Raw genomic sequence first — 57,127 nt, 5'->3', positions numbered from 1 at the left:
AGGCGAGACGGAGCAGGTCGGCCGAGGACGCAAGCGAAGCGCGCAGCGAGGCGGAGTCTGCGGAGCCGAGCGAAGTAGACAAGGAAAATCGGACGAGAACGGAACGGGTAGGAAGCGCCCGTTGCGGCAACCCGATCGCATGAAGGAGAAGCCTAATGGCCACCGAATTGTCACTCCCGTTCCGCAAAGCGAACGAGGGACCGCGCTCGGAAGGGCTCTCCTACCAACAGCTCTTGGACAGCGACACGCGAGAAGTGCCCGACGTGCTGCGCTGGCAGTCGGCGCGCGAGCTGCCGGCCGCGAAGGTGCCGATTCGCCGGTACACCTCACCCGAGTACCACAAGCTCGAAGTCGAGAAGCTGTGGAAGAAGGTTTGGCAGTTCGCGTGCCGCGAGGAGCAGATCCCCGAGGTCGGCGATCACACCGTCTACCGCATCGCCGACATGGAAGTGGTGCTCGTGCGCGCGAGCGCGAACGAGATCAAGGCGTACCGCAACGTGTGCCTGCACCGCGGGCGCGCGATCAAGGACTGCGATGGGCGCTCGCAAGAGCTGCGCTGCCCGTTCCACGGCTGGGCGTGGAATCTCGACGGCAGCCTGAAGACGATTCCCGCGCGCTGGGATTTTCCGCACGTGAATCGCGCCGAGTACCACCTGCCAGAAGTGCGCGTCGGCAGCTGGGGCGGGTACGTGTTCATCAACTTCGATCCCGAGGCGGTCTCGTTCGAGACCTGGATCGGCGATCTCCCGAAGCACTTCACGCGCTGGCCGCACGAGAAGAAGTACATCGAGGCGTGGGTCGGCAAGCTCATGAAGTGCAACTGGAAGGTGTGTCAGGAGGCCTTCATGGAGGCCTACCACGTGATCCTCACGCACCCGCAGATGCTGGCCGGCATCGGAGATTGCAACTCGCAGTACGACGCGTGGGACACGTTCTCGCGCGCGATCACGCCGAACATGACGCCGAGCCCGCATCTCACGTGGGAGCCGACCGAGCAGGATCAGCTCGACGCGATGTTCTCCCGCGACATCGACAGCGAGCCGCTGATGCGCGTGCCCGAGGGCATGACGGCGCGCGAGTTCGTCGGCCAGCTCACGCGCATGCAGATGAAGGGCGTGGTGCCCGGCGTCGAGGACCTGACGGACGCCGAGATGAACGACAGCTTCTACTACACGCTGTTCCCGAACTTCCATCCGTGGGGCGCCTACAACCGCATCACGTATCGCTTCCGGCCGAACGGCAACGATCCGAACTCGTGTCTGATGGAGGTGTTCTACCTCGCGCCGTTCCGCGGCAAGCGCCCGCCGCCGGCGAAGTTCCAGCTGCTCGGTGAAGACGACGACTGGACGAAGGCGCCGCAGCTCGGCTTCCTCGCGAAGGTGTTCAACCAGGACACGGGCAACCTGTTCCGCGTGCAGGAGGGGCTGCGCGCCGCGGCGCACAGCCACGTCACGCTCGCGGGCTATCAGGAGACCAAGCCGCGCCACTTCCACGCGCTGCTCGAGAAGTTCGTCGGCGAGTAGCGAAGGGTGGAGCCGCTCGAGATCCGCGCCGAGCGCGCCGCGTGCAAGGGCGCGCGCGCGTGCGTGCGCCGCGCGCCCGCGACCTTCTCGCTCGACGCGGAGCGCCGCGTCGTGATCGCGCCGGCGCCGGGCGACACGCTGGACGCGATCGTCGACGCCGCGCGCGCGTGCCCGAACTTCGCGATCGAAGTCAGGCGCGGAAACGAGAAGCTGGTGTGAGCGATCTCGACTCGCTGCGAAAGCTCGAGTCCGCGCGCGCGCGAGTCGTCACCGCGCTGAGCGCCGCCACGGTGCTCGTCTACTTCGGCTTCATCCTGCTCGTGGCGTTCGCGCCCGCTCGGCTCGGCGCGCTGCTCGCGCCGGGGCTCTCGCTCGGGATCGTGCTCGGCGCGTCGGTGATCGTGCTGTCCTGGCTGTTCACCGCGCTCTACGTGCGCTGGGCCAACAAGCGCTACGACCCGGCGCTGCGCGCGCTGCGCGGGCGACGCGATGGCTGAGGGCGCGCAGACCAGCGGCGTCGCGATGGCGTGGTTCTTCGCGTTCATCGCGACCACGCTCGGCATCACCTACTGGGCCGCGCGCAAGACGCGCAGCACCGAGCAGTTCTACGCCGCGGGCCGCTCGATCACGGCGGGACAGAACGGCTTCGCGCTCGCGGGCGACTACATGAGCGCCGCGAGCTTCCTCGGCATCGCGGGGCTCGTCTCCACCACGGGCTTCGACGGCCTGATCTACTCGACGGGTTGGCTCGTCGGCTGGCCGATCGTGCTGTTCCTGATCGCCGAGCCGCTGCGCAACCTCGGGCGCTTCACCTTCGCCGACGTGGTCGCGCTGCGGCTGCGCCAAGTGCCGGTCCGCATAGCCGCCGCGTGCGGAACGCTCGCGACGGTCACGTTCTACCTGATCGCGCAGATGGTCGGTGCGGGGAACCTGATCAAGCTCTTGTTCGGGCTCTCCTACGAGACGGCCGTCGCGATCACCGGAGCGGCGATGATCGTGTACGTGCTGTTCGGCGGGATGATCGCGACGACCTGGGTGCAGATCGTGAAGGCCGGGCTGTTGTTAGGGGGTGCGACGCTGCTCGGGCTGCTCGTGCTCGCGAGGTTCGAGTTCAGCCCCGCGCAGCTGTTCGCTGCCGCAGCCGCGCAGTACGGCGAGGGGATGCTCGCGCCGGGCAAGCTCGTCTCGAACCCGCTGGAAGCCGTCTCGCTCGGCGCGGCGCTGATGTTCGGAACCGCGGGCCTGCCGCACATCCTGATGCGCTTCTACACCGTGCCCGACGCGCGCGCGGCGCGAACCAGCGTGTTCTACGCGACGGGCCTGATCGGCTTCTTCTACCTGATGACGTTCGTGCTCGGCTTCGGCGCGATGGTGCTCGTCGGTCCCGACGCGATCAGGGCCGCGGACGCCGGCGGCAACCTCGCGGCGCCGCTGCTCGCGCAGCATCTCGGCGGCACGCCCTTCCTCGGCTTCATCGCCGCGGTCGCGTTCGCGACGATCCTCGCCGTTGTCGCCGGCCTGACGCTTTCGGGCGCTGCCGCGCTCTCGCACGACTTGTGGGTGCATGTGGTGAGGCGCGGCCACGGGGATGCAGACGAAGAGCTCGTCGTCGCTCGCATCGCGACGGTCGCGCTCGGTCTCGTCGCGATCGTGCTCGGCATCTCGTTCAAGGGCCAGAACGTGGCGTTCATGGTGGCGCTCGCGTTCGCGATCGCGGCGAGCGCGAACTTCCCCGCGCTCGTGCTCGCGATCTTCTGGCGCGGCTTCACGACGCGCGGCGCCGTTGCGAGCATGGCGGTCGGCACGCTCAGCACGCTCGGCTTGATCGCCCTCTCGCCCACGGTGCAGATCGACATCCTCGGCGGCAGCGCCGCGTGGTTCCCGCTGCGCAACCCCGCGCTGCTCACGATCCCGCTCGCGTTCGCGGTCGGCTTCGTCGTCTCGAAGCTCGCGCCCGAGCCGAGCGCCGCGCAGGGTCACGACGCGCTCGCCGAGCAGCTCCACTTCGGCCACGCGGAGGATGCGAAATGAGCGAAGTCGCGAAGTTCCTCGAGGCGCGCGATTTCCTGCTCGCGCAGCGCACCGATTACGCAGCCGCAATCCGCGGCTTCCGCTGGCCCGCGCTCACGCACTTCAACTGGGCGACGGACTACTTCGACGCGATGGCGGCGAACAACGACCGCACGGGCCTTCACGTCGTGGAGGAATCGGGTGCGGAGGAGAAGCGCTCCTTCGCCGAGCTCTCTGCGCGCAGCAACCAAGTGGCGAACTGGCTGCGCGGGCTCGGCGTCGCGAGGGGCGACCGCGTGCTCTTGATGCTCGGCAACGAGATCGCGCTGTGGGAGGTGATGCTCGCCTGCATCAAGCTCGGCGCGGTGATGATCCCCGCGACGACGCTGCTCGCCGCGAACGATCTGCGCGACCGCCTCGATCGCGGGCAGGTGAAGCACGTCGTCGTCGGCGCGGCGCACGTCGCGAAGTTCGACGCGGTTCCCGGCGCGTACACGAGGATCGTCGTCGGCGGGGACGCCGCGGGCTGGCACTCGTTCGCGAGCGCGGAGAAGTCCCTGACGACTTTCACGCCCGCTGCGCCGACGCGCGCGAGCGATCCGCTGCTGCTCTACTTCACCTCGGGCACGACCTCGAAGCCGAAGCTCGTGCTGCACACGCACGAGAGCTACCCGGTCGGGCACCTCGCGACGATGTACTGGATCGGGCTCCAGCCGGGCGACACCCACCTCAACATCTCCTCGCCGGGCTGGGCGAAGCACGCGTGGAGCTGCTTCTTCGCGCCGTGGAACGCGGGCGCGACGGTGTTCCTCTACAACTACGCGCGTTTCGACGCGAAAGCGATGCTGGCGACGCTCGTGAAGCACCGCGTCACCACGCTGTGCGCGCCGCCGACGGTGTGGCGGATGCTGATCCAGTCGCCCGACCTCGCGAGCACGAAGACCTCGCTGCGCGAGCTATGCGGCGCCGGGGAGCCGCTGAATCCCGAGGTGATCGAGCAGGCGCGGCGCGCTTGGGGCATCACGATTCGCGACGGCTTCGGGCAGACCGAGACGACCGCGCAGATCGGGAACACGCCCGGACAACTCGTGAAGCCCGGCTCGATGGGGCGCGTGCTCCCGGGTTATCAGGTGCGTCTGCTCGACGCCTACGGCACGCAGCAGCGCGAGGGCGAGATCTGCCTCGCGCTCGAGCCGCGCCCGCTCGGTCTCATGGTCGGGTACACGGACGACGCCGCGAAGACCGCCGAGGCGATGCGCTTCGGTCACTACCACACGGGCGACACGGCGAGCATCGACGACGAGGGCTACGTCACGTACGTCGGTCGGGCAGACGACGTGTTCAAGGCGAGCGACTACCGCATCTCGCCGTTCGAGCTCGAGAGCGTGCTGATCGAGCACCCCGCGATCGCCGAGGCCGCCGTGGTGCCGAGCCCCGACGCGCTGCGCCTCGCCGTGCCGAAGGCGTTCGTGGTGACGCGCGCCGGCTTCGCGCCGAGCCGCGAGGTCGCGGCCGACGTGTTCGCGTTTCTCCGCAACAAGCTCGCCCCGTTCAAGCGCATCCGGCGCCTGGAGTTCGCGGAGCTGCCGAAGACGATCAGCGGCAAGATTCGCCGCGTCGAGCTGCGCACCGCGGAGCAGAAGCGCGATCCGAACGTGAAGCGCGCGAACGAGTGGTTCGACAGCGAGTTCTGAGCGCCGGCGCTCAGCGGCCGTTGAAGACGCGCCTTCGCTTCACGCGCGGACCACGGGGCGCATCCCCGCGAAGGCGCCGAATCAACAACTCGCGGGCGCGGTCGCGCGAGAGCCCAGCGTGCCCCGCCATCTCGAGTGAGAGCAGGTGTTCCGCTTGCTCGCGGCTGCCCGCGAGACGAACGAGCTCGTCGTCCCGCCGCGTGGACGCGCGCCGGTCGATCCAGAGCGCCGCCAAGACGCCGAGGGCGAGGAGGCCTGGGACGAGAAAGAACCAGTACTCCAAGAGTCGCGTCGGATGGAACCAGTCGCCGCCCACGATGCGCCTCCTCTGCTTCCTCAGCGATTGCCGCGCCGACGGCTCTCGACTGCGCGGGGCCTCGCTGCGGGAGATTCCGGGCGCCGCACCGCCACCGCCAGAGCGCGACGAAGGTGCCGATCGCGAGAAGCGAGCCAGCGAGCGCGCTCAGTCCGGCAACACCTCGAAGAACCGCCGGATCCGCGCCGCGTTGGCGCCGATGTCGCCCTGGCCGTCGCGCGACTTGCTGCGCACGTCGACGACCGAGCCGCCCGTGCCGTCGCTGCGCACGCGCACGACCACGTCGTCGACGAAGCGGAACAGCTTCGTCGTCTCGCTGCCCGTAACAACTCCGGCGGCGGGGTCGGCCGCGACGCCGCTCCAGTCGAGCGCGCGCGCCGCTTGCTCCGCCTCGCGCAGCACCGCTTCGGGGGCGCGCGCGACGCGAATCGGCTGGAGGTCCTGATAGCTGGGAGTCGCCTTGATCTGGTCGGCGAAGCCGGCGGGGAAGCTCATGTCGCGATTGCGGCCGGACGGGTCGTTCGGGAATGCGGGTGGATCCGCGAGATCGGTGCTGATGTCGTTGATCGGCGGAACGACCGCGCCGGGGCGCTGTGCGATCGAGACGACGGCGATTGCGACCAGCGCCGCCGCGATCCCGACGTATGCGAGATTGCGCCCGCTGCGCTGCGCGGCGGCCCGCGTCGTGTAGAGAGCGCCGAGGCCGAGCAGGCCACCGACCACCGCGGACGCGAGGCCCAGCAGGAACAGCTGGAAGCCGCCCATCGGCTCGAGCGCACCGGTGTTCGCGAGCAGCGCGCCGAGCGCGGGATCGAAGAGGCCGACGGCGCCGAAGATGCCGGCGGCGAGGGCGAGCTTGGAGCGTTGCATCGTGTCTCCTGCGCGGCCGGAAGCGTTCGCGTGCGGCCGCTTTGTCCCGCGAGCGCGCGGGCCGCGCAGGCTATCACGCGAAGCGGTCGCTCCGGCACGCGCCGCGCTTGGGTCAGACCCCGGCTGTACCGCCGAGCCAGCGCTCGCACGGCAGGCTCGATACGTTGCGCCGCCCTTCGCAGGAGGATCTCGTGCCCGATCTCGTGCTCTCGGAACGGCGCGGCGCCGCGCTGCTGCTCACGCTGAACCGCCCCGATGCGCTGAACGCGCTCTCCTCCGCGCTGCTGACGGATCTCGCCGCGCGCCTCGACGAGGTCGCTCGCGACGGGAGCGCTCGCGCGCTCGTGATCACGGGCGCCGGCCGCGCGTTCGCCGCGGGCGCGGACATCGCGCAGATGCGCACGATGACGCCGCAGCAGGGCGAGGCCTTCTCGCGCCTCGGCCACGACACCTTCGCGAAGCTCGAAGCGCTCGCGATTCCCACGATCGCCGCGGTGAACGGCTTCGCGCTCGGCGGCGGCTGCGAGCTCGCGCTCGCGTGCGACTGGATCTACGCGAGCAAGAAGGCGCGCCTCGGTCAGCCCGAGGTGAACCTCGGCCTGATCCCCGGCTTCGGCGGCACGAGCCGGCTCGTTCGGCGCGTCGGGCCCGCGTGGGCGAAGGAGCTGATTCTCACGGGCGAGCCGATCGACGCCGACACCGCTCTCCGCATCGGCCTCGCCAACCGCGTCTACGACGACGCCGAGCCGCTGCTCGCCGCGGCGCTCGCGACGGCGGAGACGATCGCGAAGAAGGGCCCGGTCGCGGTCGCGTCGGCCAAGCGCGTGATGCAGGAAGGGCAGGACGCGGACGTACGGGTGGCGCACGCGCTCGAGCAGGTGGGCTTCGGCTCGATCTTCGCGACCGAGGATCGCCTCGAAGGCATGGACGCGTTCCTCGGCAAACGCACTGCTTCGTTCTCAGGGAAGTAGGGCGTGGGGCGCGTTCTCGTCACCGGCGCGGCGGGCTTCATCGGCGCGCGCGTGTGCGGGCTGTTATTGGACGAGGGCCGCGAAGTCGTCGGCCTCGACGACCTGAACGACGCCTACGACCCGCGCGTGAAGGAGAACCGGCTCGCGACGCTGACGCCTCGCGCCGGCTTCTCGTTCGCGCGCGCCGACATCGCGAATCGCGCAGCGCTTGCGTCCGCGCTGCCCGCGGGCGCCTTCGACGCGTGCATCAACCTCGCGGCGCGCGCCGGCGTGCGCACGAGCGTCGAGAACCCGTGGGTCTACGTCGACACGAACGTGACGGGCACGCTGAACCTGCTCGCGTTCTGCCGCGAGCGCGCCATCGCGAAGTTCGTGCTCGCGTCGACCTCGAGCGTGTACGGAGAATCGAGCGCCGCGCTGTTCCGTGAGACGGACGAGTCGAGCCTCCCGCTCTCGCCGTACGCCGCGACCAAGAAAGCCGCCGAGGCACTCGCGCACACGTATCACGCACTGCACGGCCTCGACGTGAGCGTGCTGCGGTACTTCACCGTGTACGGGCCCGCGGGTCGCCCCGACATGAGTGTGTTCCGCTTCGTGCAGCGCATTCGCGAGGGGCGCCCGATCACCGTGTTCGGCGACGGCACGATGTCGCGCGACTTCACGTTCGTGGACGACGTGGCGCGCGGCACCGTGCTCGCGCTGCGCCCGCTCGGCTACGACGTGATCAACCTCGGCGGCGATCACCCGTACGCGGTGAACGAGCTGATCGCGACGATCGAGCGCGCGCTCGGGCGCCGCGCCGAGATCGAGCACAAGCCCGCGCATCCTGCCGACGTCCCGCGCACCGCCGCAAGCATCGAGCGCGCGCGCGCGCAGCTCGGCTGGGCGCCGCGCGTCTCGCTCGCGGAAGGCGTCGCCGCCGCGGTCGCGTGGTACGAGGCGAACCGCGCGTGGGCGAAGGACGTGCGGACGGACTGAGCTCGCGCCTCAGCGCGCCGCGCCTTGTGCCCAGAAGCGCAGCTCGCCTTCGGCGCTTGCGCATTGACTCCGCTCGGCTGTGCCTCGCTGCGCGCGCCGTTTGGGCTTGCGGCGCCGGCGCGTCAGCTCGGGAAGCCCGCCACGTACGGGATCGTGCGCGCGGTGCGCTCGATCGCGTCGCCGGCCTCGATCAGCACGGCGGTCGCGTTCCAGCTGCCTTCGAGCAGCGCCTTGCGCGTGCCGTCGCGGATCTCGGCCTGCATCACGCCCGCACGCGAAGTCACCGTGCGCGCGGCCAGATCGATCGCGACTCGTTGGGTCGGGTCGAGCTCGACGCTGTCCATTAGCGTCGCGAGATCGCGCTCGCCGAGCGTCACGCAGGGCAGGCCCATGGCGGTGCAGTTGCCGTGGAAGATCTCGGCGAACGAGGCGCCGATGAAGGCGTTGAAGCCGAAGCGCATGAGCGCCTGCGGCGCGTGCTCGCGCGAGGAGCCGCACCCGAAGTTCCGGCCCACGATCAGGATGCCCGCACCGGCGAAGCGCTTGTCGTCGAGCGGGTGATTGCCCTTCGCTTGCTTGCGGTCGTCCTCGAAGGCGTACTGGCCGATGCCGTCGAACGTGACGCAGCGCAGGTAGCGCGCGGGGATGATTCGATCCGTGTCGATGTCGTCGCCGCGCAGCACGCACGCGGTGCCTTGAACTCGCTCGACTACCGCGGCCATTACAGGCGCTCCCGAACATCCACGACCTGACCCACGATCGCCGCTGCCGCCACCATCGCGGGGGACATCAGCAGCGTGCGGCCGGTCGGCGAGCCTTGGCGGCCCTTGAAGTTGCGATTGCTCGATGAGGCGCACATCTCGCGCCCCTTCAGCTGATCGGGGTTCATCGCGAGGCACATCGAGCAGCCCGCGAGGCGCCACTCGAAGCCGGCGCTGCGGAACACCTCGTGCAGCCCCTCGGCCTCGGCCTGCTTCGCGACTTGCTGCGAGCCCGGCACCACGAGCGCGCGCACACCCTTCGCGACTTTGCCCGAGCGCGCGACGCGCGCGGCCTCGCGCAGGTCGCTGATGCGCCCGTTCGTGCACGAGCCGATGAACGCCACGTCGATCTTCGTGCCCGCGATCTTCTGTCCCGGCGCGAAGCCCATGAACTCGCACGCCTCGGCGAAGCCCGCGCGCTCGTCGTCGCGCACCTGCGTGAGCAGCGGCAGCGCCTCGTTCACCCCGAGTGCCTGCCCAGGGTTGATGCCCCAGGTGACGGTCGGCGCGATCTCGCGGCCCGCGAGCTCGACGCGATCGTCGTAGTGAGCGCCCGCGTCGCTGGCCATGCCGCGCCAGAACGCGACCGCCTTGTCCCACGCAGCGCCCTTGGGAGCGAACTCGCGACCGCGCAGGTACGTCGTCGCGATCTCGTCGGGGTTCACGTAGCCGACGCGCGCGCCGCCCTCGATCGACATGTTGCACACGGTGAGGCGCTCTTCCATCGACATCGCTTCGATCACCGCGCCCGCGTACTCGTAGGCGAAGCCGACGCCGCCGTTCACGCCGAGGCGGCGGATGATGTGCAGGATCACGTCCTTCGCGTAGACGCCGCTCGCGAGCTTGCCCGTGACCTCGATGCGGCGCAGCTTCGGCTTCGCCATCGCGAGGCACTGCGTGGCGAGCACGTCGCGCACTTGCGAGGTGCCAATGCCGAACGCGATCGCGCCGAACGCACCGTGGGTCGAGGTGTGCGAGTCGCCGCAGGCGACCGTCATGCCCGGCTGCGTGAGCCCGAGCTCGGGCCCGATCACGTGCACGACGCCCTGCTTGCCGCTGCTCGGCAGATAGATCTGGATGCCGTACTCGCCGCAGTTGCGCTCGAGGTGAACGAGCATCTCCTCCGCGAGCGAATCCGCGAGCGGCCGGCGCTGCGACTCGGTGGGAATGATGTGGTCGACCGTCGCGAACGTGCGCTGCGGGAAGCGCACCGCGAGTCCCATCTCGCGCAGCTGCGCGAACGCCTGCGGGCTCGTGACCTCGTGGATCAGGTGCAGCCCGATGAACAGCTGCGTCTGGCCATCGGCCAGCTCGCGCACGGTGTGCGCTTCCCAAACTTTGTCGAAGAGAGACTTGGCGGGCATAGGCGAAGGGAGTTAGCAGCGACGGAGGGGCGCGGCGATGCATGGAGGCGCGAGTCAACGCGTGGTGGTGTCGCGTGCGGGGTCCGCTCTGGCGCCGGCGCCTCGACCGGTGCGGCTGCGTGCGCGTGCTTCCCCGTTCGCTACTCGGCGAGGAGCGCGCGCTCGATGCGCGTCTTCAGGTCGCCGCTCGCGCGCAGCGCGCGGCCGTGGCGGAGCATGCGGTCGGTCTCGAGGAACGCGACGTAGTCCACGCTGAGCACGGGCATCTCGCGTGCGATGGCGCCGCCTGCGCAGGCGTTCTCGAAGAACGCGATGGCGCGGCCGAGCACTGGCTGGGCATAGGGCGCGTGCTCGTGGAAGGCGCGCAGATTCGCGAGCACGACGCGCAGCGCATCCACGCGTTTCTGTTCGAGCAGTCGGAAGCAGAGCGGGATGAAGCCCGTGCGATAGACGACGCCCCAGAACAGCGTGCGTGCCCGGTCGTGCGGCGACCACGGCTCGAAGATGAAGCTGTCCGCGCCGCCGACATCGTGCACGTACGCCTTCAGGAACTCCATCACGTCGAGCTGCGATTCCAGCGCGACGGCGGGGCGGTAGCTCGCGTGCATCGCCGGCTCCGCTGCGCGGTACCGGCGCTCGAAGAGCGCTCGCGCGAACCGGTACAGCTCGGCGTCGTCCGAGTTCGCGGCGTAGAAGCGCTGCTTGAACTCGCCCGACAGCTGGTCCTCGTGCGCGCGTCGCCGACGGATTCGCGTGCAGCTTCGCGATGAACGGCAGCTCGAACGTGTGCGCGAGCAATGCCGCCGAGCGCTCGTACTCCTCGGTGATGCCGACGAACGGGTACTCGTCCTCGAGTCGCCGCTTCGCCTCCGCGAGGTCGCCGTCGCCGATCGCGAGCGTCGAGTAATTAGGCCAAGCGCCGGCGAAGTAGTTCTCGGGCGTGAACGAGTCGGGCAGCGTGCCGATGTCCATCGCCATGCGGTAGGCCGAGAGGAAGCGCGCGAGCGGCTCACGCAGCATCGTCAGATACATCGGCTCGTGCTCGGGGAACAGCGCGTGCGCGCCCGCAGCGAAGTGGCTCGCGACGTAGATCGACTCCGCCTCGCGGAAATCGCCGCGCTGCCAGCGCGGGAAGAACTCGTCGATGGTCGAGAGCATGTAGAGCTGCGCCGATTCGCGGCACGCGAAGCTGCGAAAGATCGCGGTCGCGAGCGAGGTGCCCGCGCACTTCTGCACGTGATTGAAGATGTAGACGCGCCGTGCGGGCATGCGGGCTCCTCGCGTGCGCAGCACTCGTAGCCCCGCGCGCCCCGAGAAGCCGCGCGTTTCGGCGGACGCGCGGGGCCTCGCAGTCGAAGTGAACGCCACACGCCGTTCATCACGATCGGACGCAGCGTCTGGCGATCTCGATGCGGCGGCCGCACAAGCTGAGTCAGCTTCCGGGAGCACGGAGGCGCGCATGGCGGAGCACGGCGACGCGAGCTCGCTGCAACGAGACTGGGCTGCATTCTGCGATCGCCTGAAGGCGACGGGCGAGCGCATCCTTCGCGACGACTTCCCGAGCGCGCCGCGCGACCGCGCCGAGGGTTTCCGCCATCTCGGCCGCCTCAGCGTGTTCGCGCTGCAGCAGTACCTCGACTTCGCGGACCCGCGCTTCCCCGCATTCCTGCGCTTCGACGACGACGTCACGCGCTGGGGCGGGCCGAACGCGGACAATCACTATCAGCGCGCGCGCGTGGAGGCGGGCGGCACGTATCGAATCACGGGCAACGTGCGCGGCCTGCGCGAGCTGATCCTGTCGACGAACGAGGGCGACATGCAGCTCGGGCAGCTGCGCGTGTTCGAGGAGCGCAATCTCTCGCAGCTCGCAGTCGCAGCGGATGGCTCGCTCGAGGTGATCGTGAGCGCGACGCCGCAACTGGGGAACTGGGTGCCGCTGCACCCCGAGGCCGAGTACGTGCTGCTGCGCCAGTACGTGAGCGACTGGCAGCACGACCCGGTCGCGCACTTCCGCATCGAGCGAGCGGGCAGTGAGGGCCTCGCGCCGCCGTCGCTCGAGGCTGAGCAGGTGGCGCACGCGCTCGATCGCGCGGCCACTTGGGTCGAGCGCAGCGTCGTGTACTGGAACGAGTGGATGCGCCGCGCTCGCTCGTTTCTCCCGGACAACCGCCTCGGCAAGCCGCGCCCGCAAGCCGGCGGCGCGAGGGACATCTATTACGGCGGCGGCTGGTGGAACCTCGCGGACGACGAGGCGCTCGTGATCGAGTGCGACGCGCCGCGCGCTCGCTACTGGTCGATCCAGCTCTACGCGTTCCCGTGGTTCGAATCGCTCGACTTCGCGAACCGCGTGAGCTCCCTGACGGGTCACCAGATTCGAACGGACGACGACGGCCGCTTCCGCGTCGTCATCGCAGAGCTCGATCCCGGCGTGCAGAACTGGCTCGACACCGAGGGCCGGCACGATGGCCTCATCACCTACCGGTGGGTGTTCGCGACGAGCGCGCCCGAGCCGACGTCGCGCGTCGTGAAGCTCGCAGACCTACGCGCCGCGCTGCCCCCTAGCACGCCCGCCTTCGGCGCGCAGGAGCGCCGCGCGCAGATCGCGGAGAGGCAGCGCGCCGTGGCGCGGAGATTCCGCACCTAGGGTGCGTGCAATTGCGCGTCCCGCTGACTCGCGACGCCCTCGCGCCTACCGTGCCCGCATGGAACTCCTCTACACCGCTCACGTCCCGCCGGGCGAAGGCCCGCACCCGACCATCCTCATGCTGCACGGCTGGGGCGCGAACGCGCACGACCTGCTCGGGCTCGCGCCCATCCTCCACGGCGGCGGCGCGCTGGTGCTGTCGCCGCAGGGGCCGGTCGCCTTCGAGATCGCGCGGGGCGTGCTCGGCTTCGGTTGGTGGCCGATCACGAGCACGCGCGAGATCGACCCGCAGGCCTTCGACGCCGCGCGCGGGCTGCTGCGCGAATTCCTCGACGACGCGTGCAAGCGCTACCCGATCGACCGCCGCAAGATCGTGGTGGTGGGCTTCTCGCAGGGCGGCGTGATGGCGTACGACCTGGTGTTAGGGGGCCCGAGTCGCTTCGCCGGCCTCGTCGCGCTTTCGAGCTGGTTGCCCGAGCAGGTGGATGCCGCGATCCCGCGCCAGGACGAGCACCAGAACTTCCCCGCGCTCGTCATCCACGGCACGCAGGATCCGATGATTCCCGTCGACCGCGCGCAGGAGTCGCGCACGCGCCTGCTCGCCCGCGGCGTGAACGTGCAGTACCGCGAGTTCGACATGCAGCACGAAGTGAGCCAAGACGCGCTGCGCGAGCTGGTGATCTGGCTCGAGGAGAAGGTGTTTCAGCTGATCAAGCTCGCGTGACGGCTCGTTGGGCTTCGCTCGGCTTCGCCTCGCTGCGCGCGACGCCGGGAAACGGCGTCGCTTGCGGCCGCCCGTTCGAGGCTGGGCCGCCGGGATGGTTCCCAATTCAGCGCCCCCGCTTCTTCGCCTCCGCTCTCATCCGCTGCATCGCGTTCGTCTCGCTGTCGCGGTAGCGCTCATCGCGCCACGGGTCGCCGCGCATGTGGTAACCGGCGCGCTCCCAGAAGCCGGGCACGTCGATGTCGGTGAATTCGAGGCCGCGCACCCACTTCGCGCTCTTCCAGAAGTAGAGCTTCGGCACGACGAGGCGCACCGGGCCGCCGTGCTCGTCGCTCAGCGGCTTGCCGCCTTCGTGCGTCGCGAGCAGCACGTCGTCAGTCATTAGGTCCGCGAGCGGCAGGTTCGTCGTGTAGCCCGGGTCGGCGTGGATCAGCACGAAGTCGGCGCCTGGCTTGCGCGCGACGCCCGCGAGCAGATCGCGCACGCGCACGCCGCGGAACGTGGTGTCGAGGCGCGACCAAGTCGTGACGCAGTGGATGTCGCTCGTCGTCTCCACCTGCGGCAGCGCCTTCAGCTCGGCGAGCGACCAGCGCTGCTCGGCGTCGACGAGGCCGAACACGCGGAAGTCCCACTTGCCGGGCGCGTACCTCGGAACCTCGCCGTAATGCAGGACGGGCCACTTCTTGGTCTCGGTCTGGCCGGGCGGAATGCGATCGCTGCGATTCGTCACGCAAGCCTCGGAGTTGTCAGAGAGATTTCGACGCGGAGCGCGGTGTTCGGGTAACGGGCGGCGCAATCTACCGGGGCCCTTCGCGAATGCAGCGCGATCACGCTATTTGAGGCCGTCCGCGAGAGGAGTCTGCGATGAGCGAGGCCACGACTGCGAGCGAGGACGATTTCGGCGACGTGCTCTACGAGCAGCCGGCCGAGCGCGTGGTGCGCATCGTGCTGAACCGCCCCGACAAGGCGAACGCGCAGAACCTGCGCGTGCTCTACGGCTTGAACGCCGCGCTCGACCGCGCCTGCGCCGACGACGCGGTGCGCGCGATCATCATCGCCGCCGCGGGCAAGCACTTCTCCTCGGGCCACGGGCCGATGGGCTACGACGGCGACTGGAAGCTGCGCGACGTCGCGATCGGCACCTCGCGCGGCTTCCGCCAGCCCGGACCCGAGGGCCACTGGGCGTTCGAGGAAGAGGTCTACTTCAACCTGTGCTGGCGCTGGCGGAATCTGCCGAAGCCGACCATCGCGCAGGTGCAGGGCAAGGTGATCGCGGGCGGGCTGATGCTCGTGTGGCCGTTCGATCTCGTCGTCGCGAGCGAGGACGCCACGTTCCAGGACCCCGTCGTCGGGTTCGGCGTGAACGGCGTCGAGTACTTCGGCCACCCGTGGGAGTTCGGGATGCGCAAGGCGAAGGAGATGCTCTTCACCGGCCGCGCCATCACAGCACGCGCCGCGAAGGCGATCGGCATGGTGAACCGCGTCGTGCCGCGCGAGAAGCTCGAAGCCGAGACGCTCGCGCTCGCGCAGGAGATCGCGGAGCAGCCGATGATGGGCCTCAAGACCGCGAAGGAATCGCTGAACCAAACGCAGAACGAGCAGGGCTTCTACAACGCGCTGCGCGCCGCGATGGTGGTGCAGCAGCTGGCGCACGCACACTGGGGCGTGGTCGCGAAATCCGGCACCGCGCCTGAGGGGCCGGCGAACGTGAAGGCGCTGATCGGGAAGCCTCCGTTGGAGGATTAGCGGGACGCGGGTGGTGGCGCAGTTTCTCCACGTTTACTCCGCATCGGGCTCGAGGACTCGCCCGCTGCTGCGCGCTTCGCTTGCGGCCTCGGCCGACCTGCTTGGGAGAAGCGTTCGACTTCGAGGTCGTTCTGGCTTCGCCTAGGCGCGGCAATGCGCCGAGCTGTTACTGCAGCGCCTCAGCCACTGCGAGCGCCGAGATTCGCTCGTCGTCGTAGCCGAGTAGGTCGCGCAGCACGAATTCGTTATCGCCACCGAGGCTCGGCGCGACCGTTGCCACGCGCGCCGGCGTCTCCGAGAGGTGGATGCGGCTTGCCTCGACCCAGCTTGCGCCCATGGTCGGGTGCGTGACGGGGACGAAGTGGCCGCGGGCTTCGAGCTGTGGGTCGGCGCTGAGGTCGATGCTCGACTGCACTGCGTGCGCCGCGACGCCGGCGGCCTGCAGCGCGCTCGTTAGGGCGAAGGCGTCGTGCTTCGCGGTCGCGGCGGCCACCGCGGCCTCGCTCGGCGCGCTTGCATCGCAGCCGAGGACTTTCGCGGCGGCTTCCCACTCCGCGTGCGTGCGCGCGGCGATCGCGATCCAGCGGTCGTCACCGGTGCACGGGAAGACGCCGTGCAGCACGAAGCGCTCGTCGGCGTTGCCCGCGCGCGTGCGATTGCGGCCTGTCGCCGATGCCTCCGCGATCACGGGCGCGATGAACTGGATCGCGGACTCGGCCTGCGAGACATCGATGAACTGGCCCTCACCCGTGCGCCGCCGGTGCTCGAGCGCAGCGAGAATCGCGCACAGCGAGAAGCGCGGCGCGACGTAGTCGGTGTACGCGGCATACGGGCCGGCGGGCGCGCGGTCGGGCCAGCCCACCAGCTCCCAGATGCCGGAGAGCGCGGCGCCGAGGTTGCCGAAGCCGGCGAGCCTCGCGTGCGGGCCGCTCTGGCCGGCGAGCGAGGTGGAGACGTAGACGAGGCGCGGGTTCAGCTTCGCGAGCGCGTCGTAGCCGAAGCCCATGCGCGCGATCACGCCGGGCGAGAACGACTCGATCGCGACGTCGGCCCAGCGCGCGAGGTCGAAGATCACTTCGCGCGACTCGGGCTTCGTCAGGTCGAGGCCGAGCTGCAGCTTGTTCGCGTTCATGGTGTGGAAGATCGCGCTGCGCTCGCCGCCGAAGCGGCCGCCGAGGAAGGGGCGCGTGGTGCGGCACGCGTCGGGGTGCGCGGCGCCCTCGATGCGAACCACGGTCGCGCCGTAATCGCCGAGCGTGCGCGTCACGGTGGGGCCCGCGATCGCCCAGGTGAAATCCAGCACCTTCACGCCGGCGAGCGGGAGCGCACGCTGAGTTGTTACGGGTGCAGCGCCCGAGCGCGGCGCGCTCCACTCCTTCAGCACGCGCGCGCTGCCCACGCCCAGCGCAGGCGGTGCGCTCGCGGGTGCGATCGGAGTGCGCGAGAACACCGCGAAGCGGCCTGGCGCGCGCACGCCCTCGACCTCATCGAAGAGCCCGCGCACGGCGAGCTGTTCGCTCGCGAGGAGATCGCTCGGTGTGGCGGCGGGAGCGACGTGGAACTTCTTCTCGATCGCGAGCGCGAGCCACTCCGCTTTCGTGCGCTTCGCGGTGGCCGCCGCGATCTGCGCCTGCGCGCGCAGCAGCGTCTCGGGCTTCTCCTCGCCGCGCAGCGCGCGCGCGCCGAAGCCGATCCAGTCGATGCCCGCGAGGTCGGCGTCGCACTCGCCCATCTCTCCGAGCCACTCCATGAGCCGCTGCGTCGCCGGCCCCATCGCGCTGCCGAACGCGTGCGTGATCGAGACGTTGCCGTCGCGCGCGGGATACGAGAAGCGCACGCGCAGATCGCCCATGCGCAGGCCGCCGCCGACGCGCTTCCCACTCTTGTCGCCGACGCGCGCGGTGAGGATGTCCGCCTGCGTCGCTGCCGCGTACGCCTGCTGCGCCGACACGTCGACGTGCTGTCCGCGCCCGGAGTGCACGCGCTCCGTGTGGGCGAGCAGCGCGCCCACCGCGGCCTCGGCGCCCGCGTGCGCGAGGGCCTGCGGCGCGCTCACGCGCACCGGCGCGCGGTCGTCGTCGCCCTGCAACAACAACGGGCCCGCCGCCGCGGCGATCACGAGATCGCTCCCGCGAAACGAAGACTTCGGCCCGCTCTGCCCGAACGGCGTGATCGAGACGAACACGAGCGCGGGATTCAGCGCGGCGAGGTCGTCGTAGGCGAGCCCGAGCGCCGCGAGCGCACCGGGCGCGCGCGACTCGAGGAAGAAGTCCGCGTGGCGCGCCAGCTCGAGCACGCCGGCGCGGCCCGCGGGCGTCGCGAGATCGGCGACGAGGCTGTGCTTGTTACGGGCCCACGCTGCCCAGGTGAACGTGTCGTCGCGCAGCGGCGCGCCGCCCGGCGGCTCGATCATCACGACGTCGACGCCGAGGTCCGCGAGCATCTTCCCGCACAGGAAGCCGAGCTCGTCGGTGAGATCGAGGGCGCGCAACCCCGAGAGTGGGCCACCCCGCCGCTTCGTTTCATCGGCCACGTTCGCCTCCGCTCTCGCCGCGCGCTCGCGCAGTGCGACGGCGGGCGGCTAGGTTGCCGCGGCGTCGGGGTGTAGCTCAGCTTGGTAGAGCCCGATCTTTGGGAGGTCGGCGTCGTGGGTTCGAATCCCACCACCCCGACCATGAAGCGCGCCTGCGAAGTTGAGCCGCCGTGACCAAGCTCTCCATCCCCGACGAAGTCCTCAGCAAAGCGCGCATCCACGGCGCGCAGGCGTGGGTCGACGGCTTGCCCGCGCTCATCGCGTCGCTCGAACGCGACTGGTCGATGCGCGCGGGCAGCTCCTTCCGCGGCGGCACCGAGGCGTACGTCGCCGAGGCGGAGCTCGCGGGCGGCACGCAGGCGGTGCTGAAGTTGTTAGTGCCGCGCGCGGATAACGACCCCGCGAGCGAGGTCGCCGCGTACGAGCTCGCTCGCGGCGAAGGGCTCGCGCAGCTTTACCGCCACGACGTGCGGCGCGGCGCGCTCTTGCTCGAGCGCCTCGGCCGACCTCTCGCGAGCGCGGGCTTGTCTCTCGATCAGCGCCACGACGTGCTGTGCGATCTGCTGAAGCGCATGTGGCGCCCCGTGCGCGGCGCACGCTTCATGACGGGCGCGGAGAAGGGGCGCTGGCTCGTGAGCTTCATCCAGGAAAAGTGGGAGCTGTTAGGGCGGCCGCTGCCCGAACGCGTCGTCGCGCACGCGCTCGCCTGCGCCGAGCGCCGCATCGCGGCGCACGACGACGCGCGCGCAATGCTCGTGCACGGCGACCTCCACGACCTGAACGTGCTCGAAGCCGCAGACGGCAGCTGGAAGGCAATCGACCCCGATGGCCTCGCCGCCGAGCCGGAGTACGACCTCGGCATTCTCCTGCGCGAGGACGCGGCGGCGCTCGAAGGCGACGGCCGCGCGCGAGCGCGCGCACTCGCCGCGCGCACCGGCCTCGACGCCGAAGCGGCCTGGGAGTGGGGCGTCGTCGAGCGCGTGTCGAGCGGCCTGCTCTGCACGCAGCTCGGCCTCGAGCCCATCGGGCGCGAGATGCTCGAGGCAGCGGTGCGCGTCGCGCGCTGACGGGGCCGCGCCGCTATATCCGGCGAGATGACGCCGAAATCCGACGACCTCCGCATCACCGCCGTCCGTCCCCTCATCGCGCCCGCGGTGCTCGCGGAGGAGATTCCCCTAACACCCGGCGCGTCCGAGTTCGTCGTGCGCTCGCGGCGCGCCGTGGAAGCGGTGCTGGACGGACGCGATGCGCGCGTGCTGCTCGTCGTGGGGCCGTGCTCGATCCACGACGTGCGCGCGGCGCTCGAGTACGCGGACAAGCTGCGCGCGCTGGCAGAGCGCGTGCGCGAGCGCGTGCTCGTGGTGATGCGCGTCTACTTCGAGAAGCCGCGCACGGTGGTCGGCTGGAAGGGACTCATCAACGATCCCGATCTCGACGGCTCGTATCACATCAACAAGGGGCTGCGGATCGCGCGCGGCCTGCTCGCCGAGATCGCGGCGCGCGAGCTGCCGGCGGGCACGGAGTTTCTCGACACGACGTTCGGGCAGTTCTACGCGGACCTCGTGTCGTGGGGTGCGATCGGCGCGCGCACGGCCGAGAGCCAGGTGCATCGCGAGCTCGCGAGTGGGCTCTCGATGCCGGTGGGCATCAAGAACCGCACCGATGGCGACGTGCGCGTCGCGGTCGATGCGATCCGCGCTGCGCGCGCGCGGCACATCTTCCCCTCGCTCACGAAGGAGGGCGCGCCCGCGATTCTCGAGACATCGGGGAACCCCTACGCGCACCTCGTCTTGCGCGGCGGCGCAAAGCCGAACTGGGACGCGGCTTCGGTGAGCGCTGCGGCGGAGTTGTTACGGGAGCACGCGCTGCTGGACGCGATCATGGTCGACTGCTCGCACGCGAACAGCGAGCGCGCGCCCGAGAAGCAGCGCGACGTCGCGCTCGCGGTCGCTGCGCAGCGACGCGCAGGGCAGAACGCGCTGCGGGGGCTGATGGTCGAGAGCCATCTCGTGGGCGGGAAGCAGGAGCCGAGCGCGCAGCCGCTCGCGTACGGGAAGAGCATCACGGACGCGTGTCTCGGCTGGGACGCGACCGAGCGGCTCGTGCTCGCGCTGGCCGAGGTGTTAGGGCGCTGAGGAGAGCGCGTCGAAGATCGCGCGCTGCACCTCCGGCACCCACAGATTCCCGAGATGCCCACCGCTCGGGAAGACCGTGGCGCGTTCACCGAGCGCCGTGCGCAGCCATTCCGCGTCACCGGGGCCTAACAAGAAGTCGTCGGCGTTCGTGAAGATGGACACGCGCGGGTCCGCGGCGAGCGCTGGCGCGATGCCGCGCAGGCCGCTCGCTTCGAGCAGCGAGTCGATGCTCGCGTCGGGGTCGCTCACGAGGAAGTGCGGCACCACGAGGTGGCGCACGTAGGCGTCGAACGAGCTGTGGTTCACCTCTTCGAGCAGCCAGCCGCGCTCGGGATCGAGCTCGGGTTGCAACAGCACGCCGCGGCCCGTCGTCGTCTGGATCGCGACCATCGCGTTGTGCACGGCGTCGCGGCCGTTGAGCCCGATCAGGAACTCGGACTCGATGCGGTCGAAGGGCAGGCGCGGGTCGCTCACGTCGCCGTCGAACAGCGCGAGCGCCTTCTTGCCGATCTCGAGCACGCGCCGGTCGCGCTCGGCCGCGGGCCAGCGCAGCGGCGCGTCGAAGAACTCGTCGAAGCGGCGCGATGCCAACAAGAAGTCGACCGGAGGACTCACGGCGACGATGCGCTCGAACTGGAGTGCGCCTTCGGGCCGCGCTGCGATGTGGAGCGCATGCGCGGCGCCGAGCGAGAGGCCGACGAGGCTCGCGCTCGTGACGCGCCCGGGCTTCCACGCCGCGACGTCGGCATGAATCGCTTCGAGCGCGGCGCGAATGTCGGCCGCGTCGTGAGGCGCGAAGCCGGGGTACGGCGCGCGCAGTGCGGTGAGCTGCACCTCGGGCTGGAACGCGCTGCTGATCGCGGCGACCGAGAAGCCGCGCGCGTACGCGATCTCCGCGAGCGCGACGGTCGTGCCGCCGCGCCGGTGCGAGCCGATGCCCGGCAGCACGAACAAGAGCGGCGCGGGCGCGGGCTGGAGCCAGAGCGAGTAGCGCAGCGTCTTGCCCGTGCTCGGCAGCGCGAGCTCGCGCTCCTTCGCGCGCCGCCCGAACGAGGGGTCCCGCGGCGAGAACTTCAGCACGCCGAGCGAGGGCTCGGGGTCGCTCGCTTCGAAGGCGGTCAGCGGGATGCTGTAGTTCTCGACCTCGGCCTCCCGCCGAATTGCCCAATAAGTCCGGATCGGCGCGTACCAGTCGGCCTCGACGGCGGAGAGATCGCGGTAGTCGTCGACGCGCAGCGAGAAGGAGTTCAGCCCGAACGCGAGCGTCGCACCGGTGAAGTACGTCGCGGGATCGAGCGCCATGTCGAAGATGCGGCCCACGGCGTCGCGGGTGTTGCTCGGGCCGAGCATGGGCAAGAAGAGATAGGGGCCGGGCCTGATTCCCCAGCGGCCGAAGGCTTGGCCCACGTCTTCGGGGAACGAGTCGAGCGAGAGGCGCGTTGCGGGATCGAAGAGGCCGAGCAGGCCCGCGGTGGAGTTGACGAGGAAGCGCCCGGTCTCTTCGCCCGAGTCTCTGAGGCGCCTTTGCATCAACAAGCTGACGAAGCGGCCGGGGTAGTTGAGGTTGCCGTAGAAGCGCGAGAGCGCTTCGCGCGCGAACTCGGGCACGAGCGCGCGGTAGCCGAGCGCGAGCGGCTGCGCGACGTAGTCGAGCGCACCCTTCGTGACGCGCAGGCTGAGGCGGTTCGCGGGCTCGAGCGGATCCTCGGTGTACACGAGCACCGAGAAGCCCTCGCCGTGCGGCGGGGCGTAGAGCGCGTCGTTGCCGAGCACCGCGGAGTTCGTCGCCGCGTCCGTATCCGCCGGAACCGAGGCGCAGCCGGACGCGAGCAGCGCGAAAGCGAACGCGAGCGAGACGCAGGCGGCACGGACTCGCACCCTCGGCGTCTGACGCCAGGCGTTCGGGTCCCCCGCAGGGCCGGCGACCCGAACGCCGAGCGTCAGACGCCGAGCGTTCGGGTCGGCGCAGCGAGGCGGGCTACACGGGTGCGTCACGCTCGCTACTGCCCCGTGAACACGGGCTTGCGCTTTGCGAGGAACGCGCGCACGCCCTCGGCGTAGTCGGCGGTGCTCGATGCCTCGCCCTGCAGGTCGCGCTCGCGCGCGAGTGCGGCCTCCAGCTCGGGGAACACCTCGGCGTGAAACGCGCGCTTCGCGAGCCCGATCGCGCGCGTGGGCAGCGCGGCGAGCTTCCTCGCGAGCGCGAGCGAGTCCGCTTCGAGCGCGTCGGGCTCGGCGACGGCGTGGATCAGCCCGATCGCGAGCGCCTGCTCCGCGCTGATGCGCTCGCCGAGCATCGCCAGCGACTTCGCGCGCGCGAGGCCGACGAGTCGCGGGAGCAGGAACGTGCCGCCGCTGTCGGGGATCAGGCCGATGTTCACGAACGCCTGCAGGAAGTACGCGCTCTTCGCCGCGACGACGATGTCGCAGGCGAGCGCGAGGTTCGCGCCCGCGCCCGCCGCGGCGCCGTTCACAGCGCACACCACCGGCTTCTCGAGCGCGAGGATGCGGCGAACCGTGGGGTTGTAGCTTTGCTCCACGATCTCACTCACCGCGGGCCCCGGCGCGCCACTCGGCGGCACGATCTCGGCGAGATCCTGCCCCGCGCAGAACGCGCGCCCGCAGCCGGTGAGCAGCACCCCCCGCACATCGGCGCGCGCGGCCGCCTCGTCGAGCGCGGCCTGCAGCTCGCGCGCCATCGCGCGATTCAGGCTGTTCAGCACATCGGGCCGCGCGAGCGCGATGCGCATTACGCCGGCGTCGTGCTCCACGCGAATGAACTCGTTCGCCACGCCATCTCCTCCCGCTGCGAGATCGAGGCAGCGTCGCAGACGAGCCCCGCCCGCGTCGACCGGCCATCGGTGCCTGGCACGGATGGCCGCCGCGGATTGCGTGGCCAAGCGTGCCTGGCACCGATGGCCACTGCGCGCCGGGAACGCGGTTACGATGCGCCGCATGTCCACCACGCACGCAGCACCGAGCGACGCCGAGCGCGAGGCCGCGTTCCTCGCGCGCATCGATGCTGGCGAGAAGATCGAGCCCGGCGATTGGATGCCCGATGCGTATCGCCGCCAGCTCGTGCGCATGATCTCGCAGCACGCGCACTCGGAGGTGGTGGGCATGCTGCCCGAGGGCAACTGGATCACGCGCGCGCCCTCGCTGAAGCGCAAGATCGGGATGCTCACCAAGGTCCAAGACGAAGGCGGTCACGGGCTCTACCTCTACGCCGCCGCAGAGACGCTCGGCGTCTCGCGCGAGGAGCTGGTCGCCGCGCTGTTATCAGGCGAGGCGAAGTACTCGAGCATCTTCAACTACCCGACGCTCACCTGGGCCGACGCGGGCACGATCGGCTGGCTCGTCGACCAAGCCGCGATCGTGAATCAGACGCTGCTCGCGCGCGCCTCCTACGGCCCCTACGCGCGCGCCATGCAGCGCATCTGCTCGGAGGAGCGCTTCCACGAGCGGCAGGGCTACGAGATCGTCGCGGCGCTCGCGCAGGGGAGCGCGGCGCAGAAGCAGATGGCGCAGGACTCGCTGGGCCGCTGGTGGTGGCCGACGCTGATGATGTTCGGTCCGCCCGACAGCGAGTCGCGCCACTCGGCGCAGCTGATGCGCTGGAGAGTGAAGCAGGAGTCGAACGACGCGCAGCGCGAGTGGTTCGTGAACCTCGTCGTGCCGCAGGCCGACGCGATCGGCCTAACAATCCCGGACCCGGCGATGAAGAAGGACGCGACGGGGCGCTGGCAGCACGGCCCGATCCACTGGGACGAGTTCAAGCGCGTGCTCGCGGGCGGCGGCCCGTGCGGGCGCGATCGCGTGCGCGTGCGGCGCGAGGTGCACGAGCGCGGCGCCTGGGTGCGCGCCGCGGCGGAGGCGCACGCGGCGAAGCAGGCGGAGCACGAGCGAGGCGGCGCGCGATGAGCGCCGAGACGCAGTTCGCGCTGTGGGAAGTGTTCGTGCAGGAGAAGACCGGCGCGCCGCACACGCACGTCGGCTCCGTGCATGCCGCCGACGCCGAGCTCGCGCTGCAGAACGCGCGCGACACCTTCGCGCGCCGCGACAAGCTCGTGTCGATCTGGGTGGTCGAGTCCGAGCGCATCGTCGCGTCGAAGAGCGAGCACGCCGCGGAGATGTTCGAGCCCGGCCCCGCGAAGATCTACCGCCACCCGCGCTTCTACCGGCCGGCGAACCCGAAGAAGTCCAAGTGAGCGCCGTGTTCGAGTACGCGCTCCGCCTCGGCGACGACGCGCTGGTGTTGGGGCATCGCCTCTCGCAGTGGATCGGCTTCGCGCCCGTGCTCGAGGAAGAGCTCGCGCTCGGCAACATCGCGCTCGACAACCTCGATCTCGCCCAGGCCGCGCTCTCGCTCGCGGGGGAAGTCGAGGGAGCGGGTCGAGACGCGGATGCGCTCGCCTACTTCCGCGACGACGCAGGCTTCCGGAACGCGCTGCTCGTCGAGCAGCCGGATCACGACTTCGCGTGGACCGTCGCGCGGCAGGCGCTCTTCGCCGCGTTCGCGCTCCCGAACTACCGAGCTCTCGCGAAGAGCGCGGAGCCGCGGCTCGCCGCGATCGGCGCGAAGGCTGCGCGCGAGGCCGGGTACCACGCGCGCCACGCGCGCACCTGGGTGATGCGGCTCGGCGACGGCACGAGCGAGAGCCATCGCCGCATGCAGACCGCGTTCGAGGAGCTCTTCCCATACCTAGGAGAGCTGCTCGAAGCCGATGCCGTGACGCGCGAGCTCGCTACGGCCGGCATCGCGCCCGATCCGAGCGCGTTTGCCGCGGAGGCGCACGCCGAGATCGAGGGGCTGCTGCGCGGCGCGACGCTCACGCGCCCCGATCCGGGCGCGTTCCAGCCGCGCGGCGGGCGCAGCGGGCGCCACAGCGAGCACCTCTCGCGCATGCTCGCCGAGATGCAGGTGCTCGCGCGCGCGCATCCCGGCGCGAAGTGGTGACCGCGCTCCTCGCCTGATCGCGATCAGGCGCTTTCGCTGCGAAAACCGCGGTGCAATGATGCGCGCACTATTCCTTCACGGAGTGCCACGCATGCGTCTTCGCTCGCTCGGGTTCGTGTCGGTGTTCGCACTCGCACTGCCTCTCGCGCTGAGCGCGCAGGATGCGGCGCCGCCCGCGGAGGAACAGCCCGCGTCTCTGGGCGAGATCGAGGACATCGTCGTCACCGCGCAGAAGCGCGCCCAGAGCGTTCAGGACGTGCCGATCTCGGTCGCGGCGATCGGCGGCGCCGAGATCGACGATCTCAAGATCTCGGACACGAACGACATCGCGGGGCTCGTGCCGAACCTTCAAGTGAATCAGGTGATCGGCGACGGCGCGCCCGTGTTCTCGCTGCGCGGCGTCACGATGAACGACTACAGCCTGCACCAGTCGAGCCCGGTCGCGGTGTACGTGGACGAGGTGTACGCGGGGCCTTCGGTGCTGCAGCCGATCGCCATGTTCGACCTCGATCGCATCGAGGTGCTGCGCGGCCCGCAGGGCACGCTGTATGGGCGCAACAGCACGGGCGGCGCGGTGAACCTGATCACTCGCGCTCCGAGCTTCTATAACGGCGGCACCTTCACCTTCGGCGCGGGCGACTACCACCGCTTCGAGGCGCGCGGCGCCGCCGAGTACGCGCTCGTGGAAGACGTGCTCGCGGTGCGCTTCGCCGGCATGTGGGCCGAGGCAGATGGCTGGTTCGAGAACCTCTCGCCTGGCATCCCCGACGGCAACAGCACGGACGAGTGGGCGGTGCGCGTGTCAGCGCTGTGGCGCCCGAGCGAGACGATCGAAGTGCTCGCGCGCTACTCCGCGGGCCGCTCGAACCCCGAGAACTACGGAATTCGCGCCGGGAACATCAGCCAAATCGCGATCGAGAACGGCGACCCGACGACGGGCGTCGGCGCAGGCGTGTACACGCTCTTCAACGCACTCGGTGGCGCGAACCCCAGCGATTACTTCCGCACCGGGCTCGGCAGGCGTGAGTGGGAGAGCGACAAGGATCGCAAGCGCCGCCGCGAGGCGGATCAGGCCTCGCTCCACGTGAACTGGGACATCAGCGAGAGCTTCCGCATCACGTCGATCACGTCTTGGCTGAAGGGCGACCTCGTGAATCCCGAGGACTCGGATGGCTCGCCGCTGCGCGTGATCGAGGTCGACTACCTCGGCGACGGCGATCAGGTCAGCCAAGAGCTGCGCGTCACGAGCGATCTCGAGGGCCGCTTCAACTTCGTCGCAGGCGTTTACTACGCGCGCGAGGATCTCGACATCGCATCCGACCTTCTCGTGATGTCCGGCGTCGACTTCAACCTGAACGGCGGCCTCGACTCAGACGACTGCGCCGACCCATGGAACGCCGCGCTCGGAACCCCCTTCTCGGTCGACGGAGCGAACGCGGAGGCGACGCTGAACGGCCTCGGGCTCAGCCTCGCGGACTTCGTCGCCCTCGGCTGCACCTACCGCAACAGCTTCGAGCAGGAGCGCCGCTCGATCGCGGGCTTCTTTGACGGCACGGTCGATCTCGGGCCGAACACCTCGCTGCTGCTCGGCTTCCGCGTCACGAACGACGTGACCAAGGCGAAGGACTTCACGACCTTCGTCGAAGGCGCTGGTGTGAATCTGTTCGACACGATCACGGACCTCAGCGGCAAGCTCGACGACACGGAATACAACTGGAAGGCCGGCGTCGAGCACCACTTCGGCGAGGACGTGCTCGGCTACTTCACCTACAGCCGCGGCTATCGCTCCGGCGCGTTCAATGGGCAGGCGTTCTTCGACCCGAGCGAGTTCAACGCGGTGAAGCCGGAGACGCTCGACGCGTTCGAGGTCGGCGTGAAGAGCACACTCGCGGATGGTCGCGTGCAGCTGAACGGCGCTGCCTTCTTCTACATCTACAAGGAACAGCAGTTGATCGACGTCGACCCGGCCACCGCCGCGCAGACGCTGGTGAACATCAAGCGCTCCGAAGTGATCGGCTTCGAGATCGAGGGCATCGCGCAGGTCACTGATCGCTGGCGCCTCTCGGGCGGCGTCGGATTCCTCAACGGCGAAGCGAAGAAGGGCATCGTCAGCAGCATCGACGTGAAGGGCGACACGTTGCCGAACGCGCCGGACTTCAGCGCGACGTTCGCGAGCGACTTCGACGTCTACACCTCGGACACCGGCACGCTCGCCGTGCATCTCGACGCGAACTACGTGGGCGAGCAGTACTTCACGCTGCCGCACGTGAGGCGCACGCTCGTCGACAACTACATCCTGTTCGATACGCGCATCAGCTTCGCGGCGAGCGACGAGCAGTGGGACTTCGGCTTCTGGATCAAGAACCTCGCGAACGAGTACTACGAGACCGACATCATCTCGCTCTCGGGCTTCGGCCTCGACTACACGCACGTCGGCCCGCCGCGCACGTTCGGCGCGGACATCACGTTCAATTTCTAATCGGGGCGGGGCGCACATGAGGCGAGTGCTGCTCGGTGCATTCCTCGGAGCGGCGCTCGCTGCGCCCGCGCTCGCGGAGACGCCGCAGGAGTTGTTACGGAACACCTGCGGCGGCTGTCATCAGTCGGACGCCTCGGGCGGGCTCTCGCGCATCGCGCACCAGCGCAAGACACCCGAAGGCTGGGCGATGACGATTCAGCGCATGGAGGACCTGCACGGGATCACCGTGTCGTCGCAGAGCCTCCCGCTCGGCTCCGCCGACGCGAAGCGCACGCTGATCAAGCACCTCGCCGACACGCAGGGTCTCGCGCCCTCCGAGACCGAGGGCTTCCGCTACGCGCTCGAGCAGCGCCTCGACGAGTTCGAGCCCGTCGACGCCGACTTCAAGATGATGTGCGGGCGCTGCCACTCCGCCGCGCGCGTACTCCTGCAGCGGCGCCCCGTCGACGAGTGGCGAGAGCTCGTGCACTTCCACCTCGGGCAGTGGCCAAGCACCGAGTACTCCGCGGGGGGGCGCAATCTCGACTGGTTCCCCGTCGCGCTGAACGAGACGGCGCCGATGCTCGCGGAGAAGTACGCGTACGAGAGTGCCGCGTGGGAGAAGTGGAAGAAGGCGAAGAAGCCGGACTTGTCAGGGAGCTGGAGCGTGAGTGGGCACCAGCCGAGCAAGGGCCCGTTCGAGGGCCGCTTGCGCGCGACGCCGAACGGCGCGGATGAGTACGCGGTCGAGCTCAGCGGCGAGTACCTGCGGAGCGGCGAGAAGCTCGCGGGCTCGGGTCGCGCGACCGTTTACACCGGCTACGAGTGGCGCGCGACGCTCACGGTCGGCGACGTGAAGTGGCAGCAGGTGTTCGCCGCCGGCCAGCGCGATGGGCTTCTCACGCTCGCGGGTCGCATGTACGAGCGCGATCACCACGAGCTCGGCATGCAGCTCGAGGCGATCTCGGAGCGCACGCCGTCCATGCACACGCTCGCGCCCGGGGCGAACGCGCGGATGGATCGCATCACCGTGGAGCCTCCGTACCAAGTCGCCCGCGTCGGCGACGGCGGCGGTCCGATCCCGAAGGAGTACGCGGTCTTCGACGCCGTCGCGTGGAGCAACGGCGCGGACGGGAAGCCCGAGACTGCGGACGACGTGCGCATCGGCGCGCTGCCCGCGACGTGGCGAGTCGAGCCCTGGAACGAGCAGGCGCGCGAGGAGCGCGACGTCGAGTTCGCGGGCGTGATGGATCCCGCGACGGGCGTGTTCACGCCGGGCGACGCGGGGCCGAATCCGGCGCGCAAGTACGGCACGAACAACGTCGGGAACCTGAAGGTGATCGCGACGCTGAAGGACGGCGAGCGCGAGCTGACCGCCGACGCGCACCTGATCGTGACCGTGCAGCGCTGGATCCACTCGCCGATTCCCTAATCGCTCGAAGGCACGAGATGACGCACGCGCTCGAGCTGATCCCGCACAACCTCCACCGCGTCGCGGTGGACGGGCGCGAGCTCTTGTTCCACGTGCCCACCACGAGCCTGTTCGAGCTCGACGCGCCCGCGCGCGAGGCGCTCGATCTGCTCGCCGCGTCGCCGCTCTCGCTTGTCGCGCTGCAGGCGAAGCTCGCGGCGCGGCACGACGCGAGCGCCGTCGCCGACGCGGTCGCCGAGCTCGCGGCTTGCGAGGTGGTGCGCGATCCGAGCGCGAAGCCGCTCGCGCCGGCCGCGGCGAAGCGCGTGACCTCGTTCCCGCTCACGACGGTCGTGCTCAACGTCAGCACCGGCTGCAACCTCGCGTGCGGCTACTGCTTCAAGGAAGACCTCACGAGCGTCGCCAAGGCGAACGTGATGGACTTCGCGACGGCGCAGGCGTCGATCGAGATGTTGTTGCGCGAGTCGCCCGGGCGACCGCGATACAACGTGGTGTTCTTCGGCGGCGAGCCGCTCACGCAGATGCCGCTGCTCGAGCGCGTCGTCGACTGGGCCGAGCGGCGCTTCGCGGAAGCGGGCGCGCGCGGCGATTTCTCGCTCACGACGAACGCGACCCTCGCAACGCCGCGCATCGTGGATTGGCTGAACGCGCACAACGTCGGCGTCGCGGTCTCGATCGACGGCCCGCGGGCCGTGCACGATCGCCATCGCGTGACGCGCGGCGGAAACGGCAGCTACGACGCGGTCGCGGCCAAGGTGCGGTTGTTGCGGGAGCGCTACCGCGCGCGGCCGCTCGGCGCGCGCGTCACGCTCGCGCGCGGCACCAGCGAGGTGCGCGAGATCTTCTCGCACCTCACGCGCGAGCTCGGCTTCGACGAGGTGGGCTTCGCGCCCGTCACCGCGGGCGACGACGCGCGCTTCAACCTCACGGAAGCGGAGCTGGAAGCGGTGTTCGCGGAATTCCGCGCGCTCGGCGACGAGCTCGTCGCCGCCGCGCTGCGCGGCGAGAAGCACGGCTTCTCGAACTTGCTGCAGCTGATGACGGACCTGCACTCGGGCACGAGCAAGTCGCTGCCGTGCGGCGCGGGCTACTCGATGGTCGCGGTCGATGCGAGCGGTGGCGTCAACCTCTGCCACCGCTTCACCGGCTCGGAGCTCGGCACTTTCGGCGACGTGACGCACGGCCTCGCGCGCGAAGAGCTCGGCGCGTTCCTGGAGCGTCGCCTCGACAAGTCGGGCGTCGACTGCGCCACCTGCCGCATCCGCAACCTGTGCAGCGGCGGCTGTTATCACGAGAGCTACGCGCACTACGGCGATCCGACCACGCCGACGCTGCATTACTGCGACCGCATGCGCGCCTGGATCGATTACGGCATCGCTGCGTACGCGCGCATCCTCGCTGCGCGGCCCGATTGGTTTGCACGAACGCTCTCTCCGCGGCGCGCGCTCGCCGCCGAGCGAGCGGGAGGAGTCACGGCATGAAGCACCTGAAGCCCCTCAACGCGAAGGCGGCGCAGACGAGCGCGGCAGCCGAAGCCGGCACGCTGCAAGAAGTCGTCGCGATGCAGACCGTCGCCGGCTGCAGCGCCACCACGGATCCCGGCTGGGAGGTGGACGCCTTCGGCGGCCTCGGTGGCCTCTGCCAACCGATGGAGGCCGATCTCTACGGCTGCGCGGATCCGTGCTGGTGGCCGGCGCAGGTGCCGGACATCGCGAACTCCTACCCGGACTGGGCGAAGGGCGCGGACTCCGCGGGCCGCGACTGGCGCAAGCTCGGCCCCACGTTCCCGGACGACAAGTGATGCGCCGCGTCCTGACAGCTCTCGCGCTGTGCTCGCTCGCATGCGCGACGCCGAGCGGGGAGGGCGCCTCGCTCGCCGCGCGCAAGAGCGCCGCGGGCGCCAGCGACATGATGGTCGTCACCAACCGCCCTAACAACCTGCACCTCGTCGACCTCGGCGCGCGCAAAGTGGAGCGCACCTGTGCGCTGCCAGGGCATGCGAGCCCGGCGACGCTCGCGCTCAGCCCCGACAACGGCATCGCGTACGTCCTCGGCGGCCCTCTCGGCGGCAACGTGTGGGGCGTGCGGCTCGCGGACTGCGCGCTGGTGTTCCGCGCGGCGCAGTCGCAGGGCAACGAGCGCGTCGCAACGCCGGGCGGCATCGCGGTCTCGCCCGACGGCAAGCAGCTCTACCTGCATCAAGCCCCGGTGAAGCTCTTCCTCGATCACTACGAAGTGCAGGACACGCGCATCGCCGTCTACGACACGAGCGCGGGCGACGGGGCGCAGCCGCTGCGCACGTTCGCGGCGCCGCGCCAAGTCACGATCATGAAGACGAGCGCCGACGGCACGCTCTTCCTCGCGGGCCCCGACATCTTCGCGATGAACCCCGCGACCGGCGAGACGCGCGTCGCGCTGCAGAGCCGGGCGCCTAAAGACGACGTGTTAGGGCCGCGCGACATCCTCACGGTGTGGAACATCGGCGAGAGCTCGAACGAGCTCGTGCGCATGTTCACCGCGCCGCGCTGGAAGCCGGGCGCCGTCGGCGACATGGCGCAGGCGGAGCTCGTGTGGGGCTACGAGCGCGTCGACCTCGCGACGGGCATCGCCAGCGACGCCGTGCTCGCGCCGGTGCAGGTCGGCCTCTTCACCGGCATGTCGCGCCCCGGTCGCCCCGATCAGTTCTACGCGACGCTCACGCAGGTGCAGCGCTTCGACGTTCCGAACCAGCGCATCGAGAAGAGCATCGACCTCGAGCACAGCTACTACGCGCTCGATTTCGGCAGCGACGGCAGCACGTTCTACCTGACCGGAACCTTCAACGACATCGCCATCTACGACGCCGACACGCTCACGAAGCTCGGCAACATCACGCTGCCCGGCGGAGACATGGCGACGGGGGTGCCGAAGATCTTTCGGCGCGAGGCTCGGTAGCGGGGACGGCCTCGATCGGGATGCGCCGAGCCGGGCGGGTCGTGGCGAAGAATGGGCGGCGGCGGGGCTGCATGGCGGCAGATGAGTTGCGCAATCGCGGCACTACGCTGCGGCGCGATGAGTACGCCGCACACCGCTGAAGGGCGCTGCCCCGCGCTGCGCTGGCTGTATGCGTTCGTGCTGCGCGAGCGCGCGCGAGTCGCGGGGCTGCTCGCGCTCGCGCTCGCGACGACGGGGCTCGCGCTGGCGCAGCCGTGGCTCACGCAGCGCATCATCGACGACGGCCTGCTCGCCCGCGATCGCGCTGCGCTGACCGTGAACGCGGCCTTGTTGCTGGCGGCGGGGCTCGCGGCGGTCGCGCTCTTGGGCGCGAGCCGCGTCTTCCACACCGCGCTCTCCTCGCGCGTGCTGTTCGCGCTGCGCGAGGACGTGTACGCGCACCTGCTCGCGCTGCCGCCGGGCTGGCATCGCCGCCAGCGCACCGGCGACCTGCTCGCGCGCCTGGACGGCGACATCGCGGAGCTGCAGCGCTTCAGCGTGGACACACTGTTCGCGGCGCTGTCTTCCGCGCTCGGGCTCGCCGGCGCGCTCGCGCTGATGCTGCGCATCGACGCGCGCCTCGCGCTCGCGCCGCTCTTGCTCGCGCCGATCGAGGCGCTCTGGCTGTGGCGAATGCGCCCGCGCGTCGAGGCACGCACGCGGGTGCTGCGGGCGCGCGGCGCGGACGTGTCGAGCTTTCTCGCCGAGACGCTGCCCGCGGTGCGCGCGATCCAGAACGCGACCGCGGAGCTGCGCGAGCGCGCGCGGCTCGGCGGGCTGAACGCGGCGTACGCGGCGGACTTGTTACGGCTCCAGCGCAGCGAGTTCGCCGCCGCCGCGCTGCCGCGCGCGCTCCTCGCCGCGGCGCGCGCGGGGGTGCTGCTGGTCGGCGGCGTGTTCGTGATCGAAGGGGAGCTCGCGCTCGGCGCGCTGGTCGCTTTCGGCGCGTACCTCGCGCTCTCGATCGGGCCCGTGCAGGCGCTGCTCGGCATCGCCCTCGCGTGGCAGCGCCTCGTGGTGAGCCTCGAGCGCGTGTGGGAGCTGCGCAGCGCGGTGCTTCCCGCGCGGCCGGACGGAAGCGATGCGCTCGCAGCGGGCGACATCGCGCTCGAGGGCGTGACGTTCGCTTACGACGAGGGCGCGCCGATTCTTCGCGACGCGAGCGCGCTGCTGCCGCTCGGAGAGAAGACCGCGCTGCGCGGCGCGTCGGGGATCGGCAAGACCACGCTGGTCGACCTCTTGTTGGGCCACGAGCGCCCGCAGGCGGGGCGCATCGCGATCGGCGGCGCCGACCTCGCCTCGCTCTCGCTCGCGGCGTGGCGGCGGCGCGTCGCGCTCGTTCCGCAAGACGTCGCGATCTTCCGCGCCTCGCTCGCCGACAACGCCCGCTACGCCGCGCCCGAAGCGAGCGACGCCGAGGTTCGCGAGGCGCTCGAACGCGCGGGCCTCGCGGCGCTGATCGCGCGCCTTCCGAGCGGCATCGCGACGCAGCTCGGCGAGCGCGGGCAGGGGCTCTCGGGCGGTGAGCGCCAGCGCATCGCGATCGCGCGCGCTCTGCTGCAGCGCCCGCTGCTGGTGATCCTCGACGAGCCCACTTCTCAGGTCGACGCGGAGACCGAGGCGCGCGTGCTCGCGGAGCTGGATGCGATCTTCGCCGGCGTGACGCGCCTCGTGATCTCGCACCGCGATGCGCCGCTCGCGGACGCCGACCAGCGCCTGATGTTGCGCGACGGCCGGATCGTGCGCGACGACGAGCGCGCGTGATTCGCCTCGCGCTGATCGACACGGGCTCCGCGGCGCGCCACGAGCCGCGCGTGGTGGCTGCGCGGACGTTCCGGCTGGCGGGAGACGCAGTCGTTCCGGAGGGCGGCGCTGTCGCCGCGCTCGCGCACGGGCCCGCGCTCGCGGACGTGCTGTGCGAGGTGCCCGGCGTCGAGCTGATCGTCGCACGCGTCTTCGACGACACGCACACCACGAGCGCGGCCCAACTCGCGGCGGCGCTCGACTGGGCGGCGGAGCAGGGCGCGCACGTCGCGAACGTCAGCGCCGGGCTGCGTCAGGATCGCGCCGTGTTACGGGATGCAGTGGCGCGAGCACTCGCGCGCGGCGTGTTCGTGGTCGCCGCCGCGCCGGCGCGCGGCGCGGCTTCTTTTCCCGCGGCGTACGCGGGCGTGCTTCGCGCCACCGGCGACGCGCGCTGCGCGCCAGGCGAGATCTCGTGGCTCGGCACTGCGCAGGCGGACTTCGGCGCGCACGCGACTGCGGGAGAGGTGCGCGGCGCGAGCGCCGGCTGCGCGCGTGTCAGCGCGGCGCTCGCGGCGCTGCTCGCGCGCGGCGTCGAGCCAGCGCGCGCGGTCGAGGCTCTGCGGCAGGCAGCGGCGTACGAGGGCCCGGAGCGCCGCGCGTGATCGCCGCTCCGTCTGCTCGACTTCTCGAGGTCTGACCCGCGGCAGCCATTCCTGAGCACGTGCGCGGCCGAGCCGTGCTGAGGGGTTGGGTTCAGGCCCTGAAGTCTCGAAACGCCCCGCCGGCGCCCATTTCCCCGAATCGCCGCATCTCCTCGCGATGCGCCTCCAGCCACGCGCGCACCGGTTCCCGCGCGGGCTCGGGCAGCGCGGCGAGCGCGCGCGCCTCGGCGCCAGGGGCGGCGTCGGAGGCGAGCGCGCGCACGAGTGGCGCGAGCTCGATGCCCGCGAGATGCCAGGTGCCGAGCGGGCGCTCGGGTGTGATGACGGCCTCGCGCTCCTCGACGAAGCCATCGCGCACGACCGGGCGTAGCGCGATCTCGAGCGTGCCACTCGCCGCGCCGTGCGCCGCCTCGGCGTCGGGCCAGCGCGCGCGCGTCTCCCAGAACGCGCCGCCGTGGTGCGCTGCGCCGAGCGCGTAAAAGTCGCGCGACACGCGCGCGAAGCGCGTGAACACGTCGCGCGCGCGTTCGAGCGAGAAGCGCCGCGCGAGTGCGGCGTCGTGCGGGCGGCGCAGCAGCGTGTTCACGACCGCGGGCGCGACGAGCGCCGTCGCGAGCGCCTGGAACACGCCGTTGCCCGAGAGCGGGTCGACCGCGACGGCGGCGTCGCCGATCCGAAGCGTGCGCTCGTTCGCGGCGCCGCAGTCGAGCACGGCGGTCGCGCTGCGGGCGTAGGCCGCGCCGTCGGGCTCGGCGTCCCGTAACAAGTCGCGGCACGTGGGAGACGCAGCGAGCGCTTCCGCGACGCGCGCGCGCAGCTCGCCGCGCGCCGGCGCGTCGCGCGCATCGATCGCGAGCTGCGTCGTGAGCGCCCCGGCGCCGTCGTGCGCGCACCAAGCCCAGCCGCGCGCGAGCGAGGCGACGGCGATCTGCGCGCCGCGCGCGGGCGCGCGCCAGTGCTGCACGAGACACAGCGTCTCGGGGCCCCGCACGCGGTCCGCGCCGCTCGCCGGCGCCGCTCGGCCGCGCGCATCGAGCGCGAAGCCGGCGCTGATCTCACCGCCGGATGCGAGCCCGATGCGGACTCCTTCACCGCGCGCGTCGACGCGCAGCGCTTCATCTCGCACGAGGCGCAGGCCGCGGCATTCGAGCGCGCGCACGAGTCCTGCGTCGAACGCGGCGCGGTCGACCTGCGCTTCCCCGGGCAGCTCGCGCTCTTCGCCCGCCCAGCTCACGCGGCGCGGGCAGGGCGCGCCGATCGCGGGGAGCGCTTCCGCTACGTCCAACCCGCGCAGCGCCGCCACGACGCGCGCCGAGAAGCTCTCGCGCCCCGGTCGCGCGCGCGGCTGCGAGACGACGACGACCTCGTAGCCGAGCGCCGCGAGGCCGAGGGCTGCGGCTGCACCCGCAGGCCCCGCGCCGAGCACGGCGATCTCGCACTCGTCTCGCGCCATCGCGCGAGTGTGCATCGCGCCGTGGGCTGAGGGAAACCTGAACGTGACCGCTGCGTGACCACGTGAGCTTCCGGCCCGGAACCCGCCACTTCTCCGCGAGCGCGATGTTCGCGCGAGGAGAACTCACGTTGCGCCTGCTGCTTGCCCTAGTTCTGCTGCTCTGCCTGTCCTCCGCTTCTGCCAGCGCCACCGTTCTGCAGGTCACCGTGACCGGCACGATCGCCGGCGGCTACGACCAGGACGGCTCCGTGTTCGGGCTGGGCGCGAACGGCGATCCGACGGGCCTGCCGGTGACGATCGTCTTCCGGATCGACACTGCGCTGGCGCCCGCCGACGCCTCCGCGTCACCCACCCTCGGCGACTACCGCGTTCAGCGCGGCTACGGCTATGCAAACCCCACGCCCGACCCGAGCCTCAACTTCATCACGGCCACGTGGACGGTGAACGGCATCTCGCGCACGTCGTTCCTGCCGAACCGAGACCAAGTTGACGTCGCGTTTCTGTCGGACGCAGCGCCAGGCCGCGTCGACTCGATCTCGTTCGGCGACGGCAGCTACGACGGAACGACGACGACGAACACCCGCCTGTTCTACGTCACGCTCACCGCGATCCTCGCGACCGACGCACTCAACGGCGACTCGCTCGCTCAGCTCGGGGGTCCGTTCGCTGCGCAAGCGACCTCGCAGAGCTGCGGTCAGTGCGCCGGATTCTGGGAAGACCACACGAACGGCAAGAGCGAGAACGCCAACTGGTTCCTCGCGCAGTCCGGCATCTCGATTTCCTACGCCGTGGTGCCCGAGCCCGCACTGCTCGCGCTGCTCGGCGCCGCGGGCCTCGCGCTCGCCGTCCGTCGCTCGTTCGCCGCCTAACAGCTGAGGTTCCCGTCGCCATGCTGCGCTCGCTGCTGCTGCTCGCCCTCTCGCTTCCGCTCTCCGCTCACGCTGCGCTGATGCAAGTCACCGCGACGGGCACCGTCACGTCGAGCGGCGACGCGAACGGGGCGGTGTTCGGTCTCGGAACCGGCTCCGACACGGCCGCCGGACTCGCATCACGGTCACGTTCGTGTTCGACACGGACCTCGCGCCGAGCGACTCGAACGCGGCCCCGGCACAGGGTCGCTTCGAGATGCTGAGCGTCTCGGGAACGAGCTTTCTCTCGTCCACTTGGAGCGTGAACGGCCGCAGCTACGCCTCGTTCACGGGCACGGGCCAGAACCAGGAGATCGCCGACCTCGGAGACTTCGCGGGGGGCGACAGCCTCACGCTCACGAAGATCGTCTGGAACTACTCACCCGTGCAGCGCAACTACTACGCGACGATCGGCCTGATCGCGCCGGCGTCGCTGGTGGACTTCGTCCAGGGCCAGGCCCTCGCGCAGCCGGCAAGCGCGCTGAACGCGAGCGGGCCGCTCAGCAGCTGTCAGTGCGCCGTCTTCTGGCGGGACGGCGCGACCGGACAAGACGGCTACGCGCTCTTCACGGTCTCGTCCGTCACGTATCAGGGCTACGCGGCGCCGGAGCCAGCGCTCGCGGTGCTCTTGCTCGCGGCGTGCGCGGGCGCGCTCGCGTTCCGTCGCCGCGCCGTGCGTTGAGGCGCAAGCGAAGCGCCCGCACGCGCGTCATCTTCCCCACGCGATGGGGAGTCCTGATTCCGCGCCGATTCTGACGGCGCGCGGCACCGGCACGACGCGGCGTGTGTGGGCGCTCGCGTGGCCGGCGATTCTCACGAACCTGCTGCAATCCGCGGTGGGCTTCGTGGGCGCGGCAGTGGTGTCGCGCACGCTCGGCGCGGAGGCGATCTCGGCCACGGGCGTCGGCGGCCGCATCTTCTTCATGCAGCAAGTCGTGCTGATGGCGGTCACCACCGGCACGATGGCGCTCGTCGCGCGCGCGTGGGGCGCCGGGGATCGCGCCGAAGCGGAGCGCGTGACGCGCACGTCGCTGTGGCTTTGCGGCGCGCTCGCGCTGCTCGTGATGCTGCCGTGCATCGCGTTCGCGCATCAGCTCGTGGGCGTGTTCGGCCTCGACGCGCCGACGACCGCGCGCGCCGCCGGCTACGTGCAGTGGGTGAGCCTCTCCTCGCTGCCGTTCGCGGTGGGCATGGTCATCGCGACCGCGCTGCGCGCCGCGGGCGACACGCGCACGCCCCTCGTGATCTCGATCGCGGGCGCTGCGCTCACGATCGTCGCGCTCTGGGTGCTCGTGGGAGGCGGCTTCGGCGTGGCCTCGCTCGGCGTGAAGGGCGCTGCGATCGCGAGCTCCGTCGGCGCACTCGTGGGCGCCGCGATCTCGTGGTGGCTGTGGCGCGCGCACAAGCTCGTGATCGGCCCCGCACCGAGCGGCGACGACTTCGACCCGCGCCGCATCGCGCGCCTCTTCCGCATCGGCGTGCCCGCCGGCCTCGAGGGCCTCGGCTTCCAGGTCGGCTTCATGGGCTTCATCTGGATCATCGCCCGCTACGGCAACGAGGCGAACGCGGCGTATCAGCTCGGCGTGAACCTGCTCGCGTTCTCGTTCCTCGTCGGCCAGGCGTTCTCGATCGCAGCGTCGACGCTCGTGGGCCAGCGCCTCGGCGCGAGCGATCCCGAGGGTGCGGAACGCAGCGGCTGGCGCGCGATGTCGCTCGCGATCGCGGCGATGGTCGTGTTCGGCGGGCTGATCATCGCGCTCGCCGAGCCGCTCGCGACCTACCTCAGCCCGAAGGACGCCGAGGTCGTGCGCCTCACGGTGATCTTCATCTGGGTGCTCGGCTCGGTGCAGGCGCTGATGGCGATCGAGTTCACGCTGGGCGGGGCGCTGCGCGGCGCGGGCGACACGATCTTCCCGTTCTTCACCGTGATGGCTGGCCTCACCTTCGGCCGCCTGCTCTTCGCCGCGCTGTTCATGGCCTGGGGCAAGAGCATCGAGTGGATCTACGCCGCGCTGGTCGCCGACTACGTGATCAAGGGCGTGATGTTCGTGAGCCGCTTCCGCGGCGGGCGCTGGAAGGCGATCCAGATGGAGCGCGAGGAATCGCTCGTGCTCGGCGACGCGCCCGAGACGGACGCGGGCTGAGGCTCCAAGCAGAATCTTCCCTTTTGAACGGATCAGCGGCGGCGCGCAGCGCCGTCCGCTGCATCCGCCGCCATCCGAGTGCTCTCCACCGGGATCGTCGCAACGCCGCGGCAACCTCCGTGGCACACTCACGCGCCCGAACGGAGCACGCACGATGCAAGAAATCGAGTTCGACGAATGGATGAGCGACGCCGATGCGGCGCTCTGGCATGCCGAGCGCGACCCGCGGCTGCGCTCGACGATCGCGCTGGTGTGCGAGCTCGATTCGCTGCCGGATCGCGCGCGCTTCGACGAGTCGATCGCGTACACGCTCGCCCAGATCCCGCGCTTGCGGCAGCGCGTGGTCGAGGATGCGCTGCGCATCGCGCCGCCGCCGGACGCCGTCGCGCGCACGATCACGCGCGCGATCGAGAGCGCGCGGCCGCGCCCCCGCTACCTCGTCGGAGTCGACGCGCTCGCCACCGCCGCAACCGTGCCGTGGCTCCCGCGCGAGCTCACCGACCTCGCGATGCGTCTCGGAGGCGGGCTGCTTGGCGGGGGCTCGAAGTCGCGCTGAGCCGCTCGGGGTCAGACGCCTAGCGCGACACCGTTTCGCCGCGCGCTTCCGCTGATACAGTGCGCGCGCCCTCATCACCCGCTCCCCTCCGTCGGAGAAGCGATGCCGATTGCGCTGACGCCTGACCTGCGTTCCCGAATCGAGAACACCATCCGCGGCCTCACGATCGACGCCGTCGAAGCGGCCGGCATCGGCCACCTCGGCGCGCCGATGGGCCTCGCCGGCCCGGCCTTCCAGCTCTGGGACAAGCACCTGCGCTTCGACCCGAGCGACCCTGGCTGGCCGCTGCGCGACCGCTTCGTGCTCAGCGCCGGCCACGCGTCGATGCTGATCTACTCGCTGCTGAACCTGTTCGAGTACGACCTGCCGATGAGCGAGATCCAGCGCTTCCGGCAGCTGCACTCGAAGACGCCCGGCCACCCCGAGTTCGGTGAGACGCCGGGCGTCGAGGTGACCACGGGCCCGCTCGGGCAGGGCTTCGGCCACGCCGTCGGCATGGCGCTCGCGGGCAAGCTCGCGCGCTCGCGCTTCGGCCGCGGCGGCGAAGGCCCCGGCCACCACTTCGTCTACGTGATCGCGTCCGACGGCGACCTGATGGAGGGCATCTCCTACGAGAGCGCGTCGCTCGCGGGCCACCTGAAGCTCGACAACCTCGTCGTGCTCTACGACGACAACAAGGTCACGATCGACGGCCCGACCTCGATCACGTTCTCGGAGAACGTCCGCGGGCGCTTCGAAGCGCAGGGCTGGCACGTGCAGGAGATCGACGGCAACGACACCGCCGCGCTCGACGCCGCCCTCGAAGCCGCGCGCGCCACGACGGGCAAGCCGAAGATCGTGGTGATGAAGACGACGATCGGGCACGGCAGCCCGTGGGCCGGCCAGTCGAAGGCGCACGGCGGCCCGTTCGGCGCCGAGAACGTGAAGGCGACGAAGACGAACCTCGGCATCCCGCTCGAGCCGCTCTACCACGTGGCCGGCGAGGTGCGCGCCTACTGCAAAGAGCGCGCGGCGCTGAAGCGCTTCGAGCGCATGCGCGCCGACGAGAAGCTCGCCGCGTGGCGCAGCGCGAACCCCGAGCTCGCCGCCAGCTGGGAGCGCGTGCGCAATCGCGCGCTGCCCGCCGACCTCACGGAGCAGCTCGTCGCGGGCCTCGACACGAAGAGCGCCGCGACGCGCGCGCAGTCGGGCACCGTGATCGGGCGCATCGCCGCGGCCGCTCCGCAGCTGCTGATCGGCGGCTCCGCCGATCTCGCCGGCAGTAACAACACGAACATTCCGAACGGCGGGATGGTGGGGCAGGGCGAGGATCCGTTCGCCGGCTCGATCGTGAACTTCGGTGTGCGCGAGCACGCGATGGGCGCGATCACCAACGGCATTGCGCTCGACGGCACCTTCGTCCCGTACTGCGGCACGTTCCTCGTGTTCAGCGACTACATGCGCCCGAGTGTGCGGCTCGCCGCGCTGATGAAGGCGCGCTCGGTGTTCGTGTTCACGCACGACTCGATCTTCGTCGGCGAGGACGGCCCCACGCACCAGCCGATCGAGCACGTCGACGCGCTGCGCGCGATCCCCGGCCTCGTCGTGTTCCGCCCGGCGGACGGCGTCGAGACCGCGATGGCGTGGTCGTACGCGCTGAAGAACGCGCAGGGGCCCGTCGCCTTCGCGCTCACGCGCCAGGCCGTGCCGGTGCTGAAGCGCGAGTGCGCATTCGCGAACGAGGACGTGCTGCGCGGCGCCTACAAAGTGCGCGACCCGAGGGGCAAGCCCGACGTGACGCTCGTCGCGACCGGCTCCGAAGTCGCCGTCGCCTGCGACGCCGCCGCGCTGCTCGCCGAGAGCGGCATCGCGGCGCGGGTCGTCTCCGCGCCGAGCCTCGAGCTGTTGCGGGCGCAGGGAGACGCCTACCGCCGCGAGCTGCTCGGCGACGGTCCCCTCGTCGCGGTCGAAGCCGGCCGGGGCGAAGCGCTGCGCGCCCTGATCGGCCCGAGCGGCCTCGTGATCGGCATGGACCGCTTCGGCGCCAGCGCCAGCTACCAGGCCCTCGCGAAGCACTTCGGCTTCGTGGGCGACTCGGTGGCGGCGAGAGTGAAGGCGCATCTGGGTCGGTAGGGGCGCAGCGACGTGACCTCTCGATGTCCGCATTGGCGTCAAACCGCGGCTTGGACATCGCGGCGATCCGGGTGCAACCCGCCGGCACTTCCCGTGCAGTCTCGAGTGCGTCACGTGGCCCGCCGATGCTGGCACTCATGCACATGTCGATGAAGCTCACCGCCTTGGGTGCGATCGCGCTGCTGGTCTTCGCGCTCGCAGTCGCCACCGGGTACGCCAGAGGCACCTCGCGCCGCTCGCTCGCGCGCGCAGGCGCCACAGCGTTCTTCGCGTTCCTCGCGAGCTTCTTCTGGCTCTCGCCCTTCACCGAGCGCGGCAACTTCCTCACCGGCATGGCCGTGTTCTTCTCGGTCGGCCTCACGCTCAGCGCGTGGAAGCTGGTCGCAGGCCTCTGCGCCGGCGCGGTGGCGGAGAAGAGCGCGACGCACTGAACGCGGCGCTCAGTGATAGTCGTGCGACTCGGGCACGAACTCTGATCCATCTAGCGCGATCACTTCCCTGACGCGCACATGAATCACGCCGTCCACGTTCTGGATCGGCCCCGCGATCTCGATCAGCGGCGAGGCGTGCAGCGGGCCGCGCAGCTTCTCGAACTGGTCGGGCGTGAAGACGCCGTTGGTCGTGCCGGTCTCGTCTTCGAGCGTGACGAAGCAGAAGCCCTTCGCGGAGCCGGGACGCTGGCGCACGATCACGTGGCCCGCGGTGCGCACGAGCTTGCCGTTGGGCACGCGGCGCAGCTCCGCGGTCGCGAGCACGCCGCGCGCGCGCAGCTGCTCGCGCAGGTGCGCCATCACGTGCGGACCCGTCGTCAATCCGGTGGTGCGGTAGTCGGCGAGCGTCGTCTCGAGCGGCGAGAGCGCTTCGAGCGGAACCTCGCGCTCGGCGTCGGGAGGCGAGACGCCACCGAACAGCGAGGTGCGCTCGCGCTCGAGCGCGGTCACCTGCCAGAGCGCGGCGCGCCGCTCACTCGCGTGCGAGTCGAGCGCCGCGAGCGCGCCGCTCTCGGCGAGCGCCTCGATCTCGTTGCGCTTCGGCGCGGCGCGCTGCGCGAAGTCCGCGAGCGAGCCGAAGGGCGCGGCCGCGCGCTCCGCCACGATGCGCGCGCCGGTCTCGGCGCTGAGCCCGCGCACGAACTTCAGGCCGAGGCGCGTCGCGAGCGTGTCGCCGCGCTCGAGCGTGCACAGCCACGCCGAGCTCGCGACGTCCACCGGCAGCACGCGCACGCGGTGGCGCTCGGCGTCTTTCACGAGCGTCGCCGGGCTGTAGAAGCCCATCGGCCACGCGTTGAGCAGGCCCGCGAGGAACGCGGCGGGGTGGTGCGCGCGCAGGTAGGCCGACGCGTAGGCGATCAGCGCGAACGAGGCGGAGTGCGACTCGGGGAAGCCGTAGAGCGCGAACGAGGTGATGCCGCGGACGACTTCTTCTTGCGCGTCACCGACGATGCCGCGCTCGCTCATGCCCGCGCGCAGGCGATGCTCGATCTGCGCCATGCGCTCGGCCGAGCGCTTGAAGCCCATCGCGCGCCGCAGCTCCTCGGCCTCGCCGCCGGTGAAGCCCGAGGCGGTCATCGCGAGCCGTAACAACTGCTCCTGAAAGATCGGCACGCCGAGCGTGCGCTTCAGGATCGGCTCGAGCATCGGGTGCGGGTAGACCACCGGCTCGCGGCCGGCGCGGCGATTCAGGTACGGGTGCACCATCTGCCCCACGATCGGGCCGGGGCGGATGATCGCGATCTCCACCACGAGGTCGTAGAAGCTCGCGGGCTTCATGCGCGGCAGCGTCGCCATCTGCGCGCGGCTCTCGATCTGGAACACGCCCACGGTGTCGGCGCGCTGGATCATCGCGTAGGTCTTCGGGTCGTTCTCGGGCAGGTGCGCGAGGTCGATCTCGACTCCCTCGTGCTCGCGAATCATCGGGAGCGTCTGCTCCAGGGCGTCGAGCATGCCGAGCCCTAACAGGTCGATCTTGATCAGCCCGAGGTCCGCGCAGTCCTCCTTGTCCCACTGGATCACGCGCCGCCCCGGCATCGCCGCGGGCTCGATCGGCACGACCTCGTCGAGCCGGCCCGCCGCGATCACGAGGCCGCCGGTGTGCTGCCCGAGATGGCGCGGGAGCCCCTGCACCTGGCCCGCGAGCTCGAGCAAGAGCTGGATGCGCGGCGCGTCGGGGTCGACGCCGGCGCCGCGCAGTAACAATTTCACGTCGTCGAGGTCTTCGCGGAAGTGCAGGTGGTGGAGGTGCTTCGAGATCTTGTCGCAGGCCTCCTCGCTCATGCCGAGCACCTTGCCCATCTCGCGGAAGGCGGAGCGCGTGCGGTACGTGATCACCGTCGCCGTCATGCCCACGCCGTGCGGGCCGTAGCGCTCGTAGACGTACTGGATCACGCGCTCCCGCTGGTCGCCGGACGGAAGGTCGAGGTCGATGTCCGGCCACTCGCCGCGCTCTTCCGAAAGGAAGCGCTCGAACAGCAGCTCCATTCCCACCGCGTCGACCGCGGTGATCTCGAGCGCATAACAAACCGCGCTGTTCGCAGCGGAGCCGCGGCCTTGGCAGAGGATTCTCTGCTCGCGGGCAAAGCGCGCGATGTCCTGGACGATCAGGAAGTAGCCCGCGAGGTCGAGCTTCTCGATCACCGCGAGCTCGTGCTCGAGCTGCGCGCGCACGCGCGACGAGAGCTTCGCGCCGTAACGCTTGCGCGCGCCTTCGTAGGTGAGCCGCCGCAGCAGCGCGGCCTGCGACTCGCCGGGCGCGGTGGGGAAAGTGGGGAAGCGGTAGCCGAGGTCAGCGAGCGTGAACTCGCACTGCTCGGCGATCGCGCGCGTGGCGCGCAGCCAGCGCGGTTGATCCGCGAAGCGCGCCGTCATCTCCGCGGGCGAGCGCAGCACGCGCTCGCTGTTGGGCAGTAACAACTTCCCGGCGCGGTCGAGCGTGGTGTGCCAGCGCAGACACGAGAGCGCGTCGAGCAGCTTTCGCCCCGCAGGCTTCGCCGCGCGCACGTCGCCGCTCGCCGCGACCGGCACGCCGAGCGCCTCCGCGAGCGCCACCGCGCGCCGCGATGCCGCCTCCTGCGCGCGGTCCTTGGTGCGCGCGACGTCGACGGCGAGCCGCGACGCGAAGACGCGCTGCGCCTCCTTCAGCCAGCGTTCACTGCTCAGCGGCTCGCGCGCCTCCGCTCGCAGAACCTGCTGCGCGCGCTCGCGCCGCGCCGCGCTCGAAGGCGGCGGCCGCACGATCTGCGCTGTCCCTAATGACTCGGCGCTCGCCAGCGCGAACAGCCCGCCCGCGTGCGCGGCGATCTCGTCCCACGACGCGCGCGCCTCGCCTTTCGGCGCGTTGCCCTGCGCGACGGTCAGCAGCCGAGCGAGGTGGTGATAGCCCGCGCGCGAGGTCGCGAGCAGCAGCAGCGGCCGGCCCTCGACGTCCGAGATCTCCGCGCCCACCAGCGCGCGCATGCCCGCCGCCTTCGCCGCGGTGTGGAAGCGCGGCATGCCCGAGAGGCCGTCGCGATCGCCGAGCGCGAGCGCTCCGTGCCCGAGCTCGGCTGCGCGCGAGGCCAAGTCCTCGGGATTCGAGGCGGCCTCGAGGAAGGAGAAGGCGCTCTTCGCGCGCAGCTCGACGTAGTCGGACATGGCGGCCCATGTTCGCTCTAGATTCGTGCATTTCGCAAAGCGTTCGGCGTCATCCGGAAGTGCCCGAAACCGAAGGGCTATCCGACCGAGCGGCGAGCCATCCTCAAGCAACGGAAAGAACTTGGGCTGAGTCCGGGCCTGGGGTTCTTGTCCCAGCGGAGTTGCGACCAATCATCGTCACGGTCGCGCGTTCGTTCTGAAGGGAGGCGGCCCTCGATGAAGCGAGTTCATGGCAGATTCGAGTTCGAAACAACCTATGTCGAAGATCGGCGCGATGGGTGGGGTGGTTTCGATCTCTATCGCGTGGAAGGCGGCAAGAAGATGCGCGTGGCGCGTGTCGTGTTTTGGGACGCCGCCGGAGAGTTCGTGTTGGAGACCTTTGGTGGCGATGTCCCCCTAGCAGTGATCGAGGAACTCATCCGTGAGGCGAAGCGAGTCATCAAGGTGTCCTGACCTCTTGCTGCAACGCAGAACGAATGTCTCCTCATGGTCTCGCACAGTGATCAATGCGCGCGCCTCATCGCGCGATCGAGTCGGCGCAGCGGGAGTCCCTAACACCTGAGCGGTGCCCGGCCCGGCATTGGGAGAAGGGCCGGCACGCCTCGCGGATGCTGCGTCTGGTGAGAAATCCGGGCTAGCCCGTCCGTGGCCCCGCAAGCTGAACCTTGATTCCGTCGGGATCGAAGAAGAACACGATGCCGAACTCGGGGCTGCCGCCGATCGGCCACAGCGGCTCGAAGCCCACCTCTCGCATCGTCCGAATCGAATCGGTCAGGTTCTTCACGTAGAAGTTGATGCGGTCGATGCCGAGGTGATTGACGGGCGGCGCGTAGGGCGGCGCGTCGTCGTAGGGTCGCTTCCAGCGCCGTAGCTGGAGCGTCGCTCCGTCCGTGTCCTTGCCGAGGCTGATGTCGACGCCCTCGAACTCGATCGGCCCGTCGAAGCCGTGCGCGGCGGCGAACTCGCCCGAGCCGGCCTGCGAGCTCGGCGCGGACTCGCTGAAACCGAGCAAGCGATAGAACTCTCGCGATCGCTCCAGGTCGGACACGTTCATGTTCGTGTTCATGAGCCGCACCAATCCGCGGCTGGGGCTCGCTCCTCCGTCAGAGGTCTCGACCAGCTTCAGGAACGCGCCGTCCTGGTCCTTCATGAACACGAAGCGCTCGCCGTTCGGCGCCGTCGCGGGCGCGGACACGAACGCGACGCCCTTCGCGCGCAGATCCGCCACGTAGCCGTCGAGGTCGGCCGTCGCGTAGGTCGCGTACGCCATGCCGAGGTGGTTGACCTTCGCGTAGGGCGGCTCGCCGCGATACGAGTCGCCGCGGAACTGCACCGTGTCGACGAAGGGCGGAACGGGCGGATTCTGCAGGCTCGTGAGCGCGACGTAGATCAAGTAGTCGTCCGCAAAGCCGAGCGACCGCGCGAACGTGGTGCTGGTCTCCGGTCCCGCCGGGAAGATCTCGCCCTTGAAGCCGAGCGTTTCGTAGAAGGCTCGCTGGCGCGCCATGTCGCTCGTGTTGAGCCCGAAGTAGCCCTGGCGCTGGAGCCCGAGATCGGCGCGGGCGAGCTGGGTCACGCGAGCTTCGAGCGTCCCACCAACGCCGCTGGGAACCTTCACCTCGAGGGTGTTCTCGCGCTCGAGGGTCAGCGGCAAGGCGACCTCGCCGCCGGTGCTGAGGTGCCGAGGCTCCACGACCTCGCGGCCGTTGATCCGGATCTGCGCGCTCGCGAGGCCACGGCTGTGAAGGACGAGCTTCGCCGGTCCGGGGATCGCACGGAACGTCGCCGGCTCGGCCGCCGCGGCTTCATGGCCCCGTCCGAAGGTCTTCGGGCCGAAGCGGGTCAGGTTGGCCTCGATCATCGCGCTCACTCCGTTCAGGGGCTCCGTGTGTATCCGGGTCCGGTCGATTCTGCGATGGCGTCGTTGCGGGTCGCGCTGGGCGACCGATCTCGTGCGCTTGACCGCAAAGGGAATCGCCGCCCGCGATGCCCCTGCGTCAAGCTCGCGCGATGAACCTCGCCACCGCACTGCTCCTGCTGCTCGCCGCTGCGATCAAGCTCGCGCCCGTCGTGGGCGTGCTCGGGGCCGAGCGCCTGCGCGCGCTCTACGGCGTCGACGTGAGCGATCCCGTGCTGGCGATCTTGCTGCGCCACCGCGCGCTGCTGTTCGGCGTGGTGGGCGGGCTGCTCGCCGCTGCCGCGTTTCGTCCCGAGCTGCGCGCTGCCGCGATCGTGGTCGGCCTCGCGAGCGCGATCGGATTCATCGCGATCGCCGCGCTCGAGGGCGGCGCGAACGGCGCGCTCGCGCGGGTTGTTACTGCGGACTGGGTGGTGACGGGCGCGCTCGTGATCGCAGCGGGGCTCGAGCTCGCCTCGCGGCGCGCGAGCTGAGCGGGCGCACCGTCGCGCTCGGGGCGATGCTGCGCGCGGCTTGGAGGCGCGCATGCTGCCCACGCCGGAAGATCACGCCGCGATCTGCGACCTCTACGCGCGCTACTGCCTCGCGCTCGATCGCTGCGACGCGGACGCGTGGGTCGCGCTCTTCACGGCGGACGCGCGGTTCCTCGTGTACGGCCGCGAGTGGAGCGGCCACGAGGGCCTGCGCCAACTGTCGACCGCTGCGCCGAGCGGCCTGCACCTCGGCGGCGTGCCGCAGATCGAGATGACGAGCGCGAGCTCAGCGCACGTCGCGCGCAATCTGCTGTTCGCCCCGAGCGATGGAAGCGCGACGCGCAGCGCGGTCTACGAGGATGAGGTGCTGCGAACAGAGAGTGGTTGGCGCATCGCAAGCTGTCGCTGCAGGTTCATCACGGCGAGCGGGCTCAGCGAGCGACCTGCACGCTGAAGGCGTCGCGGCCGGCTTGGGCTTGCTGGGTTGGCCCGCGCCGAGCTCCGCGGACTCGCTCGGCGCTGGAGCAGGAGCTCATCCGATCTGAGCGCTGAGCGCCTCCGCCTGCGCGACCATCCCCTCGATCACCGCGATGCCGCCGTCCCAGAACTTCGCGTCCGTTACGTCGAGGCCGACGCGCGCGAGCAGCACGCTCGGCGTCTCGCTGCCGCCGGCGGCGAGCAGCGCGCGGTACTTCGCGATGAAAGGCGCGCCCTCGGCGTCGTAGCGCCCCAACAAGGCGAGCACGAGCAGCTCGCCGAAGGCGTAGGCGTAACAGTAGAAGGGCGAGTGCACGAAGTGGCCGATGTAGAGCCACCACCAGGCGTAGTCGTCGCTCAGCGCGACGGCGTCGCCGTGCATCGGCGCATTGGCTTCGAGCCAGAGCGCGTTGATGCGCGCCGCCGGCAGCTCGCCCTCGCTGCGGCGCGCGGCGTGGAGCTTCTCCTCGAAGCGGGTGAGCACGACCTGGCGGAACACCGTGGCGAACGCGTCCTCGAGCTTTCCGCACAGCAGCGCGAGGCGCGCCTTCGGGTCGCTCTCTTCCTTCATCAGCGCGCGGAACACGAGCATCTCGCCGAACACGCTCGCGGTCTCGGCGGTGGTGAGCGGCGCTTGCTGCTCGAGCAGGCCGCACGGCTCGGCAAGCACAGAGTGCACGCCGTGACCGAGCTCGTGCGCGAGGGTCATCACGTCGCGCGACTCGCCCGTGAAGCTCATCAGCACGTAAGGGTGGAGCTCGGGCAGCGTGGTCGCGCAGAACGCGCCGCCGCTCTTGCCGGGACGCACCTCGGCGTCGATCCAGTCGCCCGCGAAGAAGCGTGAAGCGATGTTCGCGATCTCGGGCGAGAAGGCGCGGTAGCTGCGCAGGACGATGTCTCGCGCCTCCGCCCAGCTGCGCGCGCGCTTCTCTTCGAAGAGCGGGGCGTAGCGGTCGTAGTCGGCGAGCTGCGGAATCCCTAACAGCTTCGCCTTGAGCCGGTAGTAGCGCTGCACGAGCGGGAAGGCGCGCTCGCAGGCGCTCATCAGCGCGTCGACCGAGGTGGCCTCGATCTCGTTCGCGAGATGCCGCTCGTCCATCATACCGGCGTACTTGCGCAGCCGGTCCTCGGTGGCCTTGCTCGCGACGAGCGTGTTCAGCGCGAACGCGATCACGCGCGAGCTGTTCCGGAGGCCCTCGGTGAGCGCGGCGGCGCCCGCTTGCCGGCGTTCGCGGCGTGCGTCGTAGAGCAGCGCGAGCGTCTCTTCGAGCCCGCGCTCCTCGGGCTTGCCCGCGAGCACCGGCGTGAAACGCAGGCTGGCCACCGTTTCGTCGAACAGGCGCGACCACGCGCGCGAGCCCTGGTTCGCGGTCTCGTCGAGGATGCGCTCCTCGGCTTCGCTGAGGACGTGGGGCCGATAGCGGCGCGCGGCGGCCAGATAGTGGCGGCGCTTCGCGAGCGCGGGGTCCGCCAACAACGACTCGGCACGCGCGGCGTCGACCGCGATCCACTCGAGCTCGAAGAAGCGCAGCGCGTTGCGCACCTCGGTGCCCTTCTCCTGCACGTGCGCCACGAGGGCGCCGTGCGCGGGCGTCTGCGTGTCCGCGGCGAACTGCAGTGAGGCGTACGCGCCCGCGCGCGACGCCGGCTTCAGCGCGGCTTCGTACGCGTCGACGGACTCGGCGAGCTCGCGCGCGCCGAGCTGCGCGACGCGGCCGCGGTAGCGCGCGGCGAAGGCGTTCGCGGCAGCGAGCGAAGCCGCGAGGTCGCGGTCGATCGCGGCGCGCGCAGGCTCCTCATAGAGATGGGAGAGGTTCCAGCGCACGCCGTGGGCGGCGCTGCGTTCTTCGGAGATCGCGGCGGCAGTCATCGCGGCACCGTAACCACTCGCATCGAGCGCGCGAGCGCGATTGACAGCGGCTTCGCGCGCGCAGGATTCCCGCATGAAGAACGGCTTCCTCGCGGCGGCGGCGTGCTTGATCCTCGCATCGCACGGGCTCGCGCAAGCGCGCCCCGTTCCGTCGCGCGCGGATCTCGAGCCGTTCGTCGACGGCATCGTGGAGGCGGAGCTCGCGAAGAACGACGTCGCGGGCGCGGTCGTCGGCGTCGTCGCGGGCGGCGAGGTCGCGTTCGTGAAGGGCTACGGCTTCGCCGACATCGCGAAGCGCATCGCCGTGGACGAGAACACGTACTTTCGGATGGCGTCGATCAGCAAGCTGTTCACGGCGCTGGCGGTGCTGCAGCTCGATGAGAAGGGCGAGCTCGATCTCGATGCGGACGCGAACGCGTACCTCGACTTCGAGATTCCACCCGCGTTCGGGAAGCCCGTCACGCTGCGCCAGCTGCTCACGCATCGCGCGGGATTCGAGCAACGCTTGCGCAATCTCGGCTCGCCGGTGCCCGTGCCGCCGCTCGCGCAGTTCGTGCGCACGCATCTTCCGGGGCGCACGTTCGAGCCTGAGAAGTGGCCGTCGTACTCGAACTACGGCGTCGCGCTCGCGGGCGCGATCGCGGAGCGCCAGAGCGGCGCCCCTTTCGAGCAGCTCGTGGCGGAGCGCGTGTTCGCGCCGCTCGCGATGGACGCGACCTTCGAGCAGCCGCTGCCAGCGCGGTTCGCCGCGCGCATGTCGCAGGGCTACGCGGTCGCGTCGCAGCCGCCGGGGCCGTTCGAGTTCATCCACGATGCGCCCGCAGGTGCGCTCACCGCGAGCGGCGCCGCGATGACGCGCTTCATGCGCATGCTGCTCGGCCGCGGAGAGCTCGACGGCGCGCGCGTCCTTTCGCACGATGCGTTTGCGCGCTGGCTGGAGCCGCAGGTGACGGTCGCCGGCAACGCGCTCGGCCTCGCGATCATGGAGTCGCGCCCGCACGGCGTGCGCTTGTTAGGGCACGGCGGCGACCTCTCGTACTTCCACAGCGAGCTGGCCGTCTCGCCCGAGCACGGCTTCGGGGTGTTCGTCGCGCAGAACAGCCTCGGCAACGGCGGGCGTTTGCTGCGCCAGGCGCTCGTGCCCGCGCTCGTGAAGCGCTACTTCGCGGAGCGCCGCCGCGAGCACGCCGTCGCGATCGAGCCCGGCCACGCGCACGAAGTCGCGGGCACGTACATGACGACGCGACGCTCGGATCGCTCGCTGATGCGCGTACTCGGCCTGCTCTCGCAAACGCGCGTGACGGCGCGGGACGCTCATCGCATCGAAGGCGAAGGGCTGACGGACGCGGCGGGCAACACGCGCACGTGGCGGGAAGTCGCGCCGTATCGGTTCCGCTCCGAGGACGGCGAGCTCGAGATCGAGTTCGCGCGCGACGAGCCCGGGCGAGTCACGCACGTCCTGCCGTGGTTCCCAGGCCTGACGTTCGAGCGGGCGCGCTTCGTCGACACGCTGCGCTTCTCGCTCTCGGTGCTGCTGCCCGCGCTCGCGGTGGTTCTCGTCACTCTCGTGGCGCCACTCGCGGGCCTCGTCGCGCGCCGTTCGTTCCGCGCCGCGCCCGCACCGCCGCGCCCGCTCACCCAGCGCGCGCTCTTCACCGCCACCGCGGCGCTCTGGCTCGGTGCGTTCGCCGCGATCCTCGCGTTTTCGGGCTCGGCAGCGAGCGCGTTCTGGCGATTCTCGAGCGGGAACGACACGCCCCTGCTCGTGGCGGTGGGCTTGCTGTGGGTCGCGGCGGCGCTCTCGCTCGCGTGCCTTCCACTCGGCTGGCGCGCGCTTCGCGATCCCTCGCTCTCGCGCTGGCGCCGCCTGGGCCGCGCGCTGCCCGCGCTCGCGTTCCTCGCGCTCGCGTGGTTCGCGTGGAACTGGGGCCTGCTCTCGAACCCGACGCGCTACTAGAACCCATCTCGGAATTCCGGACCGAGCCCGGCGCGCGGATTTGGCCGGCTGGCGAGGCGCGCGAGCGAAGGCGTATCCGTCGATACTTCGAGCGAAGCGCAACGAAGCCAGACGGACAAAGACGCGCGCCCGGCGACGGGAGGAATTTTGAGATGGGTTCTAGGCTCATTCGCCGCGCTTGATCTGATCCGAGAGCGCGGCGCGACTCACGTCGGCCTGTTCGGCGCGGTGGACGGCGTGCTTGCCGAAGCGGTCCGCGAGCGCGTCGAGCGCCTTGTTGAGGCTCGCGCGCTTCGTGCGCGCCTCGCCGTCCGCGCCGAGCGCGAGTTGCTCGGGGTTCGCAGGTGCGAGGTTCGTCACGCCGACGCCGAGCAGGCGCACGGGCTCCGCGAGCCCGGATTCCCGCAACAACTGGCGCGCCGTGGTCGCGATGACGTCGCCGTCGTCGGTCGGCTGGAGGAGCGTGGCGCGGCGCGTGAGCAGCGGGTAGCCGCGTGGGCCCGCGGCGACGCGACGCGCGAGCTTCAACTTCAGCACGACCGTGCGGCCTTGCTCGCCGCTCTTGCGCAAGCGGCGCGCCACCGAGTCCGCATGCGCGAGGATCGCGGCGTCGAGCACCGCGCGGTCGCTCACGTCGCCCGCGAACGTGTTCTCCTCGCTCATCGAGACGGCGTCGCGATAGGGCTCGACGTCGCGCACGTCCTCGCCGCGCGCGAGCCGCGCCATCGCCACTCCCCAGTCGCCGAGCCATGCGTGCGCGCGCTCGCGATCGAGCCGCGCGAGATCGCCGATCGTGCGCAGGCCGAGCTTCGTGAGCCGCGCTTCGGCGACGGCGCCGACGCCCCATAGGCGCCCCACCGGCAGCGGGTCGAGGAACGCGCGCACTTCGCCAGGGGCGACCTCGCGCAGGCCGTCGGGCTTGGCCGAATCGCTCGCGATCTTCGCGACCATCTTCACCGGCGCGATGCCCACCGAAACCGCGAGCCCGGTCTCCGCGCGCACCTCGCGCCGCAGGCGCTCGCCCACGGCGCGCGCCGTCCCTAACAAGCGCTCGGTGCCCGTGAGATCGAGGAATGCCTCGTCGAGCGAAAGCCCCTCCACGGCGGGCGTGAAGCGCTCGAAGATCGCGAAGATGCGCTTCGACTCGCGCGCGTACTTCGTCATGTCGCCGCGCAGGAACACGCCGTCGGGGCACAGCCGGCGCGCTTCGAAGCCCGGCATCGCGCTGCGCACGCCGAACTTGCGCGCCTCGTAGCTGGCGGCCGACACGACGCCGCGCGCGCTCGTGCCGCCCACGATCACCGGGCGCCCGCGCAGCGCGGGGTCGTCGCGCTGCTCGATGGACGCGTAGAAGGCGTCCATGTCGGCGTGCAGGATCGTGCGGGAGTGGGCGGTCACGAGGGGAGAGTAGGATCCGGAGAAGGGGCCGCGGAATGGGGGCGTCGTCGCACCGGCCTCAATCGAACACCCCATCGATCTCCCAGCGCTCGTGCAGCAGGTCGCGGCGCAGGCGGAAGACGGCGCCGTCGGCGGTCGCGACGTCGTAGTGGTCGAATGCGTAGCGCTCCTCGCTCCACCACTGGCCGGTGGTGCGCCACGGGCCGGCGCAGCGCAGCACCTCGCCGTTCGCGAGTGCGCTCTGCACCCACTGCGGTGCGCCGCGCGCACTGCGAACCGCAGCGGCAAGCGGCGGGCGCAGCGCGCGCACGGCAGGGGCGCGTGGGGCGGCGAGATCGGCGCGGGGCTGCGGCGCGCTCGCGAGATCGCTGCAGTGCGGCGCGCCGCTCGCGGCGTTCTCCGCGATGGGGCGCGCACGCGACTCCGCGCGCGCGCGATCACCGCGCCGTCGTGGCGCGGCCTCGCTGCGCGCTGCGCTCGCGGGCAGCACGAACGGCGCGAGCGCGAACGCGTCGGGGCGGTGCGCGTTCGCGAGTGCGGGGGCGCCGACGCGACCCTCTCCGCACAGCGCAGCGAGCTCGGCGAGCGTGCGGCTGAGCGCGGCGGGCGCGGGGCCGGCGGGTGCGAAGAAGTCGAGCTGGTCGCCGCGCAGCTCGGCGCCGCGAGTCGTTACGGAGATCGCGTCGACGGCGGCGCGCGGCGGCGTGGCTTCGAGCGCGAGCGCGGCGATGCGCAAGAGCACGCGCACGTCGCGCGTGGGCGCGGCGAGGCCGAGCGTGCGCTCGTCGCGCCCGCCGCCGTCGAGCGCGAGCGCGAGGCCGATCTCGCCGAACGCGAGGCCGCGGCTCGCGAGCCTGTCGGCGAGCCGCGCGAGCAGGCCGCGCAGCACGAACAGCAGCGGCTCCAGCTGCGCGACGGGCGCCTCGAGGTCGCTGCCTTCCTCGAACAGCGCCGCATCCGGCGCGCGCGGCGGCGCCGCCGAGTCCTCGCCGCGTGCGAGCGCGAGTAGCGGCAGGAGCGAGGGGCCGAGGCGGTTCACCAGCGCGCGCTCGGGAATCCGTAACAAGTCGCCCACGCGCCGCAGGCCGAAGCGCGAGAGCGCGTCGCTGAGCGCATCTTCCGGGCCCAGCAGGTCGAGCGAGAGCGGAGCGAGAAACTCCGCGTCTTCTCCGGCGGCGATGACGCGCGCTCTGCACTCGCTGGCGCCGTGTGCCGGAGTCGCCGCCAACAGGCGCGCGGCGATCAGCGCGGTGCCGCGGGTGCTGGCGATGGCGACGTGCGCGGCCAAGCCGAGCTTATCGGCGTACGCGGCGAGCGCGGCCGCGAAGCCGGCCTCGCTGCGATGGAGCGAGGTGACGCCGCGCGCGTCGACGAACACGGCGGCTTCGGCGGCGTGAAAGCCGGTCGCCGGCGGCGCCAGCTCGGCGCGGGGCGCGCAGGCGAGCGCGGCGTCGAGCAGCGCTTCGCGCGCGGCGCGCTCGCGCGCAGGCGAGAGCACGCGCACCGCGAGCTGCGCGCAAGCCGCGCGCGCGTGCACGACGCCGCTGCCCACGCGCACGCCCGCGCGGAGCGCTTCAGGCGAGCACGCGATCACCTCGCCGCGCGGCCCCGGCGCCGACGCGATCGCGAGCGCGCGACCGCGCAGCTCGGGATCCGCGCGTAACTCCGCGGCGAGGGGGAGAGCGGGGACGAGCAGGCAGGCGATGCGCGCCGCGGCCGGTGGCCTGCAGGGAGCGAGGTGTTTTGTGGAATCACCACCGCCGGGCTGAGTCTCGTCGTGACGTGGCCGCGGTTTTTCTTTGGCTTCGCTCGCCTCCGCGGACTCCGGCTCGCTGCGCGCCGCGTCACGCATCGAGCCCGTACCTGCTTGGGCGCTCGCGGCTTGCGGCTCCCATCGAGCACGCGTTTCGTCGTCAGGTGCGCGTTGCTGGGTTGGGGCGGCGCTTCGCTTCTTGGTTTCGGCGTGAGCGCTCGCCTCGCGTTCCTCGGCACTCGGGAACGCGCGCTCGATTTCGGTGTCGCGCGGGGGGCGCATGGGGTGGGGGTGAGGCGGGGCGACTGCTTGGAAGCGTGGCCGCTTTCTCCTGGCGGTGGGTTGTTAGGGATCGCGCGCCTTCACGCGGCGGCGGTGTGCGCGAAGCGGATGCGCGCGGCGCTCGTCGGGCCGGCGCGGTTGCGGACGAGGTGGACGTGGCCTTCGAGTGTTTCGAGCCAGGCGGGCTGCGCGGCGAAACAGGCGCGCGCGCTGGCGAGCTCGAGCGCGAGATCGGCGGAGGCGCCGGCGAGGCGGTCGCGCGTGAGCAGCACGAGGCCTGCGCTCGCGCTGGCGGCGTGCTTGCGCAGGCGCGGCCACGCGGCATCGGGAATGCGCGGGCTTTCGCGCGCGGCGGCGAAGGCGAGGTCGACGAGCACGAGCTCGAAGCCACCCGCGCTGAGCACGTGCTCGGCGCAGCGCAGCGCTTCGGCCACCGCGAGCGGTCGTGCCCAGAGCACGCGCGCGAGATCGACGCCCGCCGCGTGGGCGGAGCTCGGGTCGAAGGCGTCGGCGATGTCGATCACGCTCGCGAGCGCGCCGCGCCGCGTGGTTTCGGCGAGCAGCGCGAGCGCGAGCGAGGTGCGGCCCGCGGAAAGCGGCCCCGCAATCTCGGCGAGCCGCCCGCGTGGGAAGCCGCCGCCGAGCAGCTGATCGACCGCGGGCAGGCCCGTCGCGAGCCGCGCCGCGCTTAGCTGAGGGGCGCCCCCGGCCTGAACGTCGGCGCGCAGGTCGTGGAGTAGGGCGGTGAGCCGAGCTTCCTGCTCGCGCTCTCCGTGCAGTCGCCGAGCGATGGCCTCGGCGCTGCTTCGCGCCGCTTCGCGCGCGCCGTCCAGCGCACGAAGCGCGTAGGTGCGCACTTCGCCGCGTTGAATGACGAGCTCATCGCCGGTTCGAGGATCCCACGCATCGTTCGCCTCCGGGTCCGCCGCGCTCTCAGGAGCGCATTCGAGGGGTTCGCCGCCGTCGGGCTCCCCGCACGCGGCGGACCGGCTCGCCGAGCCAGCCGCCGCGCGCGAAGAGACGCCGCCCACCGCGCCGAGCGCGATGGCTCTCTTGGGGGGTGAGAGCATGGAGGGATTTTCGCTCTAGATTCGCATCTAGGTCAAGAGCGAAAAGGGTAAAGAGCTAAGGCTGGTCCAACGCGCCGCACGCACACGGTGGTCCGGCTCCGTGCACGGTTTCGCGTGTACCTGTAAAGCTGGCGGCAGTCGTTTCCGGCCCCGCGAGTCTGATCCGGCCCGTTGTGCCGAGCCAATCAAGCGGACAGACTGCCCGCGGAACGGTGAATTCCTTCCTGCGGGTACGCGAAGCCGGATTGCAGATTGGCAGACCGGGAAACTCATCCAATCAGAAATGGTGTGATCGCGACGGTCGTCGGCGGAGTCATCCTCGCGCTGGTTCCACAAGTTCGCCGTGCCGCGACGTTTGTCGCCCAGTGGTCAGCCGCCACAGCGCTAGCCGTGTTCGACCGCCTCGGCTCGGACTACCCCGTTCCAGGTTGGGGCTTGCTCGCGCTCGGTGTTCTCAGCGCGATTCCAATCGTCCAGGCAGTTCAAGCGTTTGCACGTCGCGCTGACCTGCTGGCCGATTCTCGGACCGACTGATTCTTGAGAGAGAATGGCTTCCGACGGAAAGGAAGCCCCCATGAAGAAGAGTCGGTTTACGGAAGAGCAGATGGTGAAGATTCTGCGCGAGGCGGA

General features: G+C 70.8%; 48 protein-coding genes and 1 tRNA gene. 33 read left to right on the top strand and 16 right to left on the bottom strand.

Features of this window, described 5'->3' with window-relative positions:
• Positions 1-155: 155 nt before the first annotated feature.
• Genes FJ091_17080 through FJ091_17060 form a run of 5 tightly spaced genes read left to right on the top strand, consistent with a single transcriptional unit; the run spans position 156 to position 5,227 of the window.
• Positions 156-1,523: an aromatic ring-hydroxylating dioxygenase subunit alpha gene (locus tag FJ091_17080; protein MBM4385068.1), complete on the top strand. Its 1,368-nt coding sequence runs from the start codon at positions 156-158 to the stop codon at positions 1,521-1,523.
• A gap of 6 nt (positions 1,524-1,529) precedes the next feature.
• Positions 1,530-1,742, top strand: a complete 213-nt coding sequence (locus FJ091_17075) for a ferredoxin (GenBank protein ID MBM4385067.1) — start codon at positions 1,530-1,532, stop codon at positions 1,740-1,742.
• Complete coding sequence (locus FJ091_17070; GenBank protein ID MBM4385066.1) at positions 1,739-2,020, top strand: DUF485 domain-containing protein; 282 nt, start codon at positions 1,739-1,741, stop codon at positions 2,018-2,020. Before FJ091_17075 ends, FJ091_17070 begins: the two co-directional genes overlap by 4 nt.
• Positions 2,013-3,554 (top strand): cation/acetate symporter ActP, encoded by a 1,542-nt coding sequence (actP, locus tag FJ091_17065; protein MBM4385065.1) that lies wholly within the window; start codon positions 2,013-2,015, stop codon positions 3,552-3,554. The genes FJ091_17070 and actP overlap by 8 nt, the downstream gene beginning before the upstream one ends.
• Positions 3,551-5,227, top strand: a complete 1,677-nt coding sequence (locus tag FJ091_17060; GenBank protein ID MBM4385064.1) for an AMP-binding protein — start codon at positions 3,551-3,553, stop codon at positions 5,225-5,227. The genes actP and FJ091_17060 overlap by 4 nt, the downstream gene beginning before the upstream one ends.
• Positions 5,228-5,237: 10 nt before the next feature.
• Here the strand turns inward: FJ091_17060 and FJ091_17055 are convergent, their stop codons facing one another.
• Together FJ091_17055 and FJ091_17050 are read right to left on the bottom strand one after the other, a co-directional pair.
• Positions 5,238-5,543 carry a hypothetical protein gene (locus FJ091_17055; GenBank protein ID MBM4385063.1) on the bottom strand — a complete coding sequence of 102 codons (306 nt, stop codon included), beginning with the start codon at positions 5,541-5,543 and terminating at the stop codon, positions 5,238-5,240.
• Between the two features lie 147 nt (positions 5,544-5,690).
• Positions 5,691-6,266, bottom strand: coding sequence for a DUF1499 domain-containing protein (locus tag FJ091_17050; GenBank protein ID MBM4385062.1), 576 nt, complete (start codon positions 6,264-6,266; stop codon positions 5,691-5,693).
• Between FJ091_17050 and FJ091_17045 the strand changes: the two genes are divergently transcribed.
• Complete coding sequence (locus FJ091_17045; GenBank protein MBM4385061.1) at positions 6,188-7,384, top strand: enoyl-CoA hydratase/isomerase family protein; 1,197 nt, start codon at positions 6,188-6,190, stop codon at positions 7,382-7,384. The genes FJ091_17050 and FJ091_17045 overlap by 79 nt on opposite strands.
• Positions 7,385-7,387: 3 nt before the next feature.
• Positions 7,388-8,362 (top strand): GDP-mannose 4,6-dehydratase, encoded by a 975-nt coding sequence (locus FJ091_17040; GenBank protein ID MBM4385060.1) that lies wholly within the window; start codon positions 7,388-7,390, stop codon positions 8,360-8,362.
• A gap of 122 nt (positions 8,363-8,484) precedes the next feature.
• Here the strand turns inward: FJ091_17040 and FJ091_17035 are convergent, their stop codons facing one another.
• From FJ091_17035 to FJ091_17025, 3 genes are read right to left on the bottom strand one after another with little or no spacing between them, the layout of a single operon-like run.
• Positions 8,485-9,084, bottom strand: a complete 600-nt coding sequence (locus tag FJ091_17035) for a 3-isopropylmalate dehydratase small subunit (GenBank protein ID MBM4385059.1) — start codon at positions 9,082-9,084, stop codon at positions 8,485-8,487.
• A complete protein-coding gene (gene leuC, locus FJ091_17030; protein MBM4385058.1) occupies positions 9,084-10,487 on the bottom strand; it encodes a 3-isopropylmalate dehydratase large subunit in 1,404 nt (467 codons plus the stop codon). Before leuC ends, FJ091_17035 begins: the two co-directional genes overlap by 1 nt.
• 54 nt (positions 10,488-10,541) lie before the next feature.
• Positions 10,542-12,029 (bottom strand): sulfotransferase family 2 domain-containing protein, encoded by a 1,488-nt coding sequence (locus tag FJ091_17025; GenBank protein ID MBM4385057.1) that lies wholly within the window; start codon positions 12,027-12,029, stop codon positions 10,542-10,544.
• Here FJ091_17025 and FJ091_17020 point away from each other — a divergent pair.
• Both FJ091_17020 and FJ091_17015 read left to right on the top strand, forming a co-directional pair.
• Entirely contained in the window at positions 11,947-13,131 is a 1,185-nt protein-coding gene (locus tag FJ091_17020; protein MBM4385056.1) for a DUF1214 domain-containing protein, read from the top strand. The genes FJ091_17025 and FJ091_17020 overlap by 83 nt on opposite strands.
• Before the next feature lie 58 nt (positions 13,132-13,189).
• A complete protein-coding gene (locus FJ091_17015) occupies positions 13,190-13,855 on the top strand; it encodes a dienelactone hydrolase family protein (GenBank protein ID MBM4385055.1) in 666 nt (221 codons plus the stop codon).
• Between the two features lie 106 nt (positions 13,856-13,961).
• Here the strand turns inward: FJ091_17015 and FJ091_17010 are convergent, their stop codons facing one another.
• Positions 13,962-14,585 (bottom strand): sulfite oxidase-like oxidoreductase, encoded by a 624-nt coding sequence (locus FJ091_17010; GenBank protein MBM4385054.1) that lies wholly within the window; start codon positions 14,583-14,585, stop codon positions 13,962-13,964.
• A 134-nt stretch (positions 14,586-14,719) separates the two neighbouring features.
• Between FJ091_17010 and FJ091_17005 the strand changes: the two genes are divergently transcribed.
• Positions 14,720-15,601: an enoyl-CoA hydratase gene (locus FJ091_17005; protein MBM4385053.1), complete on the top strand. Its 882-nt coding sequence runs from the start codon at positions 14,720-14,722 to the stop codon at positions 15,599-15,601.
• A gap of 166 nt (positions 15,602-15,767) precedes the next feature.
• On the opposite strand, the gene FJ091_17000 is transcribed toward FJ091_17005, so the two are convergent.
• Positions 15,768-18,134 carry a CoA transferase gene (locus FJ091_17000; protein ID MBM4385052.1) on the bottom strand — a complete coding sequence of 789 codons (2,367 nt, stop codon included), beginning with the start codon at positions 18,132-18,134 and terminating at the stop codon, positions 15,768-15,770.
• 65 nt (positions 18,135-18,199) lie between these two features.
• On the opposite strand from FJ091_17000, the gene FJ091_16995 reads away from it, so the two are divergent.
• The 3 genes from FJ091_16995 (at position 18,200) to FJ091_16985 (ending at position 20,269) form a co-directional block, all read left to right on the top strand.
• Positions 18,200-18,276 (top strand) — tRNA-Pro (locus tag FJ091_16995).
• Positions 18,277-18,304: 28 nt separating this feature from the next.
• Complete coding sequence (locus tag FJ091_16990) at positions 18,305-19,201, top strand: phosphotransferase (protein ID MBM4385051.1); 897 nt, start codon at positions 18,305-18,307, stop codon at positions 19,199-19,201.
• 27 nt (positions 19,202-19,228) lie between these two features.
• Positions 19,229-20,269 (top strand): 3-deoxy-7-phosphoheptulonate synthase, encoded by a 1,041-nt coding sequence (locus FJ091_16985; GenBank protein ID MBM4385050.1) that lies wholly within the window; start codon positions 19,229-19,231, stop codon positions 20,267-20,269.
• Here the strand turns inward: FJ091_16985 and FJ091_16980 are convergent.
• Together FJ091_16980 and FJ091_16975 are read right to left on the bottom strand one after the other, a co-directional pair.
• A complete protein-coding gene (locus FJ091_16980; protein MBM4385049.1) occupies positions 20,258-22,147 on the bottom strand; it encodes a VacJ family lipoprotein in 1,890 nt (629 codons plus the stop codon). The genes FJ091_16985 and FJ091_16980 overlap by 12 nt on opposite strands.
• Before the next feature lie 122 nt (positions 22,148-22,269).
• Entirely contained in the window at positions 22,270-23,019 is a 750-nt protein-coding gene (locus FJ091_16975; GenBank protein ID MBM4385048.1) for an enoyl-CoA hydratase/isomerase family protein, read from the bottom strand.
• Positions 23,020-23,215: 196 nt separating this feature from the next.
• Between FJ091_16975 and paaA the strand changes: the two genes are divergently transcribed.
• The 10 genes from paaA to FJ091_16925 all read left to right on the top strand — a co-directional run bounded on the left by paaA (position 23,216) and on the right by FJ091_16925 (position 34,497).
• On the top strand, positions 23,216-24,190 hold the full coding sequence (gene paaA / locus FJ091_16970; protein ID MBM4385047.1) for a 1,2-phenylacetyl-CoA epoxidase subunit A: 975 nt from the start codon (positions 23,216-23,218) through the stop codon (positions 24,188-24,190).
• Positions 24,187-24,477 (top strand): 1,2-phenylacetyl-CoA epoxidase subunit B, encoded by a 291-nt coding sequence (gene paaB, locus FJ091_16965; GenBank protein ID MBM4385046.1) that lies wholly within the window; start codon positions 24,187-24,189, stop codon positions 24,475-24,477. Before paaA ends, paaB begins: the two co-directional genes overlap by 4 nt.
• On the top strand, positions 24,474-25,226 hold the full coding sequence (gene paaC / locus FJ091_16960; protein ID MBM4385045.1) for a phenylacetate-CoA oxygenase subunit PaaC: 753 nt from the start codon (positions 24,474-24,476) through the stop codon (positions 25,224-25,226). The genes paaB and paaC overlap by 4 nt, the downstream gene beginning before the upstream one ends.
• Before the next feature lie 91 nt (positions 25,227-25,317).
• Positions 25,318-27,705, top strand: coding sequence for a TonB-dependent receptor (locus FJ091_16955; GenBank protein MBM4385044.1), 2,388 nt, complete (start codon positions 25,318-25,320; stop codon positions 27,703-27,705).
• 16 nt (positions 27,706-27,721) lie between these two features.
• Positions 27,722-29,116: a quinohemoprotein amine dehydrogenase subunit alpha gene (gene peaA / locus FJ091_16950; protein ID MBM4385043.1), complete on the top strand. Its 1,395-nt coding sequence runs from the start codon at positions 27,722-27,724 to the stop codon at positions 29,114-29,116.
• A gap of 17 nt (positions 29,117-29,133) precedes the next feature.
• Positions 29,134-30,597: a quinohemoprotein amine dehydrogenase maturation protein gene (peaB, locus tag FJ091_16945; GenBank protein MBM4385042.1), complete on the top strand. Its 1,464-nt coding sequence runs from the start codon at positions 29,134-29,136 to the stop codon at positions 30,595-30,597.
• The gene (qhpC, locus tag FJ091_16940; protein MBM4385041.1) at positions 30,594-30,917 is read left to right on the top strand and encodes a quinohemoprotein amine dehydrogenase subunit gamma; all 324 of its coding nucleotides are present in this window, start codon (positions 30,594-30,596) and stop codon (positions 30,915-30,917) included. The genes peaB and qhpC overlap by 4 nt, the downstream gene beginning before the upstream one ends.
• Positions 30,917-32,050 (top strand): quinohemoprotein amine dehydrogenase subunit beta, encoded by a 1,134-nt coding sequence (gene peaD, locus FJ091_16935; GenBank protein MBM4385040.1) that lies wholly within the window; start codon positions 30,917-30,919, stop codon positions 32,048-32,050. The genes qhpC and peaD overlap by 1 nt, the downstream gene beginning before the upstream one ends.
• A 117-nt stretch (positions 32,051-32,167) precedes the next feature.
• Positions 32,168-33,853: an ABC transporter ATP-binding protein gene (locus FJ091_16930; GenBank protein MBM4385039.1), complete on the top strand. Its 1,686-nt coding sequence runs from the start codon at positions 32,168-32,170 to the stop codon at positions 33,851-33,853.
• Positions 33,850-34,497: a S8 family serine peptidase gene (locus FJ091_16925; protein ID MBM4385038.1), complete on the top strand. Its 648-nt coding sequence runs from the start codon at positions 33,850-33,852 to the stop codon at positions 34,495-34,497. Before FJ091_16930 ends, FJ091_16925 begins: the two co-directional genes overlap by 4 nt.
• A 91-nt stretch (positions 34,498-34,588) precedes the next feature.
• On the opposite strand, the gene FJ091_16920 is transcribed toward FJ091_16925, so the two are convergent.
• A complete protein-coding gene (locus FJ091_16920; GenBank protein ID MBM4385037.1) occupies positions 34,589-35,950 on the bottom strand; it encodes an FAD-dependent oxidoreductase in 1,362 nt (453 codons plus the stop codon).
• Between the two features lie 128 nt (positions 35,951-36,078).
• Here FJ091_16920 and FJ091_16915 point away from each other — a divergent pair, with 128 nt between their 5' ends.
• The 6 genes from FJ091_16915 (at position 36,079) to FJ091_16890 (ending at position 42,101) form a co-directional block, all read left to right on the top strand.
• Entirely contained in the window at positions 36,079-36,819 is a 741-nt protein-coding gene (locus tag FJ091_16915) for a PEP-CTERM sorting domain-containing protein (GenBank protein ID MBM4385036.1), read from the top strand.
• Positions 36,820-37,012: 193 nt separating this feature from the next.
• Positions 37,013-37,540 carry a hypothetical protein gene (locus tag FJ091_16910; GenBank protein ID MBM4385035.1) on the top strand — a complete coding sequence of 176 codons (528 nt, stop codon included), beginning with the start codon at positions 37,013-37,015 and terminating at the stop codon, positions 37,538-37,540.
• Between the two features lie 43 nt (positions 37,541-37,583).
• Complete coding sequence (locus tag FJ091_16905; protein ID MBM4385034.1) at positions 37,584-39,002, top strand: MATE family efflux transporter; 1,419 nt, start codon at positions 37,584-37,586, stop codon at positions 39,000-39,002.
• Positions 39,003-39,156: 154 nt separating this feature from the next.
• Positions 39,157-39,558 carry a hypothetical protein gene (locus FJ091_16900; protein MBM4385033.1) on the top strand — a complete coding sequence of 134 codons (402 nt, stop codon included), beginning with the start codon at positions 39,157-39,159 and terminating at the stop codon, positions 39,556-39,558.
• A 102-nt stretch (positions 39,559-39,660) separates the two neighbouring features.
• Positions 39,661-41,670, top strand: a complete 2,010-nt coding sequence (gene tkt, locus FJ091_16895) for a transketolase (protein MBM4385032.1) — start codon at positions 39,661-39,663, stop codon at positions 41,668-41,670.
• A 125-nt stretch (positions 41,671-41,795) separates the two neighbouring features.
• The gene (locus FJ091_16890; protein MBM4385031.1) at positions 41,796-42,101 is read left to right on the top strand and encodes a hypothetical protein; all 306 of its coding nucleotides are present in this window, start codon (positions 41,796-41,798) and stop codon (positions 42,099-42,101) included.
• Positions 42,102-42,110: 9 nt separating this feature from the next.
• Here FJ091_16890 and FJ091_16885 read toward each other — a convergent pair whose 3' ends face one another.
• Positions 42,111-45,299, bottom strand: a complete 3,189-nt coding sequence (locus tag FJ091_16885; protein MBM4385030.1) for an error-prone DNA polymerase — start codon at positions 45,297-45,299, stop codon at positions 42,111-42,113.
• 216 nt (positions 45,300-45,515) lie between these two features.
• Between FJ091_16885 and FJ091_16880 the strand changes: the two genes are divergently transcribed.
• Complete coding sequence (locus FJ091_16880) at positions 45,516-45,752, top strand: hypothetical protein (GenBank protein ID MBM4385029.1); 237 nt, start codon at positions 45,516-45,518, stop codon at positions 45,750-45,752.
• A gap of 181 nt (positions 45,753-45,933) precedes the next feature.
• Here FJ091_16880 and FJ091_16875 read toward each other — a convergent pair whose 3' ends face one another.
• On the bottom strand, positions 45,934-47,160 hold the full coding sequence (locus FJ091_16875; GenBank protein MBM4385028.1) for a VOC family protein: 1,227 nt from the start codon (positions 47,158-47,160) through the stop codon (positions 45,934-45,936).
• A gap of 149 nt (positions 47,161-47,309) precedes the next feature.
• Between FJ091_16875 and FJ091_16870 the strand changes: the two genes are divergently transcribed.
• Together FJ091_16870 and FJ091_16865 are read left to right on the top strand one after the other, a co-directional pair.
• Positions 47,310-47,690: a phosphopantetheine adenylyltransferase gene (locus FJ091_16870; GenBank protein ID MBM4385027.1), complete on the top strand. Its 381-nt coding sequence runs from the start codon at positions 47,310-47,312 to the stop codon at positions 47,688-47,690.
• A 52-nt stretch (positions 47,691-47,742) separates the two neighbouring features.
• Positions 47,743-48,144, top strand: coding sequence for a nuclear transport factor 2 family protein (locus FJ091_16865; protein MBM4385026.1), 402 nt, complete (start codon positions 47,743-47,745; stop codon positions 48,142-48,144).
• Between the two features lie 78 nt (positions 48,145-48,222).
• Here FJ091_16865 and FJ091_16860 read toward each other — a convergent pair whose 3' ends face one another.
• Complete coding sequence (locus tag FJ091_16860; GenBank protein MBM4385025.1) at positions 48,223-50,037, bottom strand: M3 family oligoendopeptidase; 1,815 nt, start codon at positions 50,035-50,037, stop codon at positions 48,223-48,225.
• 73 nt (positions 50,038-50,110) lie between these two features.
• On the opposite strand from FJ091_16860, the gene FJ091_16855 reads away from it, so the two are divergent.
• Complete coding sequence (locus FJ091_16855; protein ID MBM4385024.1) at positions 50,111-51,994, top strand: beta-lactamase family protein; 1,884 nt, start codon at positions 50,111-50,113, stop codon at positions 51,992-51,994.
• A gap of 165 nt (positions 51,995-52,159) precedes the next feature.
• Here the strand turns inward: FJ091_16855 and FJ091_16850 are convergent, their stop codons facing one another.
• The 3 genes from FJ091_16850 to FJ091_16840 form a co-directional block, all read right to left on the bottom strand.
• Positions 52,160-53,467: a DNA polymerase IV gene (locus FJ091_16850; GenBank protein ID MBM4385023.1), complete on the bottom strand. Its 1,308-nt coding sequence runs from the start codon at positions 53,465-53,467 to the stop codon at positions 52,160-52,162.
• On the bottom strand, positions 53,451-55,244 hold the full coding sequence (locus tag FJ091_16845; GenBank protein MBM4385022.1) for a hypothetical protein: 1,794 nt from the start codon (positions 55,242-55,244) through the stop codon (positions 53,451-53,453). Before FJ091_16845 ends, FJ091_16850 begins: the two co-directional genes overlap by 17 nt.
• A gap of 263 nt (positions 55,245-55,507) precedes the next feature.
• Entirely contained in the window at positions 55,508-56,497 is a 990-nt protein-coding gene (locus tag FJ091_16840) for a hypothetical protein (GenBank protein ID MBM4385021.1), read from the bottom strand.
• Between the last annotated feature and the right edge of the window lie 630 nt (positions 56,498-57,127).

Source organism: Deltaproteobacteria bacterium (genome assembly GCA_016875395.1).
GTDB lineage: Bacteria > Myxococcota_A > UBA9160 > UBA9160 > UBA6930 > VGRF01.
The sequence above is the reverse complement of the archived record's forward strand: the minus strand, read 5'-3'. Positions and strand labels throughout refer to the sequence as shown.

Bases quoted from the DNA above. Each gene is read 5' to 3' on its own strand.
- FJ091_16850 (MBM4385023.1), bottom strand. From the start codon at position 53,467: ATGGGGTGTTCGATTGAGGCCGGTGCGACGACGCCCCCATTCCGCGGC.
- FJ091_17080 (MBM4385068.1), top strand. From the start codon at position 156: ATGGCCACCGAATTGTCACTCCCGTTCCGCAAAGCGAACGAGGGACCG.
- FJ091_16955 (MBM4385044.1), top strand. From the start codon at position 25,318: ATGCGTCTTCGCTCGCTCGGGTTCGTGTCGGTGTTCGCACTCGCACTG.
- FJ091_16930 (MBM4385039.1), top strand. From the start codon at position 32,168: ATGAGTACGCCGCACACCGCTGAAGGGCGCTGCCCCGCGCTGCGCTGG.
- FJ091_16975 (MBM4385048.1), bottom strand. From the start codon at position 23,019: ATGCGCATCGCGCTCGCGCGGCCCGATGTGCTGAACAGCCTGAATCGC.
- FJ091_16900 (MBM4385033.1), top strand. From the start codon at position 39,157: ATGCAAGAAATCGAGTTCGACGAATGGATGAGCGACGCCGATGCGGCG.
- FJ091_16875 (MBM4385028.1), bottom strand. From the start codon at position 47,160: ATGATCGAGGCCAACCTGACCCGCTTCGGCCCGAAGACCTTCGGACGG.
- FJ091_17025 (MBM4385057.1), bottom strand. From the start codon at position 12,029: ATGCGCTCGCCCGTCGCCTTCAGGCGATCGCAGAATGCAGCCCAGTCT.
- leuC (MBM4385058.1), bottom strand. From the start codon at position 10,487: ATGCCCGCCAAGTCTCTCTTCGACAAAGTTTGGGAAGCGCACACCGTG.
- peaD (MBM4385040.1), top strand. From the start codon at position 30,917: ATGCGCCGCGTCCTGACAGCTCTCGCGCTGTGCTCGCTCGCATGCGCG.
- FJ091_16855 (MBM4385024.1), top strand. From the start codon at position 50,111: ATGAAGAACGGCTTCCTCGCGGCGGCGGCGTGCTTGATCCTCGCATCG.
- FJ091_17015 (MBM4385055.1), top strand. From the start codon at position 13,190: ATGGAACTCCTCTACACCGCTCACGTCCCGCCGGGCGAAGGCCCGCAC.
- FJ091_16885 (MBM4385030.1), bottom strand. From the start codon at position 45,299: ATGTCCGACTACGTCGAGCTGCGCGCGAAGAGCGCCTTCTCCTTCCTC.
- FJ091_16905 (MBM4385034.1), top strand. From the start codon at position 37,584: ATGGGGAGTCCTGATTCCGCGCCGATTCTGACGGCGCGCGGCACCGGC.
- FJ091_16890 (MBM4385031.1), top strand. From the start codon at position 41,796: ATGCTGGCACTCATGCACATGTCGATGAAGCTCACCGCCTTGGGTGCG.
- FJ091_16920 (MBM4385037.1), bottom strand. From the start codon at position 35,950: ATGGCGCGAGACGAGTGCGAGATCGCCGTGCTCGGCGCGGGGCCTGCG.
- FJ091_16840 (MBM4385021.1), bottom strand. From the start codon at position 56,497: ATGCTCTCACCCCCCAAGAGAGCCATCGCGCTCGGCGCGGTGGGCGGC.
- paaB (MBM4385046.1), top strand. From the start codon at position 24,187: ATGAGCGCCGAGACGCAGTTCGCGCTGTGGGAAGTGTTCGTGCAGGAG.
- FJ091_17020 (MBM4385056.1), top strand. From the start codon at position 11,947: ATGGCGGAGCACGGCGACGCGAGCTCGCTGCAACGAGACTGGGCTGCA.
- FJ091_16870 (MBM4385027.1), top strand. From the start codon at position 47,310: ATGAACCTCGCCACCGCACTGCTCCTGCTGCTCGCCGCTGCGATCAAG.
- actP (MBM4385065.1), top strand. From the start codon at position 2,013: ATGGCTGAGGGCGCGCAGACCAGCGGCGTCGCGATGGCGTGGTTCTTC.
- qhpC (MBM4385041.1), top strand. From the start codon at position 30,594: ATGAAGCACCTGAAGCCCCTCAACGCGAAGGCGGCGCAGACGAGCGCG.
- FJ091_16985 (MBM4385050.1), top strand. From the start codon at position 19,229: ATGACGCCGAAATCCGACGACCTCCGCATCACCGCCGTCCGTCCCCTC.
- peaA (MBM4385043.1), top strand. From the start codon at position 27,722: ATGAGGCGAGTGCTGCTCGGTGCATTCCTCGGAGCGGCGCTCGCTGCG.
- FJ091_16860 (MBM4385025.1), bottom strand. From the start codon at position 50,037: ATGACTGCCGCCGCGATCTCCGAAGAACGCAGCGCCGCCCACGGCGTG.
- FJ091_17005 (MBM4385053.1), top strand. From the start codon at position 14,720: ATGAGCGAGGCCACGACTGCGAGCGAGGACGATTTCGGCGACGTGCTC.
- FJ091_16845 (MBM4385022.1), bottom strand. From the start codon at position 55,244: ATGCGTGACGCGGCGCGCAGCGAGCCGGAGTCCGCGGAGGCGAGCGAA.
- FJ091_17035 (MBM4385059.1), bottom strand. From the start codon at position 9,084: ATGGCCGCGGTAGTCGAGCGAGTTCAAGGCACCGCGTGCGTGCTGCGC.
- tkt (MBM4385032.1), top strand. From the start codon at position 39,661: ATGCCGATTGCGCTGACGCCTGACCTGCGTTCCCGAATCGAGAACACC.
- FJ091_16880 (MBM4385029.1), top strand. From the start codon at position 45,516: ATGAAGCGAGTTCATGGCAGATTCGAGTTCGAAACAACCTATGTCGAA.
- peaB (MBM4385042.1), top strand. From the start codon at position 29,134: ATGACGCACGCGCTCGAGCTGATCCCGCACAACCTCCACCGCGTCGCG.
- paaA (MBM4385047.1), top strand. From the start codon at position 23,216: ATGCGCCGCATGTCCACCACGCACGCAGCACCGAGCGACGCCGAGCGC.
- FJ091_17045 (MBM4385061.1), top strand. From the start codon at position 6,188: ATGCGAGATTGCGCCCGCTGCGCTGCGCGGCGGCCCGCGTCGTGTAGA.
- FJ091_17060 (MBM4385064.1), top strand. From the start codon at position 3,551: ATGAGCGAAGTCGCGAAGTTCCTCGAGGCGCGCGATTTCCTGCTCGCG.
- FJ091_16865 (MBM4385026.1), top strand. From the start codon at position 47,743: ATGCTGCCCACGCCGGAAGATCACGCCGCGATCTGCGACCTCTACGCG.